The sequence below is a fragment of the Haloechinothrix alba genome (genome assembly GCF_900188115.1).
Classification (GTDB): domain Bacteria; phylum Actinomycetota; class Actinomycetes; order Mycobacteriales; family Pseudonocardiaceae; genus Haloechinothrix; species Haloechinothrix alba.
Window position 1 is genome coordinate 1 of the sequence record NZ_FZNW01000012.1, and the last position, 55,745, is coordinate 55,745.

The 55,745-nt window shown below is 67.9% G+C and carries 58 protein-coding genes, 1 tRNA gene and 4 pseudogenes (1 of these 63 running past the window's edge); 35 read left to right on the top strand and 28 right to left on the bottom strand.

All coding sequences use genetic code 11. From position 1 onward, the window contains the following. Positions 1–97: 97 nt before the first annotated feature. The 4 genes from CHB84_RS23200 to CHB84_RS22390 form a co-directional block, all read right to left on the bottom strand. Positions 98–235: a hypothetical protein gene (locus CHB84_RS23200; protein WP_217898528.1), complete on the bottom strand. Its 138-nt coding sequence runs from the start codon at positions 233–235 to the stop codon at positions 98–100. A 3-nt stretch (positions 236–238) separates the two neighbouring features. Further along, entirely contained in the window at positions 239–499 is a 261-nt protein-coding gene (locus CHB84_RS23205) for a hypothetical protein (protein ID WP_217898530.1), read from the bottom strand. After that, positions 499–768, bottom strand: a complete 270-nt coding sequence (locus tag CHB84_RS23210; RefSeq protein WP_217898531.1) for a nucleotidyltransferase family protein — start codon at positions 766–768, stop codon at positions 499–501. Before CHB84_RS23210 ends, CHB84_RS23205 begins: the two co-directional genes overlap by 1 nt. A gap of 800 nt (positions 769–1,568) precedes the next feature. Beyond that, positions 1,569–2,051, bottom strand: a complete 483-nt coding sequence (locus CHB84_RS22390; RefSeq protein ID WP_245818714.1) for a type 1 glutamine amidotransferase domain-containing protein — start codon at positions 2,049–2,051, stop codon at positions 1,569–1,571. A gap of 8 nt (positions 2,052–2,059) precedes the next feature. Between CHB84_RS22390 and CHB84_RS22395 the strand changes: the two are divergent. Next, a pseudogene (locus tag CHB84_RS22395) lies at positions 2,060–3,325 on the top strand (IS256 family transposase). A gap of 92 nt (positions 3,326–3,417) precedes the next feature. Here the strand turns inward: CHB84_RS22395 and CHB84_RS12710 are convergent. After that, positions 3,418–3,654 (bottom strand): hypothetical protein, encoded by a 237-nt coding sequence (locus tag CHB84_RS12710; protein ID WP_089301810.1) that lies wholly within the window; start codon positions 3,652–3,654, stop codon positions 3,418–3,420. A 74-nt stretch (positions 3,655–3,728) separates the two neighbouring features. On the opposite strand from CHB84_RS12710, the gene CHB84_RS12715 reads away from it, so the two are divergent. The 5 genes and pseudogenes from CHB84_RS12715 to CHB84_RS24025 form a co-directional block, all read left to right on the top strand. Continuing rightward, positions 3,729–4,712, top strand: a complete 984-nt coding sequence (locus tag CHB84_RS12715; protein ID WP_089301811.1) for a GlxA family transcriptional regulator — start codon at positions 3,729–3,731, stop codon at positions 4,710–4,712. Positions 4,713–4,774: 62 nt separating this feature from the next. Next, positions 4,775–6,032, top strand: a pseudogene (locus CHB84_RS23545) (IS256 family transposase). A gap of 144 nt (positions 6,033–6,176) precedes the next feature. Next, positions 6,177–8,309: a molybdopterin-containing oxidoreductase family protein gene (locus CHB84_RS12730; protein ID WP_089301812.1), complete on the top strand. Its 2,133-nt coding sequence runs from the start codon at positions 6,177–6,179 to the stop codon at positions 8,307–8,309. Between the two features lie 396 nt (positions 8,310–8,705). Then, positions 8,706–9,017 (top strand): annotated as a pseudogene (locus tag CHB84_RS24020) (helix-turn-helix domain-containing protein); the annotation flags it as partial. Positions 9,018–9,252: 235 nt separating this feature from the next. Continuing rightward, positions 9,253–9,597 (top strand): annotated as a pseudogene (locus CHB84_RS24025) (integrase core domain-containing protein); the annotation flags it as partial. Between the two features lie 133 nt (positions 9,598–9,730). Here the strand turns inward: CHB84_RS24025 and CHB84_RS12740 are convergent. Next, positions 9,731–9,806 (bottom strand) — tRNA-Thr (locus CHB84_RS12740). A gap of 387 nt (positions 9,807–10,193) precedes the next feature. Here CHB84_RS12740 and CHB84_RS12745 point away from each other — a divergent pair. From CHB84_RS12745 to otsB, 3 genes are all read left to right on the top strand, one after another. Then, positions 10,194–11,708 (top strand): threonine/serine exporter family protein, encoded by a 1,515-nt coding sequence (locus CHB84_RS12745; RefSeq protein ID WP_089301813.1) that lies wholly within the window; start codon positions 10,194–10,196, stop codon positions 11,706–11,708. Positions 11,709–11,794: 86 nt separating this feature from the next. Further along, the gene (locus CHB84_RS12750) at positions 11,795–13,216 is read left to right on the top strand and encodes an alpha,alpha-trehalose-phosphate synthase (UDP-forming) (RefSeq protein WP_089301814.1); all 1,422 of its coding nucleotides are present in this window, start codon (positions 11,795–11,797) and stop codon (positions 13,214–13,216) included. 21 nt (positions 13,217–13,237) lie between these two features. After that, a complete protein-coding gene (gene otsB / locus CHB84_RS12755) occupies positions 13,238–15,772 on the top strand; it encodes a trehalose-phosphatase (protein WP_089301815.1) in 2,535 nt (844 codons plus the stop codon). Between the two features lie 11 nt (positions 15,773–15,783). Here the strand turns inward: otsB and CHB84_RS12760 are convergent, their stop codons facing one another. Then, on the bottom strand, positions 15,784–16,059 hold the full coding sequence (locus CHB84_RS12760; RefSeq protein WP_089301816.1) for a MoaD/ThiS family protein: 276 nt from the start codon (positions 16,057–16,059) through the stop codon (positions 15,784–15,786). A 5-nt stretch (positions 16,060–16,064) separates the two neighbouring features. Further along, positions 16,065–17,147, bottom strand: a complete 1,083-nt coding sequence (locus CHB84_RS12765) for a WD40/YVTN/BNR-like repeat-containing protein (RefSeq protein WP_089301817.1) — start codon at positions 17,145–17,147, stop codon at positions 16,065–16,067. 169 nt (positions 17,148–17,316) lie between these two features. Here CHB84_RS12765 and CHB84_RS12770 point away from each other — a divergent pair, with 169 nt between their 5' ends. Next, entirely contained in the window at positions 17,317–18,231 is a 915-nt protein-coding gene (locus tag CHB84_RS12770) for an SDR family oxidoreductase (protein ID WP_089301818.1), read from the top strand. A gap of 52 nt (positions 18,232–18,283) precedes the next feature. On the opposite strand, the gene CHB84_RS12775 is transcribed toward CHB84_RS12770, so the two are convergent. The 3 genes from CHB84_RS12775 to CHB84_RS12785 form a co-directional block, all read right to left on the bottom strand. Further along, positions 18,284–19,207, bottom strand: coding sequence for a DMT family transporter (locus CHB84_RS12775; protein WP_089301957.1), 924 nt, complete (start codon positions 19,205–19,207; stop codon positions 18,284–18,286). A gap of 137 nt (positions 19,208–19,344) precedes the next feature. Further along, positions 19,345–20,727: a DNA repair protein RadA gene (radA, locus tag CHB84_RS12780; RefSeq protein WP_089301819.1), complete on the bottom strand. Its 1,383-nt coding sequence runs from the start codon at positions 20,725–20,727 to the stop codon at positions 19,345–19,347. A 64-nt stretch (positions 20,728–20,791) separates the two neighbouring features. After that, a complete protein-coding gene (locus CHB84_RS12785) occupies positions 20,792–21,406 on the bottom strand; it encodes a copper chaperone PCu(A)C (protein ID WP_089301820.1) in 615 nt (204 codons plus the stop codon). Positions 21,407–21,741: 335 nt separating this feature from the next. Between CHB84_RS12785 and CHB84_RS12790 the strand changes: the two genes are divergently transcribed. The 12 genes from CHB84_RS12790 to CHB84_RS12840 all read left to right on the top strand — a co-directional run bounded on the left by CHB84_RS12790 (position 21,742) and on the right by CHB84_RS12840 (position 32,734). After that, positions 21,742–22,233 carry a CarD family transcriptional regulator gene (locus tag CHB84_RS12790; protein ID WP_089301821.1) on the top strand — a complete coding sequence of 164 codons (492 nt, stop codon included), beginning with the start codon at positions 21,742–21,744 and terminating at the stop codon, positions 22,231–22,233. Between the two features lie 50 nt (positions 22,234–22,283). After that, positions 22,284–22,982 carry a 2-C-methyl-D-erythritol 4-phosphate cytidylyltransferase gene (gene ispD, locus CHB84_RS12795; protein WP_089301822.1) on the top strand — a complete coding sequence of 233 codons (699 nt, stop codon included), beginning with the start codon at positions 22,284–22,286 and terminating at the stop codon, positions 22,980–22,982. Next, positions 22,979–23,452, top strand: coding sequence for a 2-C-methyl-D-erythritol 2,4-cyclodiphosphate synthase (gene ispF / locus CHB84_RS12800; RefSeq protein WP_089301823.1), 474 nt, complete (start codon positions 22,979–22,981; stop codon positions 23,450–23,452). The genes ispD and ispF overlap by 4 nt, the downstream gene beginning before the upstream one ends. Before the next feature lie 104 nt (positions 23,453–23,556). After that, positions 23,557–24,960: a cysteine--tRNA ligase gene (cysS, locus tag CHB84_RS12805; protein ID WP_089301824.1), complete on the top strand. Its 1,404-nt coding sequence runs from the start codon at positions 23,557–23,559 to the stop codon at positions 24,958–24,960. Beyond that, positions 24,960–25,916, top strand: a complete 957-nt coding sequence (gene rlmB, locus CHB84_RS12810; RefSeq protein WP_089301825.1) for a 23S rRNA (guanosine(2251)-2'-O)-methyltransferase RlmB — start codon at positions 24,960–24,962, stop codon at positions 25,914–25,916. The genes cysS and rlmB overlap by 1 nt, the downstream gene beginning before the upstream one ends. 135 nt (positions 25,917–26,051) lie before the next feature. Beyond that, positions 26,052–27,485: an MBOAT family O-acyltransferase gene (locus CHB84_RS12815; protein WP_089301826.1), complete on the top strand. Its 1,434-nt coding sequence runs from the start codon at positions 26,052–26,054 to the stop codon at positions 27,483–27,485. Between the two features lie 121 nt (positions 27,486–27,606). Continuing rightward, positions 27,607–27,732: a hypothetical protein gene (locus CHB84_RS23800; RefSeq protein WP_281251751.1), complete on the top strand. Its 126-nt coding sequence runs from the start codon at positions 27,607–27,609 to the stop codon at positions 27,730–27,732. A 387-nt stretch (positions 27,733–28,119) separates the two neighbouring features. Beyond that, entirely contained in the window at positions 28,120–28,761 is a 642-nt protein-coding gene (locus tag CHB84_RS12820) for a dihydrofolate reductase family protein (protein ID WP_089301827.1), read from the top strand. Positions 28,762–28,924: 163 nt separating this feature from the next. Further along, positions 28,925–29,110 carry a hypothetical protein gene (locus CHB84_RS12825; protein ID WP_089301828.1) on the top strand — a complete coding sequence of 62 codons (186 nt, stop codon included), beginning with the start codon at positions 28,925–28,927 and terminating at the stop codon, positions 29,108–29,110. Between the two features lie 142 nt (positions 29,111–29,252). Beyond that, positions 29,253–29,732 (top strand): VOC family protein, encoded by a 480-nt coding sequence (locus CHB84_RS12830; protein ID WP_089301829.1) that lies wholly within the window; start codon positions 29,253–29,255, stop codon positions 29,730–29,732. Between the two features lie 440 nt (positions 29,733–30,172). Continuing rightward, complete coding sequence (locus CHB84_RS12835; RefSeq protein ID WP_089301830.1) at positions 30,173–31,405, top strand: DUF445 domain-containing protein; 1,233 nt, start codon at positions 30,173–30,175, stop codon at positions 31,403–31,405. 99 nt (positions 31,406–31,504) lie between these two features. Further along, positions 31,505–32,734: a DUF445 domain-containing protein gene (locus CHB84_RS12840; RefSeq protein WP_089301831.1), complete on the top strand. Its 1,230-nt coding sequence runs from the start codon at positions 31,505–31,507 to the stop codon at positions 32,732–32,734. On the opposite strand, the gene CHB84_RS12845 is transcribed toward CHB84_RS12840, so the two are convergent. The 4 genes from CHB84_RS12845 to CHB84_RS12860 form a co-directional block, all read right to left on the bottom strand. Continuing rightward, the gene (locus tag CHB84_RS12845) at positions 32,697–33,617 is read right to left on the bottom strand and encodes a metal ABC transporter permease (protein ID WP_089301832.1); all 921 of its coding nucleotides are present in this window, start codon (positions 33,615–33,617) and stop codon (positions 32,697–32,699) included. The two genes, CHB84_RS12840 and CHB84_RS12845, sit on opposite strands and share 38 nt — an antisense overlap. After that, positions 33,617–34,432: a metal ABC transporter ATP-binding protein gene (locus CHB84_RS12850; RefSeq protein ID WP_089301833.1), complete on the bottom strand. Its 816-nt coding sequence runs from the start codon at positions 34,430–34,432 to the stop codon at positions 33,617–33,619. Before CHB84_RS12850 ends, CHB84_RS12845 begins: the two co-directional genes overlap by 1 nt. Further along, positions 34,429–35,436: a metal ABC transporter solute-binding protein, Zn/Mn family gene (locus CHB84_RS12855; RefSeq protein ID WP_245818716.1), complete on the bottom strand. Its 1,008-nt coding sequence runs from the start codon at positions 35,434–35,436 to the stop codon at positions 34,429–34,431. Before CHB84_RS12855 ends, CHB84_RS12850 begins: the two co-directional genes overlap by 4 nt. A gap of 252 nt (positions 35,437–35,688) precedes the next feature. Next, on the bottom strand, positions 35,689–36,648 hold the full coding sequence (locus CHB84_RS12860; RefSeq protein WP_089301835.1) for a helix-turn-helix transcriptional regulator: 960 nt from the start codon (positions 36,646–36,648) through the stop codon (positions 35,689–35,691). A gap of 62 nt (positions 36,649–36,710) precedes the next feature. On the opposite strand from CHB84_RS12860, the gene CHB84_RS12865 reads away from it, so the two are divergent. From CHB84_RS12865 to CHB84_RS12895, 7 genes are all read left to right on the top strand, one after another. Continuing rightward, a complete protein-coding gene (locus CHB84_RS12865) occupies positions 36,711–37,280 on the top strand; it encodes a DinB family protein (protein WP_089301836.1) in 570 nt (189 codons plus the stop codon). Then, positions 37,277–37,702, top strand: a complete 426-nt coding sequence (locus tag CHB84_RS12870; RefSeq protein WP_089301837.1) for a VOC family protein — start codon at positions 37,277–37,279, stop codon at positions 37,700–37,702. The genes CHB84_RS12865 and CHB84_RS12870 overlap by 4 nt, the downstream gene beginning before the upstream one ends. 118 nt (positions 37,703–37,820) lie before the next feature. Then, a complete protein-coding gene (locus CHB84_RS12875; protein ID WP_089301838.1) occupies positions 37,821–38,936 on the top strand; it encodes a LacI family DNA-binding transcriptional regulator in 1,116 nt (371 codons plus the stop codon). 153 nt (positions 38,937–39,089) lie between these two features. Beyond that, positions 39,090–39,581, top strand: a complete 492-nt coding sequence (locus tag CHB84_RS12880; protein ID WP_089301839.1) for a beta-class carbonic anhydrase — start codon at positions 39,090–39,092, stop codon at positions 39,579–39,581. 67 nt (positions 39,582–39,648) lie between these two features. Next, positions 39,649–40,524, top strand: a complete 876-nt coding sequence (locus CHB84_RS12885) for an HhH-GPD family protein (protein ID WP_089301840.1) — start codon at positions 39,649–39,651, stop codon at positions 40,522–40,524. Beyond that, on the top strand, positions 40,524–41,510 hold the full coding sequence (locus tag CHB84_RS12890) for an N-acetylmuramoyl-L-alanine amidase (protein ID WP_089301841.1): 987 nt from the start codon (positions 40,524–40,526) through the stop codon (positions 41,508–41,510). Before CHB84_RS12885 ends, CHB84_RS12890 begins: the two co-directional genes overlap by 1 nt. Positions 41,511–41,783: 273 nt before the next feature. After that, a complete protein-coding gene (locus CHB84_RS12895; protein ID WP_089301842.1) occupies positions 41,784–42,227 on the top strand; it encodes a hypothetical protein in 444 nt (147 codons plus the stop codon). Positions 42,228–42,339: 112 nt separating this feature from the next. On the opposite strand, the gene CHB84_RS12900 is transcribed toward CHB84_RS12895, so the two are convergent. The 3 genes from CHB84_RS12900 to CHB84_RS12910 all read right to left on the bottom strand — a co-directional run bounded on the left by CHB84_RS12900 (position 42,340) and on the right by CHB84_RS12910 (position 45,063). Further along, on the bottom strand, positions 42,340–43,095 hold the full coding sequence (locus CHB84_RS12900; RefSeq protein WP_089301843.1) for a GAF and ANTAR domain-containing protein: 756 nt from the start codon (positions 43,093–43,095) through the stop codon (positions 42,340–42,342). Between the two features lie 40 nt (positions 43,096–43,135). Continuing rightward, a complete protein-coding gene (locus CHB84_RS12905) occupies positions 43,136–43,870 on the bottom strand; it encodes a GAF and ANTAR domain-containing protein (RefSeq protein WP_089301844.1) in 735 nt (244 codons plus the stop codon). 410 nt (positions 43,871–44,280) lie between these two features. Further along, a complete protein-coding gene (locus CHB84_RS12910) occupies positions 44,281–45,063 on the bottom strand; it encodes an alpha/beta fold hydrolase (RefSeq protein ID WP_089301845.1) in 783 nt (260 codons plus the stop codon). Positions 45,064–45,108: 45 nt separating this feature from the next. Here CHB84_RS12910 and CHB84_RS12915 point away from each other — a divergent pair, with 45 nt between their 5' ends. After that, positions 45,109–45,408, top strand: a complete 300-nt coding sequence (locus CHB84_RS12915; protein ID WP_089301846.1) for a hypothetical protein — start codon at positions 45,109–45,111, stop codon at positions 45,406–45,408. Between the two features lie 126 nt (positions 45,409–45,534). Here CHB84_RS12915 and CHB84_RS24030 read toward each other — a convergent pair whose 3' ends face one another. The 3 genes from CHB84_RS24030 to CHB84_RS12925 all read right to left on the bottom strand — a co-directional run bounded on the left by CHB84_RS24030 (position 45,535) and on the right by CHB84_RS12925 (position 46,953). Next, on the bottom strand, positions 45,535–46,116 hold the full coding sequence (locus tag CHB84_RS24030) for an integrase core domain-containing protein (protein ID WP_425432301.1): 582 nt from the start codon (positions 46,114–46,116) through the stop codon (positions 45,535–45,537). Next, on the bottom strand, positions 46,046–46,405 hold the full coding sequence (locus CHB84_RS24035) for a helix-turn-helix domain-containing protein (protein ID WP_217898533.1): 360 nt from the start codon (positions 46,403–46,405) through the stop codon (positions 46,046–46,048). Before CHB84_RS24035 ends, CHB84_RS24030 begins: the two co-directional genes overlap by 71 nt. Before the next feature lie 86 nt (positions 46,406–46,491). Next, the gene (locus CHB84_RS12925) at positions 46,492–46,953 is read right to left on the bottom strand and encodes a nuclear transport factor 2 family protein (RefSeq protein ID WP_089301847.1); all 462 of its coding nucleotides are present in this window, start codon (positions 46,951–46,953) and stop codon (positions 46,492–46,494) included. 86 nt (positions 46,954–47,039) lie between these two features. On the opposite strand from CHB84_RS12925, the gene CHB84_RS12930 reads away from it, so the two are divergent. Together CHB84_RS12930 and CHB84_RS22405 are read left to right on the top strand one after the other, a co-directional pair. Then, the gene (locus tag CHB84_RS12930) at positions 47,040–47,606 is read left to right on the top strand and encodes a TetR/AcrR family transcriptional regulator (RefSeq protein WP_089301848.1); all 567 of its coding nucleotides are present in this window, start codon (positions 47,040–47,042) and stop codon (positions 47,604–47,606) included. 522 nt (positions 47,607–48,128) lie between these two features. Further along, entirely contained in the window at positions 48,129–48,320 is a 192-nt protein-coding gene (locus tag CHB84_RS22405; protein WP_141134668.1) for a hypothetical protein, read from the top strand. Positions 48,321–48,334: 14 nt separating this feature from the next. Here CHB84_RS22405 and CHB84_RS12935 read toward each other — a convergent pair whose 3' ends face one another. From CHB84_RS12935 to CHB84_RS12945, 3 genes are all read right to left on the bottom strand, one after another. Continuing rightward, positions 48,335–48,592, bottom strand: coding sequence for a type II toxin-antitoxin system RelE family toxin (locus tag CHB84_RS12935; RefSeq protein ID WP_089301849.1), 258 nt, complete (start codon positions 48,590–48,592; stop codon positions 48,335–48,337). Further along, entirely contained in the window at positions 48,589–48,888 is a 300-nt protein-coding gene (locus tag CHB84_RS12940; RefSeq protein ID WP_089301850.1) for a type II toxin-antitoxin system Phd/YefM family antitoxin, read from the bottom strand. The genes CHB84_RS12935 and CHB84_RS12940 overlap by 4 nt, the downstream gene beginning before the upstream one ends. 201 nt (positions 48,889–49,089) lie before the next feature. Then, positions 49,090–49,386, bottom strand: a complete 297-nt coding sequence (locus CHB84_RS12945) for a YrhK family protein (RefSeq protein ID WP_089301851.1) — start codon at positions 49,384–49,386, stop codon at positions 49,090–49,092. A 254-nt stretch (positions 49,387–49,640) separates the two neighbouring features. Here CHB84_RS12945 and CHB84_RS12950 point away from each other — a divergent pair, with 254 nt between their 5' ends. Further along, positions 49,641–50,045, top strand: a complete 405-nt coding sequence (locus CHB84_RS12950; RefSeq protein WP_089301852.1) for a hypothetical protein — start codon at positions 49,641–49,643, stop codon at positions 50,043–50,045. Positions 50,046–50,211: 166 nt separating this feature from the next. On the opposite strand, the gene CHB84_RS12955 is transcribed toward CHB84_RS12950, so the two are convergent. Continuing rightward, complete coding sequence (locus CHB84_RS12955; protein WP_217898535.1) at positions 50,212–50,850, bottom strand: Abi family protein; 639 nt, start codon at positions 50,848–50,850, stop codon at positions 50,212–50,214. 552 nt (positions 50,851–51,402) lie between these two features. Between CHB84_RS12955 and CHB84_RS12960 the strand changes: the two genes are divergently transcribed. Both CHB84_RS12960 and CHB84_RS12965 read left to right on the top strand, forming a co-directional pair. Continuing rightward, complete coding sequence (locus CHB84_RS12960) at positions 51,403–51,750, top strand: antibiotic biosynthesis monooxygenase family protein (RefSeq protein ID WP_089301853.1); 348 nt, start codon at positions 51,403–51,405, stop codon at positions 51,748–51,750. 6 nt (positions 51,751–51,756) lie between these two features. Continuing rightward, positions 51,757–52,614 (top strand): SIR2 family NAD-dependent protein deacylase, encoded by an 858-nt coding sequence (locus CHB84_RS12965; RefSeq protein ID WP_089301854.1) that lies wholly within the window; start codon positions 51,757–51,759, stop codon positions 52,612–52,614. Here CHB84_RS12965 and CHB84_RS12970 read toward each other — a convergent pair. The 3 genes from CHB84_RS12970 to CHB84_RS12980 all read right to left on the bottom strand — a co-directional run. Then, the gene (locus tag CHB84_RS12970) at positions 52,589–52,768 is read right to left on the bottom strand and encodes a DUF397 domain-containing protein (RefSeq protein ID WP_089301855.1); all 180 of its coding nucleotides are present in this window, start codon (positions 52,766–52,768) and stop codon (positions 52,589–52,591) included. The genes CHB84_RS12965 and CHB84_RS12970 overlap by 26 nt on opposite strands. Next, positions 52,756–53,517 carry a helix-turn-helix domain-containing protein gene (locus tag CHB84_RS12975; protein WP_089301856.1) on the bottom strand — a complete coding sequence of 254 codons (762 nt, stop codon included), beginning with the start codon at positions 53,515–53,517 and terminating at the stop codon, positions 52,756–52,758. Before CHB84_RS12975 ends, CHB84_RS12970 begins: the two co-directional genes overlap by 13 nt. A gap of 141 nt (positions 53,518–53,658) precedes the next feature. Then, on the bottom strand, positions 53,659–55,745 hold the 3' portion of the coding sequence (locus CHB84_RS12980) for an ATP-dependent Clp protease ATP-binding subunit (protein WP_089301857.1). 475 nt of this gene lie beyond the right edge of the window; only the last 2,087 of its 2,562 coding nucleotides appear in the window; the start codon falls outside the window, past its right edge — the gene reads right to left on this strand; the stop codon is at positions 53,659–53,661.

Sequence of the window (55,745 nt, forward strand, 5' to 3'; positions counted from 1 at the left end):
CACAGCCGCCGACCCGCTACCCGACGACCTCCAACACGCGCTCGACGCCATCAACACGGCCAGCCAGCCTACGCACTAATCTGGCAAAACTCGGGTCTCATCGACCGAGGCGAACGATCTCGACAGCGATCTCGACCTGTGATCGCGCTTGCCGGACGAGAATCTCGACCTTGGCCGCGGTGGTGAGTGAGACGCCGTATTCGTCGTCGCTTTTGGCTGCGATGAGCTCGCGCAATGCCTACTCGGCAGCGGCTGCTTGATCGCGCTTGGCCATAGCGGTTCTGAGTTCCTTCGCCGCCGTGGCGTGATCCTTGCCCTTGCTGGTTGCGCCGGTGAGGGCTGTGACGATGGCGTCTTTGGCGCTGATACCAGCGTGGATTGCATCGCCAGCGGCGGGTGTATTGCGACCCGCGGCGAGGTTGTCCTCGGCCGAAGCGAGGTATTCCTCGGCTTTCTTCAGGAAGGCCTTGGCGTGGTTGCGCTGCTCGGCAGTCGCCATCAAGCGTCTCCTGCCCTCATCCGTGGCTTTGTACCTATCAGGGCCGCGCCGTCGCGGAGGATGTCACTGACGACTGGCTCGCCGTCACGTGCCAGTCTCGTGAACTCGGCTTCGGTGAAGACGAGGACATCGCAGTCGTTGCCCAGTCGTGTGCGAACCATGTCCTCCAACTCGCTTCGTCCGTCCCACTCGGGTGGGGCGATGACGGCGAGATCGAGATCGCTTGTGGCTGTGGCTTCACCGCGGGCGATCGACCCGAAGATGAGCACAGTGTGCACGGTGGAGTCGACAGCTTCGCCAATGGCAGCTTTCAGGGCCGCAATGGGGTCGAGGAGGGGCGTAAGGGCGCCACTGCTGCGGGTCTTCGTTGATCGTGTGTACGCCAGCGCGACCGATCGTCTGGGACGTCACCAGTCCCAGCTGCTGTAGAACTTTCAACGTTTCCTGGACGGACCACAGGCTGTAGTCGTCGCTGACCATGCTGTGGATCCGTCGCCCAGTGAGTGGCTCGCCGGTCCGCAACAAGACTGAGAGCACAGCGCCGCGAGGGCCGGGGATGATCCCGCCGAAGGGTTCGCCGAAGTGCACATGACGACCCCACCAGTCATATGATTGCAGTGGCAGTCATATGACAGGTGGGGTCGTGAATTACGGCAGTCATCGAACCTGCTTGCCCGCCTCGAAGCGGCGAACGACGGCAAGCCGCTCGCGGTCGCGCAGGCACGAGCGGGTATGGGGCGACCCCCGAGCGCTTCCCGCTGTGACAGCGGAGTCGGCTGGACGAACACCGATGCTCGGGGGCCGGGTGGCCGCCTGGAATTGGCGACGTGGTTCGCGTTGGCCCCAGCGTCAGCCGGCGACCACCTCACGCGTCCGATAACCAATCATCTACCGGATCACCTCCTTTCCCGTGTACGGCAACCATACGTGCGGCCCGCGTACGCCGCGAACTCATTTTCGCTGCGGCCGCCGAGGATGAGGGCGACGCTCGCGTCACTCCGGAGCTGGCGGTAGGCCACGCTGAGTGGTGGTCGCCGTTCGTCGTCGCCACGACGTCTATGAGCAGCGGTTACACGAGAGCGGCAACCTTCTTCGCCGTCTCCTCGGCGGATCCGGCGTTCTGTCCGGTCACGAGATTGCCGTCGACCACGACGTAGGAGACGAACGGCAGCGTGGCCTTCTCGTAGCGTGCGCCGCGCTTCTTCATTTCTTCCTCGCTGTTGTACGGCACGAGCTTGTCCACTCGGGCGAAGACTTCCTCGTGCCAGGCGAACCCGGTGACCTTGCGTCCCGCTACCAGGTAAGACCCGTCGGATAGCGTGGTGTTCAGCAGGCCGCAGTAGCCGTGGCAGACCGAGGCGACAATGCCGCCACGTTCGTAGATCTCCCGGGTGATGCGCTGCAGGCCCTCGCTGTCGGGGAAGTCGTACATCCCCGCGTATCCACCGGTGAAGTAGACGGCATCGAAGTCCGCCGAGTCGATCTCGGGAACTGTTTCAAGATCGGTGGGTTCGGCCCGACACGCCGGGCTGAGGTCCGGCGGGATGGGCACGGAGTGTGATGACTGTTGATGCCGTGACGACAACTGGAGCTTCGAAGAACGCGGCCGACGAGGCCGGTGTGCGCGCGCAGGAGCGGGGTCTGGCCTTGACCGGGCCGGACGGGCTGCTCGGGCAGCTGACGCAGACCGTGCTGGAGACCGCGCTGGAAGCGGAGATGACCGAGCACCTTGGGCACGCCAAACACGCCGATCAGCCCGGCCGTGAGGGCACGAACGTGCGTAACGACTCGCGCGCCAAGACCGTGGTCTCAGACGCGGCCGGTGCGGTCGAGGTGGCCGTGCCCTGAGACCGTGCGGGCAGTGTCGAACCGATGATCGTGAAGAAGCGGCAGCGGCGGCTGGGCAGCGTGGATGAGATCGTGTTGTCGTGGTCCGCGAAGGGGTTGACGACGGGCGAGATTTCCGCGCATTTCGCTGATGTCTATGGTGCGTCGGTGTCGAAGGCGACAGTACCGAGGATCACTGACACTGTGGTGGCGGAGATGGCCGAATAGCAGTGTCGGCCACTTGATGAATGTTACGCGGCGGTGTTTATTGATCCTGTGGTCGTGAAGGTGCGGGATGGTCAGGTCTCGAACCGTGCGTTTTATGTAGCGATTGGGGTGGCACTCGAGGGACGTAAAGATGTACTCGGCATCTGGGCTGGCCCGGGCAGTGAGGGAGCGAAGTTCTGGCTGCAAGTGTTGCAGGACTTGAAGAACCGTGGCATGAAGGACGTGTTCTTCGTGGTCTGCGACGGGTTGACGGGCCTGCCGGAGGTGGTGGCCGATGTGTGGCCTCAGGCTCGGGTGCAGACCTGTGTGATCCACCTGATCAGGAATTCTTTCCGCATTGCGTCCAACCGTGATTGGGACGCGTTGAAGAAAGATCTGAAGCCGATTTACGCGGCTGCTACGGTAGCCGCCGCGGAGGTGGCTTTGGACGACCTGGAGGAGAAATGGACTGGGCAGTATTCTGCTATGATCCGACTGTGGCGCAACGCGTGGGAAGAGTTCACTCCGTTCCTGGATTACGATCCGGAGATGAGGCGCGTGTTGTGTTCCACGAACGCCATTGAGTCGTTGAACGCACGGTATCGTAAGGCCGTGCGGGCGCGAGGTCACTTCCCGACGGAGCAAGCTGCGGTAAAGTGCCTGTACCTGGTCACCAGGTCACTCGACCCGGCCGGCAAGGGGCAGGCGAGGTGGACGATGCGGTGGAAACCCGCCCTGAACGCGTTCGCGACCACGTTCGGTGACCGCTGGCCGAGCGCACAGAAGTACTAACCGCAAACGCCGAAAACACCGATCTTGTTACAGACCCCCGTCAGAAGGTCCTGATCGATCCGACCAGCGACGTCGTAAGCGTCGGCTGGCCCTCAAGGTCGTGGGTGGCGGGGTTCCGACGCGCGTCGGCTGCGGGCATCGTGATCGGGAGGTACGTCGATCCCGTGCCGGACGCTGGAGAACGCGTCGATACCCCAGGCGACCTGGCGGGCGCCGCTCCACAGGGTGTGAAGCAGGCGCCGGATGGGCTGCTGAGCGCGAACGTCGTGCGAGGACGACGAGTCGTTGGTCTTCAGGGTCTGGTCTGCGATGAAGTCGTCGAAGTACATGGCTCAAGAGTCGCAAAGCGGCGCCGTCCCGCAGAAGTGGCAAGATTGACGCAAACTGCTAAGATTTTGCCATCATGACGACACGGCGTCCGACGATCACGATCCCGCTCATTGACGGCATGACCCTGTTCGAGATCGGCATGCCGCTGGAGGCACTGGGCTACGAGTGGGGCCCCGATCACGGGCCGCTCTACGACGTGACGCTGTGCGGCGACCTGCGCGGCGTTCGCACCCACACCGGAGCCCGGCTGGCCCCGGAGCGGCCGCTGAGCGCCGCGGCCGAGGGCGACACGGTGCTGGTGCCTGCGGTGCCACCGGGGCGATCGGTCGGCTCCCGGCTGGTCCGCGAGCTGCGGCGCGCCGCCAACCGGGGCGCCCGCATGGTGGCGCTGTGCACCGGCACGTTCGCGCTCGCCGAGGCTGGGCTGCTCGACGGGCGTCGGGCCACCACTCACTGGCGGCACGCCGCACTGCTGCAGCGGATGTACCCCAGCGTCGAGCTCGACGCACGCGCCATCTACGTGGAGGACAACGGCGTCTTCACCAGTGCCGGCTCGGCGGCGGGCCTCGACCTCTGCCTGCATCTGATCCGGCGCGACCACGGGGAGCGCGCCGCGAACAACACGGCCCGCTACCTCGTCATCGCTGCCCACCGTGACGGTGATCAGGCGCAGTACGTCCACGCCGAGCCGCTGGAGGTTCGCGCCGCCTGGTTGGACAACCTCCGCGCGTGGCTGCGCGAGAACCTCCGCCGGCCGCTGACGCTCACCGAGCTGGGGCGAGCGGCGAACCTCTCGCCCCGCACCCTCGCCCGACGGTTCGAGCAGGACGTCGGCACCACGCCCATGCGCTGGGTCGCCGCGGAACGGATCGCGGCGGCCAAGGAACTGCTCGAGACCACCGACCTCACGGTGGACCGGATCTCCTCCGAGGTCGGCTACGGGTCGCCGGTGACGTTCCGAACCGCCTTCACCCAAGAGGTCGGCATCTCACCGAAGCGCTACCGCTCGCGGTTCGCGGCAACGCTTGACCCCGCCGCTCCGGCAGGGGCTGTCTGAACAACGGTGGATCTGGTCGTGGTCTGACACGCCGAGCGTGAGCTTGGCGGGAAGGATCGATCATGACCGAAACACTGGACCCCGTGACCGATGACATGGATCCGCAGAAGCTGGCGGAGCAGTTGCTCGGGCAGGCCAAGGAGCAGGGCGTCGACCTGGTCGGCCCGGACGGGCTGCTCAACCGGTTGGCGAAGAACGTGCTCGAGACCGCACGGGAAGCGGAGATGAGCGAGCACCTGGGCTATGGCAAGCACGACCCGGCTGGCCGCACCGGTGACCACTCCCGCAACGGCACCCGCGCCAAGGCGGTGCTGACCGAGATCGGCGAGGTGGAGATCGAGGTCGCGCGCGACGTCGATTCCTCGTTCGAGCCGCAGATCGTGCGCAAGCGGCAACGCAGGTTGACCGGGGTGGATGAGATCGTGCTGTCGTTGTCGGCGAAGGGCCTGACGACCCAGCCCGAATCAGCTCGAAGTAGCGGCGCTTGACCCCGATCGGCATCCTGTTGTGACCACCACGCGGCATACGAACCCCTTCCCATCAGGATTCGCAACGACCGATGGAAACCGCCCGGTGTATCCGGTGATCTTCGTTGACGCTATCCACGTGAGGGTGCGCGACGGGCAGGTCACCAACCGGCCGATCTATGTGGTCCTCGGCGTCACTGTCAACGGTGAACGCGACATCCTCGGCCTGTGGGCCGGCGACGGCGGCGAGGGCGCCACGTTCTGGCTCAGCGTGCTCACCGAGATCAACAACCGGGGCGTCACCGACGTGTGCATCGCGGTCTGCGACGGGCCGACAGGCCTGCCCGAGACGATCACCACCGTGTGGGACCGGGCGGTGGTGCAGACATGTGTGATCCACCTGATCCGTAACACCTTCCGCCACGCCTCCCGCACGTACTGGGACCAGATGTCGACGGATCTACGGCCGGTCCACACCACCCCGACCGAGGCCGCCGCCAAGGAACGGTTCGTCGAGTTCAGCGGCACGTGGGGCCAGCAGTACCCGGCGATCGTGCGGCTCCGGCAGAACGCCTGGTCGCAGTTCGTGCCGTTCTTGGACTACGACGTCGAGATCCGCCGCGTCAACTGCTCGACGAACGCCGTGGAGTCGATCAACTCCCGGTACCGCCGAGCGGTCCGTGCCCGCGGGCACTTCCCGACACAGCAGGCCGCACTCAAGTGCCTCTACCTCGTCACTCGATCTCTAGACCCCACCGGCCGTGGCCGGGCACGACGGGCGATGAGATGGAAACCGGCACTCAACGCCTTCGCGATCACCCTTGACGGCCGCACAACCCCGACCGTCAACTAACCGCTGCCAAGGCCGGATCCACCGTTAATCGGACAGCCCCCTGTGGGGGAAGGTCACGGTCTAGTCATCGGGATTTGCCTGGAGCAGACTGGTCCGCAGCGAGTCCTGGAGCAGACTGGTCCGCAGCGAGTTAGGAGTCTGGCGATGACCGCGACTGAGAGCCATCCTGAATCAACTGTCACGGTGCGTGCCGCTTGTCCCCATGATTGCCCGGATACCTGCGCGATGCTGGTGACGGTGACTGACGGGCAGGCCACCACGGTGCGTGGCGATCCGGAGCACCCGTTCACCCGTGGCGGGTTGTGCGTGAAGGTGAACAATTACGTCGACAAGGTCTACAGCTCAGACCGCGTGTTGTATCCGTTGCGCCGCACTGGGCCCAAGGGCAGTGGCCACTTCGAGCAGGTCTCCTGGGACGAGGCGTTGGACGAGATTGCCGATCGGTTCCGCTCCTCGATCGCGGAGCACGGCCCGGAGTCGATCATGCCGGTCAGCTATCTGGGCACTGAGGGCATCCTGAACGGGCTCAACGTTGGCGACCCGTTCTTCAACAAGCTCGGCGCGACGATCGCCGAACGGACCTACTGCGATTCCGGGGCGTGCACTGCGTACACGATGACCCTTGGTGCGACGGCTGGGTTTGACCCGGAGAGTGTGGTGCACTCCCGATACATCGTGATCTGGGCCTGCAACATGGTCTCGACGAACTTGCACATGTGGCCGTTCGTGGCAGAGGCGCAGCGCCGCGGCGCAAAGGTCGTCGTGATCGACCCCGTCCGACACGGCACCGCGAAACATGCGGACTGGCACATCCCGCTCCGGCCGGGCACCGACGGGGCGTTGGCCCTGGCGATGATGCACGTGATCATCGGCGAGGGGCTGACCGACGAGGAGTACGTCCGCGAGCACACCGTGGGCTACGACGAGCTGGCCGAGCGAGTCTCGCAGTACAACCCGGAGTGGGCCGCCGAGCAAACCGGGATACCAGCGGACGACATTCGTACCCTGGCCAGGGAGTACGCGACCACCGACCCGGCGATGATCCGGATCGGGGTGGCGGTCGAGCGTCACGCGGGCGGCGGGCAGACGGTGCGCTCGATTGCGTGCCTGCCGGCGCTGGTCGGGGCGTGGCGGCACGTCGGTGGGGGGCTGCTGCAGCTGCCGCTGTGGGCCTTCCCGGTCAACTGGGGCGCGTTCATGCACCCCGAGCTGGCCACGCCGGGCACTCGGGTGGTAAACCAGTTCCACCTCGGCCGCGCGTTGACGGGTGAGTTGGGGTTGGACCCGCCGATCAGCGCGCTGATGGTGTACAACTCCAACCCGATGGTGGTCTGTCCGGAGCAGGACAAGGTGGCCGCGGGGCTGGCCCGCGAGGACCTGTTCACCGTGGTCAGCGATCACTTTCTCACCGACACCGCGCGCTATGCCGACCTAGTACTGCCAGCGACGACCCAACTCGAGCAGCACGACATCATGTTCAGCTGGGGGCATTTCTACGTCACGTTGAACACTCCGGCGGTCGAACCGTTGGGTGAGGCGATTCCGAACACGGAGCTGTTCCGCCGGCTGGCTGCCCGGATGGGCTTCACCGAGGAGTGCTTTACCCGCACCGATGAGGACATGATTGCCGAGGCGTTCGACTGGTCGGACCCTGCCATGGCCGGCATCACCGTCGAGTCGCTGCGCGAGACCGGATGGGCACGGTTGAACCTGCCATCGGCCGACGAGTACGCCCCGCACGCGGAGGGCAACTTCCCCACCCCGTCCGGGAAGGTGGAACTGCGCTCGTCAGCCGCGGCCGAGGGGGGCAACTTCGTGGTGCCGCTGTTTCGGCAGGGTTCGAACGAGCATCAGCCCGGCGGGGTGGTCGACCCGCTGCCGCATTATGTGCCGCCGCGCGAGACCGCCGATACCGGCTACCGACTGAACTTGATCTCGCCGAAGTCGCACGCCTTCCTGAACTCCAGCGCCGGCGATCAGTCCAAGCAGCGCCGGGTGGAGGGTGAACAGGGAATCACCCTCCACCCGGCCGACGCCGACGAGCGCGGCATCACCGATGGGCAGTACGTCCGGGTATTCAACGACCGCGGCCAGTTCGTGGCCCTGGCCCGGGTCAGCGACGAGATCGCCCCCGGTGTGGCGATGGCCCCGATGGGCCACTGGCCTAAGAACGCCAAGGACCAGTCCACGGTCAATGCCGTCAACCCGTTCGCGTTCGCCGACCTCGGCAACGCCCCCACCTTCTCCGACACCACGGTCGAAGTAGAGAGGATGTGACGATCCCTACCGGACGTGCGGAAGGGATCGTCACGTCGTGGCCGGCTGGCCACCCTTTGCCCCTGGGGCTCCCCTGGTGGCAGTGGTGCAAACACGCAGACGAGATGCGAACCGTGCACGCCGAAATAGAACTGGCCCTCGCCGACATGGGAAAACGCGTCAGAACGCACAGTCAATGTACATAGAAGGGCTCGCCTGATGTCTGAGGAACTCTCCCGCGTCAGGATTTGTGGCTCAGGGGTTTTGTAGGGTTCTGAGCAGGAGGCGTTGGCGATGTCTCGTCCGCCGGCGGTGTCGGCGGAGGACAAGCTGCGAATCATATAGAGTATAAAACTGCTGGAGATGGTTGACACCGGGGCTTGTTGATCATTGGGAGTTCTGGTGAGTCAGTTCCAGATGGACCGCCAGGTGCGTCGGCGCCTGGCGGTGTTACGTCATGTGGAGGAAGTGTCCGGGAACGTGGCGCTGACGTGCCGCTATTTCGGCATCAGCCGTCCTACGTATGACAAGTGGCATCGCCGGTACGAAGCCGACGGCGCCGACGGGTTGCGGGATCAGTCGCGGCGCCCGCGCAACAGTCCGCGGGCGACACAGGCCGAGGTCGTCGACAAGATCGTTTATCTTCGCCAGCACTACCACTTCGGGCCCGGCACGATCCAGATGTATCTCAAGCGCTACCACGACGTGGACATCAGCAAGTCCGGCGTGTGGCGCATCCTACACCGGCTGGATATGGACGTCTGCCGGCGTCACAGCGCTACAAGCGTCGTGACCTGCGGTGGAAGCGCTACGAGAAGCAACCCCCGGCCACCACGTGCAGATCGACGTGAAGTTCATCGAGCCGATCCCCAGGGCGAAGACCACCGGTGTTCCCATCACACCAGCAGATCGACGCGGCACGTTCTTCCAGTACACCGCGATCGACGATCACGCCCGCCTACGCGTGCTCACGGTATACCGACACAACAACCAGAAGACCGCGGTCGACTTCCTGGACTACGTCCTGTCGCAGCTACCCTTCCGGGTCGAGACGATCCACACGCACAACGGTGCCCAGTTCCAGTCCCAGTTTCATTGGCACGTCCTCGACAAGGGCATCGGCCATGTCTCTATCAAGCCCCGCACACCCCGGCTGAACGGGAAGGTCGAGCGCAGCCATCGCATCGACGCGGAAGAGTTCTATCGACTACTCGACGGCGTCGTCATCGATGACGTGAACATCGTCAACGCCCGACTCAAAGACTGGCAGGACTACTACAACTTCGACCGGCCACACGGCAGTCTCGACGGCCAAACACCGTATGAGAGACTTCGCCAGAAGACCCAAGCCACCGCGCCCGGGGTGAAGCCGACCTTCATCAGCTGCACAAAGCCTAACCGAGCACGATCAGACAGGTATCAACCGAGATCGCACAGTGATCTGGAGCCGGCAAGGGGATTCGAACCCCTGACCTACGGTTTACAAGACCGTTGCTCTGCCTGCTGAGCTATGCCGGCGGGAGCCCTCGACGAGCTCGCCGACCATGGTAAGCCGCGCCGCCCGCGCCGCGATGAACGCCCTCCACAACCCCTCGACGGGCGAGTGACGGAAAACACAGTGCCATCTCGCAACGGAGAGTGGCGATAGGCCGATGAACTGCGGGAACGTCGATAGTGGCGGCATCGTTCGGGTCGTTCGTGTTCATCACGTCGTGGGCGTCTCCCCTTCATCGTGAGCAAACCGTTCCGGTCCGCACTCCCCCGATCCAGGCACGTCGTCCCGCGGCGGGGGTATGCGGTCCGGCGGATGAACAACCGATCCGCGGCTGCGCCGAAGCCGACAGTGGCCAAGAATCGAGGATGGACCACACAGGTTCAGACGACACGCCCGTGAGGAGGTGACTTGTGAAGATCAACCAGCGCGGTAAGGGTCAGAAGTACCGCAAGCGGGCGTGGCACATCCTCGAACCGCCGACCGACAACCCGGCCGGTGACCAGACGAGCAAGGGGCGGCCCCAGCCGCGCCGTGCGTGGAGCATCCTGGAGGCGCCCGCCGGTGAGCAGCCGAGCTCCGCCTCCGAGTCCGCGATGGGGCCCGCGCTGCCCAGCGACCACACCGTGCACTTCGTGCTCGACCTGGCCCTGCGCATCGGGGAGATCCAGATGTCGACCGGGGCGGGTGCCTCCGACGTCACAGCCACCATCCTCGCGGTCACGAACTCGCTCGGCCTGCCGCACTGCGAGGTCGACGTCGTCTACACCTCGATCAGCGTGACCTGCCACCGGGGCACGGAAACGTCGCCGGTCACCGCGCTGCGCGTGGTGCGATTCCGCAGCCTCGACTACAGCAGGCTCACGGCGGTGGAGCAGCTGATCACGCAGATCACCCGCGGGCAGATCAGCGCCGAGGAGGCCTACACGGAGCTGCGCCGGATCGCGAGCGCACCCCACCCGTACCCCCGGTGGATCGCCACGCTCGCCCTCGGTGGCATGGCCGCCAGCGTCGCGGTGCTGATCGGCGCCGGAGTCGTCACCGCGCTGCTGGCCTTCCTCACCAGCGCCGTCATCGACCGGGTCGGCAGGCTCCTCAACCGGTTCGCCCTGCCGATCTTCTTCCAGCAGGTCACCGGTGGGTTGGTCGCTACCCTGATCGCCATGGCCGCCGTCGGGACCAATGTGACGTGGTTCGGGCAGCCCTCGCTCGTCGCGGCGGCGGCGCTGACGGTGTTGCTGTCCGGGCTGTCCACCGTATCGACCGTGCAGGACGCGATCACCGGTTACAACGTCACCGCGGCGGGCAGGGCCACGGAAGTCGCGCTGATGAGTGCGGGGCTGGTCACCGGTGTGGTCATCGGCCTGAACGTGGCGGTACTGCTCGGGTTTCCCGCCACGGGGCTGCCGGAGGTCATCATCCCGCCGCCCGAGGCGCTGCCGTTGCTGGTGTTCGCCGGGGCGAGCACGGCAGGTTTCTTCGCGCTGGCCAGCTACTCGAAGATGCGCCCGATGCTGGTCGCGGCCGCTGCCGGGGCCGTGGGGGCCGCGGTGTTCAACCTCATGCGGCTGTTCGGGAGCAACCAGATCACGGCGACCGTGCTCGCCGCGACCGTGCTCGGTTTCTGCGGCGGCCTGATGGCGCGCAGGCTGAAGGTGGCGCCACTGGTCGTCGCGGTCTCCGGCATCACCCCGCTGCTGCCCGGTCTGCTGACGTTCCGGGGCCTGTACGAGGTGGCCGTCGGGGAGGACGGCAACATCACCACCCTGGCACGCGCGATCGCTGTCGGGCTGGCGCTCGCCGCAGGTGTGGTCCTCGGCGAGTACCTCGCACAGCCGCTCCGCACCCAGCTCGGCAGGCTCGAGCGCAGGCTGGCAGGGCCGCGCCTGGCCGGTCCGCTGCGTCCAGCCAAGCGCAGGATCGAGTGATCCGACCTCCGGTCGGACGACCGACCCCGGCACCCACTACCACTACTGTGGGAACTACCTGAAACAACAGAAGAGAGGAGGTCTCCGTGAACGGCCCGGATTTCGTCGTCGTGGCCAATCGGCTGCCGGTCGATCTCGTGCGCTCGGCCGACGGCACCCAGAAATGGACACAGAGCCCGGGTGGCCTGGTGTCAGCGCTCGAACCGTACCTGCGTGCCAGGCAAGGCGCGTGGATCGGCTGGCCCGGGGTGCCCGACGTCGAGGTCGACGCGTTCGAAGAAGACGGGATGCTGCTGCAGCCCGTCCCGCTGACCTCGGCGGACGTACGCGAGTATTACGAAGGCTTCTCCAACGCCACCCTCTGGCCGCTCTATCACGACGTCGTACAACGACCCGTCTTCGACCGCGCCTGGTGGGACAGCTACGTCCGGGTCAACCAGCGGTTCGCCGACCAGACGGCCAAGGTGGCAGGCCACGGCGCGACGGTGTGGATCCAGGACTACCAGCTACAGCTCGTGCCCTCCATGCTCCGCGAGATGCGTCCCGACCTGCGGATCGGCTTCTTCCTGCACATCCCGTTCCCGCCCGTCGAGCTGTTCATGCAGATGCCGTGGCGCGCCGAGATCGTGCGCGGGCTGCTCGGGGCCGACCTCGTCGGATTCCACCGGCCGGGCGGCGCGCAGAACTTCCTCTGGCTGGCGCGGCAGCTGCTCAACCTCGACCCGACCAAGGCCGCTGTGGGCGTGCGGTCCCGGCCCGGCTGGGTGCTGGTCGACGATCGCGTGGTGCGAGTGGGCGCGTTCCCCATCTCCATCGACTCCGCCGGGCTCGACACGCTGTCCCGCCGCCCCCACGTCGGCAGGCGGGCCACCGAGGTGCGCGAGTCGCTGGGCCACCCCAAGGTCGTCATGCTCGGTGTCGACCGGCTCGACTACACCAAGGGCATCGACCTGCGGCTGCACGCGCTGCACGAGCTGCTGCAGGAAGGCCGCGTCGCCCCCGACGACGTCGCGTTTCTCCAGCTGGCCACACCGAGCAGGGAGCGAGTCGAGCACTACCAGGAGATGCGCGCCGACATCGAGCGCATCGTGAGCCGGATCAACGGTGAGTTCGGTCGGGTCGGCAGACCGATCGTGCACTACCTGCACCAGTCGGTGAACCGCCAGGAACTGGCCGCGTTCTTCCGCGCCGCCGACATCATGGTGGTCACGCCGCTACGCGATGGGATGAACCTGGTCTGCAAGGAGTACGTAGCCTGCCGCCACGACCAGCGTGGTTCACTGGTACTGTCCGAGTTCGCCGGCGCCGCAGCCGAGCTGACCAGCGCGTTCCTCGTCAATCCGCACGACCTGGACGGGGTGAAAGGCGCCCTGCACGCGGCTATTACTCTCGACGAGGCCGAGAGTCGGCGCAGGATGCGTGCCCTCCGGCGTCAGGTCCTCACCCACGACGTCGACCGTTGGGCACGCTCGTTCCTGGAAGCGCTCGGGCCCCCAGCACACAGCTGACACAAGTCCCCTGGAGGCGCGTTGACCGCCGAAGCACTGCCCGCCGAAGTGCGGCGAGCCATCGTGAACATCGCGCGGACACCGCGCCTGCTCATCGCGTGCGACTACGACGGCACCCTCGCTCCCATCGTGGACAACCCGGAGCAGGCCCGACCGTACCCGGAGTCGGTCGGCGCGCTGCGCTCGCTGGCGAGCCTGCACGAGACCACCACAGCGGTGATCTCCGGGCGTGCGCTGCGTGACCTGGCCACCCTGTCCCGGCTGCCGGTCGAGGTGCATCTCGTCGGCAGCCACGGCTCGGAGTTCGACGTCGGGTTCGTACACGAGATCGACGGGACGGCCCGCGAGCTGCACACACGCGTCGAGCGCGAGCTGCACCGCATCATCCACGACGTCCCTGGGGCGTCGCTGGAGGTCAAACCCGCGAGCGTCGCGGTGCACGTGCGGGGGACGGCCGAGGCCGATGCCGAGCGGGTGATCGCCGCCGTGCACGAGGGCCCGTGCACGTGGGACGGGGTGACGACCACCGACGGCAAGGCCGTCGTGGAGCTGTCGGTCGTGCCGACCGACAAGGGGAACGCGCTGGACGTGCTGCGCCACCAGGCGGGCGCCACGGCCGCCATCTTCCTCGGTGACGACATCACCGACGAGAAGGCCTTCGCCCGGCTGAGCGGCCCGGACCTCGGCATCAAGGTCGGCGGTGAGGAGTCGATCGCCCCGCACCGCGTGGCCGACCCGTTCGACGTGGCGACCATCCTCGCGTTCCTGCTCGAGGAGCGGCGCAACTGGCTCTACGGCGAGCAGGCTCCCCCGATCGAACGCCTCACCATGCTGGCCAACGGACGTTCCGTCGCCCTGCTCACCCCGGACGCCAAGCTGACCTGGATGTGCCACCCAGGGCCGGACGCGCCCGCCGTCTTCGCCGACCTGCTCGGCGGGCAAGGCGCCGGGTATTTCTCGGTCAAACCCGAGCGCAACGGGTTGCCGCTCGGGCAGCGCTACCTGCCCAACACGATGACGGTGGAGACCCGGTGGTCGCGCCTGCTGGTGACCGACTACCTGGAGCCGGAAAGCGCGGCGCACCGCACCGACCTGATCCGGTGCATCTCCGGGGAGGCCGCGGCCTCCGTGGTGTTCGCACCCCGCCCCGAGTTCGGCGGCGTCCCCGTACGGATCGAGCAGGTGTCCGGCGGCCTGCGGGTGCTCGGCACCTCCGAGCCGTTCGTGCTGCACTCACCCGGCGTCAGCTGGGAGATCACCTCCGACGGGCTGCACGACACGGCCACCGCGCTCGTGCAGCCCACACCCGAGCAGCCTGTCGTGCTCGAGCTGCGGTGCGGCACCACCGACCTCGGCCCGCACGAGATGCCCGAGCCCGAGCGCAGGCAGCGTGCCGGTGCGTACTGGAGCGACTGGGCGTCGACCCTCAAGCTGCCCGCGCGGGAGCCCGAGCTGGTCACCAGGTCGGCTTTGACGCTGCGCGGCCTGGCCGACACCGAGACGGGCGGGGTGCTCGCCGCTGCGACCACCTCGCTGCCGGAGGAGATCGGGGGCGTGCGCAACTGGGACTACCGGTTCTGCTGGATCCGGGACGGCTCGATGACCGTCCGTGAGCTCGTCGCGCTCGGCTCCCTCGAGGAAGCCGAAGGGTTCCTCCGCTGGCTGCACGGCGTGCTCGCCACCCTGCCAGGACCCGAGCGGCTGCACCCGCTGTACTCGCTCGCCGGGACCCAGTCCGGTGCCGAGGCCGTGATCGACTCGCTGCCCGGCTACGCCGGTTCGCGGCCCGTGCGGGTCGGCAACCTCGCCAACCACCAGGTGCAGCTCGACGTGTTCGGGCCCGTCGTTGAGCTCGTTGTCGACCTCGCCGCCGCGCGCGGTGAGCTGCACGACGCGGACTGGCAGCTCGTGCGCGCGATGGCCGAGGCCGTGACCCGCCGCTGGGACGAGCCCGACCACGGGGTGTGGGAGGAGCGGCACGTGCCGCGGCACCGGGTGTACTCGCGGGTGATGTGCTGGGTCACCATCGACCGCGCCATCACGCTCGGCAACCGTTACGACCGGGAGATCCCGCCCAACTGGCACGCGCTGCGCGACGAGATCGCCGCCGACGTGCTGGAGAACGGCTGGAACCCGGAGGTGCAGGCGTTCACCACCGCCTACGACGGCACGGACCTGGACGCGGCCTCGCTGTTCGTGGGCCTGTCCGGGCTGATCGACCCGACCGACGAACGTTTCCAGTCCACGGTCACCGCGATCGAGTCCGAGCTGCGCAGCGGCTCCACCGTGTACCGCTACCGCAGGGACGACGGCCTTCCCGGCGAGGAGGGCGGCTTCCACCTGTGCGCGGCGTGGATGGTCGAGGCGTACCTGCTCACCGGCAGGCGCACCGAGGCCGAGGAGCTGTTCGAGCAGATGGTCAACGCGACGGGGCCGACCGGCCTGCTGCCCGAGCAGTACGACCCGCTTGCCGAGCGTTCCCTCGGCAACCACCCGCAGGCGTACTCGCATCTCGGCCTGATCCGCTGCGCCGCGCAGCTGTCCAGGGACGTGTGAGCGGGGAGGGATCAGCCCCCTGCGACCGAGGGAATCACCATGACCTCGGTGGAGCGGCCGACGGGTGCACGCACGCCGCCGATCCTCCGGCACTCCTCTCCGTCCACATAGAAATTCACATACCGGCGAAGCACGCCGCTCTCGTCGCGCAGCCTGCGCTCCAGCGTGGGGTGGCGCGTAGCGATATCGTCGAGCAACTCGCCGAGGGTCTCTCCGGAGGCCGTGACCTCCGCCGCGCCGTCGGCGAGCTCGCGCAGCATCGACGGCAGATGCACGGTGACCGCCATACCAGTCACCCCACGACGGCGGCGCGGACACACAGCACGTCCGGCAGGTGGTGGGTCAGCAGCCGCCAGCTGTCGCCCTCGTCCGCACTGGCGTACACCTCGCCATGGCGAGATCCGAAGTAGACACCCGCCGGGTCGGCATCATCGGTACACAGCGCGTCACGCAACACCGCGGAGTAGTAGCCCTCATTCGGCAGCCCGTCACCCGGTCCGGTCCACGTGTCCCCGGAGTCCTCCGAGCGGTACACACCGCAACGCCCGTCTTCCGGCGACCGCGTCCGCGCGGAGATGGGGAAGCTGTAGACCACGCCCGGCCTGTGCGGGTGCGTTGCGACGGGGAAGCCGAAGTCGCCCGGCAGGCTGTCACTGATCGGCTCCCAGCTCGCACCGCCGTTCACGCTGCGGTACAGGTCGCCGTGGTTCTGCAGGAACAGCCGGTCCGGCTCACCGGGATCCATCGCTACTTTGTGCACGCACTGGCCGAACTCCGGGTACTCGTCCGGCTGGAAGTCGGCACGGATCCCTGAGTTGGTCGGCGTCCAGGACCCGCCGCCGTCGCTCGTCTGGTACACCCCGCCGGTCGACATCCCCACCAGCACCCGGTTCGCGTCCTGCGGGTGCGGGATGACGGTGTGCAGCGCCTTGCCGCCACCACCAGGGAACCACTCGGTGCGGTGCGGGTGCTCCCACAACCCGCGCACCAGCGAGAAGCTGCGGCCGCCGTCGGTGGAACGGAACAGCGCACTCGGCTCGACTCCCGCGTAGACGACCTCCGGCTCGCTGTCCGGTCCGGGGACCAGCTGCCATACCCCTTCCAGCGCCTCCCCGGTGTCGGCGGGGAACGCCACAGGAGCGTCGTCCGGCTCGCTCCACGTCCTCCCCAGGTCGTCGCTGATGACCATGGACGGACCGAAATGACTGGTGAGTGCACCCGCCAGCAACCGCGGAGTACCTCGCCGGGTATCGATAGCCACCGCCTTGACGTCGGCGAGCGGCAGCAGCGGGCCGGTCACGTCCCACTCCCTGCGATCGCGGCTGCGCGCCAGCCAGAGCCCCTTGCGCGTTCCTATCGCCAGCAAAACATCCATCGCCTACCTCCCGCAGCGTCCTGACACCCTGCCCGTACCTCCTCGAGCAGCGGTAACCGGAGCCTACGCCGGGGAGCCGACAGAGTTCGGGCCCGCGCACGAATCCGGGGATGTCGAATGCACACGCGGCACCAGTCGTTTGTCGGTGCTGTACGACAGGGTTGCGGGCATGGACGAACTGAGGGGCAAGGTGGCGCTGGTCGCGGGAGCGTCGCGGGCGGCGGGCCGGGCGATCGCGGTGGAGTTGGGCAGGCAGGGCGCGACGGTCTATGCCACGGGCCGCACGACCGGCGAACGGCGCTCGGAGATGAACCGGCCGGAGACGATCGAGGAGACCGCGGCGCTGGTCACCGCAGCGGGCGGTGCGGGGGTCGCTGTGCGGGTGGACCACCTGGTTCCGGAGGAGGTGGCCGCACTGGTGGCGCGGATCGACCGCGAGCAGGGCCGGTTGGATGTGCTGGTGAACGACATCTGGGGTGGGGACCCCTACCTGGAGTTCGGGCAGAAGCTGTGGGAACACTCTCTCGAGGGCGGGTTGCGGATGCTACGGCTCGGGATCGACACCCACGCCATCACCAGCCACGCCGCGTTGCCGCTGCTGATCCGCCGCGCGGGCGGGCTGGTGATCGAGGTGACTGACGGAACCGCCGAGTTCAACGCCAACTACCGGGCCGATGCGGGGTTCTTCTACGACCTGGTGAAGGTGTCGGTGCAGCGGATGGCGCTGGCGCAGTCCGAAGAGCTGCGCCCCTACGGCGGCACCGCGGTCGCGCTGACCCCGGGATGGCTGCGCTCCGAGGCCATGCTGGAACACTTCGGCGTGACCGAGGCGAACTGGCGCGACGCGACCGACAAGCAACCCCACTTCGTGATCTCGGAGTCCCCCGTCTACGTCGGCCGCGCGGCGGCAGCCCTCGCGGCAGACCCTGACGTGTCGCGCTGGACCGGTCAGACCCTGTCGTCCGGCCAGCTGGCCAAGGTCTACAACCTCACCGACACCGACGGCAGCCGCCCGGACGCCTGGCGCTACATGGAGGAAGTCCAGAGCAAGGACGAACCGGCCGACGCGACCGGCTACCGCTGATGGACCGCCCGTTCCACGATACGGCGCATCGCGCGCCTGGTGGCCCGATCCACTACCTGCCCGGGCCGCCGGGCACCACAGGAGCCGCAGCAGCATCGGGCGACGCCGGCGGCCGGGTCCTGCCGCGTGATCGCGACATGGCGACCCCGGCGAGACACAGCACGCCGCCTGCGAGCGTCAGCCAACCGGGCACCTCGCCGAGCACCGCCCACGACATCAGCACCACCAGCGCCGGCACCGCGTATGTCGTCGCACCCATCCTGCCCGCCGTGGTGCGGGCGAGCGCGTACGCCCACGTGGTGAACGCCAGCGCCGTCGGGAACACGCCGAGATAGAGCATGTTCAGCGTCGCCGAGGCGGGCGCCTCGGCGACGCGCGCGAACAGCTGGCCGGAGAACGGCAGGCAGGCCACCGCCCCGAACATGCAGCCGAAGGTCGTGACCTGAAGCGCGGACGCGTGCCGCAGGGCCGGTTTCTGGGAGACGACACCCGCGCCGTAGGTCAGCGCCGCGAGCAGGCACAGCAGTACCCCGAACACCGACGCACGGCCCTCGTTCGACATGGACACCCCGACCACGATCGCGCCTGCGAAGGAAACCGCCATCCCCGCGAGCAGCCGGGCCGGGAACCCCTCGTTGAGCAGCAGCCCGCCGAGCACCGCGATCACGATCGGGCCGATGTTGACGACCATCGCGGCCGTTCCCGCGTCGACGTGCTGCTCACCCCAGTTCAGCGCGACCATGTACACGCCGAACCACAGCACGCCCGCGGCCGCGATCCCCGGCCACGCCGCGCGGGGCGGCAGGCCCTCCCGGCGCACGAGCAGTATCAGGCCGAGCACGGCCGAGCCCGCGAGGAGCCTGCCGAGGGCGAGCGCCCCCGGATCGTAGTGCTCGCCCGCGCTGCGAATGGCGACGAACGCCGACGCCCACAGCGTCACCGTCACGCCTGCTGCCAGCAATGCCCGCTTGTCCATGGAGTTGGTCGACACGATCAACGATCATTGCCGGGCAGCGAACCCCGCGGCAAGCGGTTTTCGGACTTCGCGATGCCTGGCACACCGCGCCAGTACCGCACCGGTGCCCTGTGCCGGTACGGCCCAGGTCGTCGCCGTCACACGACGCTCAGGTCGGGGCGCCCCACGTACTCCAGCGCGTCGGCGAGCTCGGCGACCTCGACCGCCCGGATACCCTCCGGGGCGGGTTCGCTACCGGCGGGAACCAGCGCCCGCGTGTAGCCCATCCGCGCGGCCTCGGCGAGCCGCCTGCCGACGCCACGAACGGGCCGCACCTCGCCCGCGAGTCCCACCTCGCCGATCGCGACGAGCCCGCGCGGTACGGGCCGGTCGCTGTGGGCCGACATCATCGCCAGCGCGATCGCCAGGTCGGCTGCGGGTTCGACCACCGTCATACCACCGACGGTGGCCGCGTAGACGTCCTTGCCGCCAACGGCCTTGCGTGCGCGCCCCTCGAGCACCGCGAGCACCATCGACACCCGTGCCGAGTCCAGGCCGCTGACCGCCCGCCTCGGATGCGTCAACGCCGACTGGGTCATCAGCGCCTGCACCTCGGCGAGCAGCGGGCGCTTGCCCTCGATCGTCACCGTGATCGCCGTACCGGGTACCGGCTGCTCCCTCGGGTTGAGGAACAGCCCGGAGGGGTCGCTGATACCGACGATGCCCTCGTCCCGCAGCTCGAAGCAGCCGACCTCGTCCGCGGCACCGAAACGGTTCTTCACGCCGCGCACCATCCGCAGGGTGGAGTGGCGCTCACCCTCGAAGTGCAGCACCACGTCGACGACGTGCTCCAGCACGCGCGGCCCCGCCACGGAGCCTTCCTTGGTCACGTGCCCCACAAGCACGACGGGCAGCCCGCGCTCCTTGGCCAGCGCGACCAGGCCTGCCGTAACGTCCTTCACCTGAGCGACCCCGCCCGGCGTGCCATCCACTTTGGGCGAGCTCATGGTCTGCACCGAGTCGACGATCAGCAGGCCGGGATCGATCGCGTCCACATGGCCGAGCAGGGCGGAGAAATCGCTCTCCGCGGCCAGGTACATCGACTCGTGCAGGTTCCCGGTCCGTTCGGCCCGCAACCGGACCTGGCCCGCCGACTCCTCTCCGGTGATGTACAGCGACGGCCGGGTCGAGCCCGCCGCGCCCGCCACCCACCGGTATGCGACCTCCAGCAGCAGGGTCGACTTGCCGACACCCGGCTCGCCGGCGAGCAGCATCACGGCACCGGGTACCAAGCCGCCGCCGAGCACGCGATCCAGCTCCGCGACACCGGTCGACCGGGCTCGGGCCGCGTCCAGATCGACCTCGCCGATCGGTCTCGCCGGGGAGGACGGCGCACCCGCAGCGACCTTGGCGGTAGCCGCTACCGGCGCGGCCTGCTCGGTGATCGTTCCCCACGCCTGGCATTCCGGGCAGCGTCCCACCCACTTGGCCACCTCGTAGCCGCACTCCGTACAGCGGTGTTGCGCGCCCTTTCTCGCCACAGCCGCCCACCGTATCCGATGGAACCGACTGTTTCCGGGCCAGTCCCGGAGGTGAGCGAGCCTGCTAGTGGCCTCCGCCACCCTCCTCGTCGTCGGCAACCTCCACGACCCGGTCGTGCGGGGAGGGCGCGATCGGTGCGAGCACCTCGATGGTTCCGGCCTCGCGGAACGTCAACGTCAGGGTCACGCTCTGTGCGGGGCGCACGGGGTGCTCCAGGTCGTTCAGCACGACCGCGGCCTGTTGGCGGAGCAGGCCACTCTCACCGGCGACGAGGACGGAATCCTCCCCTTCCTCGAGCTGGCCGGGCTCGACGATGAACAGCTCGCCACTATTCAGCACCGTGGGATCGCCCTCGATGGTGACGTCGCTCGCCACATCGGTGCTGACCGAGACCAGCTCGTCGGGCTCGTCGCTGCGGTTGGCGATGTGCATGTTCACCGGAGCATCGGACCCACCAGCGTAGTGATGCTGGTCTTCGCCCTCGGGAAACGCCAGCGTGGCGTTGCTGACCACGATGGAGTCCGTGCGTGCTCCACCGCCGTCGACCGCGGGCAGCTGGGAGTCGGTCTGCGTGATCTGCCCGGCACCACAACCGGCGAGGAGTAGCGCGGAACCGCAGGCAAGCCCGGCACGCACGGCGAGACGCGAACCGAACAAGCGATTGTTGTGCTGGCCCACTGCTCCGGAGTCCTTCCTCGTATCAAGCTGTCCGTCGCCACCGACCGCGCCTGCCGCGCGTCGCGGGCTCCCACGGCGGGTGCGAACGTCAACGAGCTGACGCGTTCACCCGAAAGCCTAGCTTGACCGAAGCGGCGACCGACTCCCACCCCGGGTCGGCACGCCCCGGCGACCCCCGCGACGACGCGCTACCTGCGCGAGCACAACAAAAGCCGAGTTGTCAACCCCTTCGACGGTCACACAAGGGCGCTGACCTGCGAGGACAAAGGCCAGGGCCCTATGGGGGCCACCGCACACCGTGCTAGGATAGGCATAGCGAAAGGGGCAGAGGACACATGGTTTTCAAAGTCGGAGAGACTGTCGTCTACCCGCACCACGGTGCCGCGCTGATCGAAGCCATCGAGACTCGCGTGATCAAGGGCGAGGAGAAGCAGTACCTCGTCCTCAAGGTCGCTCAAGGCGACTTGACCGTGCGCGTTCCCGCGGATAACGCCGAGATCGTCGGTGTCCGTGACGTGGTCAACGATGATGATCTGAACCACGTCTTCGATGTTCTGCGCGCGCCGCACACCGAGGAACCAACGAACTGGTCCCGACGGTACAAGGCCAACCTGGAGAAGCTCGCCTCGGGCGATGTGAACAAGGTGGCCGAAGTGGTGCGTGACCTCTGGCGGCGTGAGAAGGATCGAGGCCTTTCCGCCGGTGAGAAGCGGATGCTGGCCAAAGCACGGCAAGTCCTGGTGAGCGAGCTGGCTCTCGCCGAGGGAACCGACGAGGGCAAGGCCGAGAAGCTGCTCGACGAGGTGCTCGACACCGCACTGGCGTAACAGGCGGTGCATCCGAGCGAGCTCCGGCCCGGCGTGGTACGCAGGCGTCGATGAGGATCGTCGCGATCGTACCCGCGGCGGGGCGGGGTACTCGGCTGGGCGCGGCCACGTCGAAGGCGCTGGTGCCGGTCAAGGGCGTGCCGCTGTTGACGCGCGCCGTCCGGGGCCTGCTTGAGGCGCGTCGCGTGCAGGCTGTTGTCGTGGCGGCGCCACCCCGGGAAGTCGAGCCGTTCACCGCGGCCGTGCGAGCCTTCGGTGAGTCCTGCCGCGTGGTGGCAGGCGGGGCGGACCGGACGTCGTCGGTGCGGCTCGCACTGGACAGCATCGAACCCGGCTCCTGTGACGGCGTGCTCGTCCACGACGCGGCACGCGCCTTCACTCCCACCACAGTGGTCGCCAACGTCGCCGCCGCGCTCGAGGACGGGGCCGAGGCCGCCGTGCCCGCCGTGCCCGTCACGGACACCGTGAAGATCGTCGACTCACACGATGTGATTACCGACACGCCGGATCGCAGCGCGCTGCGCGCGGTACAGACCCCACAGGGGTTCGCGGAGGGCGTGCTGCGGCGCGCCCACACCGCACAGGCCGCGTCCATCGCTCCCGAGGCCACGGACGACGCCGGACTCGTCGAACGCCTCGGCATCGCTGTCCGGACCGTCCCGGGAGACGTGCGCGCCATGAAGATCACCACCCCGTTCGATCTCGCCGTCGCCGAGGCGGTGCTGGCCGACCAGGACGTCACGTCATGATTCCCCGCGTCGGGCAGGGCGTCGACGTGCATCCCGTCGAACCGGGCCGTCCCTGTTGGATCGCGGGGCTGCTGTGGCAGGACGCCGACGGCTGCTCCGGCCACTCCGACGGCGACGTGGCCGCGCACGCGCTGTGCGACGCCGTGCTGTCCGCGGCAGGGCTCGGCGATCTGGGGGCCGTCTTCGGCACCGGCGAGGCCCGCTGGGCCGGATCGAGCGGCACGGACCTGCTCGCCGAGGTCGCCGCCAGGGTCGTCGACGCGGGCTGGACCGTAGGAAACGCCACCGTGCAGGTCATCGGCAACGCACCCAAGATCGGCACTCGCCGCGCCGAGGCGCAGCAGGTGCTGTCCCGGTCACTGGGCGGGCCGGTGAGCGTGTCGGGTACGACCTCCGACGGGCTGGGCCTGACGGGGCGGGGCGAGGGTCTCGCCGCCATCGCCACCGCGCTGCTGTTCTCCCCCGGCTGACCTACACGCGCGCCGCCGGGCTACCCGGCCGACCAGCGAGGCGGCCACGCTGGCCCGCCACACCGCCACGCGCACGCTCGAAGCTCTCCCGTACCCTTTACCACGTGGCTCTTCACCTCTACGACACCGCGACCAGGCAACTTCGCGAGTTCCGGCCCGTGCGCAACGGGACCGCGTCGATGTACCTGTGTGGCGCCACGGTGCAAGATACGCCACATATCGGCCACGTCAGGGGCGCGTTGAACTACGACGTGCTGCGCAGGTGGCTGATCCATAACGGACTCGACGTGTTCTTCGTCCGCAACACGACCGACATAGACGACAAGATCATCACTAAGGCCGAGGCAGCGGGGCGCCCCTGGTGGGAATGGGCGGCCAAGCACGAACGCGCGTTCGAGAGCGCGTTCGACACCCTCGGCTGCCTACCCACGTCGGCCGTGCCACGCGCCACCGGGCACATCACGCAGATGATCGAGCTGATCACCAGGCTCATCGACGGCGGGCACGCCTACGCCTCCGGCGGCGACGTCTACTTCGCCGTGGACACCTTCGGCGACTACGGCAGGCTCTCCGGGCAGCAGCCCGAGGAGGTCCAGCAAGGCGAGTCGGCCGCGGGCGGCAAGCGTGACCACCGCGACTTCACGCTGTGGAAGAGCGCGAAACCGGGCGAACCGGCCTGGCCGACCCCGTGGGGGCCGGGCAGGCCCGGCTGGCACCTGGAATGCTCCGCGATGGCGACGACCTACCTCGGCAACGAGTTCGACATCCACGGCGGCGGGATCGACCTGATCTTCCCGCACCACGAGAACGAGCGCGCCCAGTCGCACGCGGCCGGTGACCCGTTCGCGCAGTACTGGCTGCACAACGCCTGGGTGACTCTCTCCGGTGAGAAGATGTCGAAGTCGCTCGGCAACGTGCTGGCGATCCCCGCGCTGCTGGAGAAGGCACGGCCTGCCGAGCTGCGGTACTACCTCGTACAGCCGCACTACCGCTCCACCATCGAGTACTCCGATGCCGCGTTGTCCGAAGCCGCCCAGGGCTACCGCAGGGTCGAGCAGTTCCTGCGCCGCGCGCGGGACCGGGTCGGCCGGATCGAGGCCGGCGCCGTGCCCGCGGAGTTCGCGGCAGCCCTCGACGACGACCTCGCCACCCCGCAGGCGTTCGCGGTGCTGCACAACACCGTGCGCGAGGGCAACGCCGCGCTGGACTCCGGCGTCAGCGAGCAGGTCGCCACGCACGCCGCCGCGGTGCGTGCGATGACGGGGGTGCTCGGAATCGACCCGCTGTCGCAGTTCGGCGAGAACGACGCCGCCGGCGACGCCTCGTCGAGGAGCGCGCTGGCCACCCTGGTGGAACGCCTGCTCGCCGACCGTGAGGAGGCACGCAGGCGGCGTGACTTCTCCCGCGCCGACGAGCTCCGCGATGTGCTGACCGACGCGGGAGTGTCGGTGGAGGACACCGCATACGGTCCGACGTGGACACTGAAAGACTCGAGCAAGGACATCTGATGGCAGGCAACTCACGGCGTCGCGGAGCGGTCCGCAAACCAGGCACGAAGAAGGGGCAGGTGGTCGGTTCCGGCGGGCAGAAGCCCAAGCGGCTGCAGGGTAAGGGACCGACCCCGAAGGCCGATATGCGGCCGGGTCATCCGGCTCAGCGGCGCGCAGAGGCCAAGGATCGCGCCGAGAAGTCGAAGGCCAAGAAGCCGGAAGGCCCCGACATCATCGCCGGGCGCAACCCCGTTGTGGAGGCGCTGCGTGCCGGTGTGCCGGGCAACGCGCTGTACGTGGCGTCCGGAGCTGATCCCGATGACCGGCTCACCACTGCCCTGCGGATGGCCGCCGACGCCGACATCGCCGTCCTCGAGGTCTCGCGCGGTGAGCTCGACCAGAAGACCGGCGGAGCGGTCCACCAGGGCATCGGCCTGGCCGTCCCGCCCTATGACTACGCCACACCGGAGGAGCTGCTGCGCGGCGCCAACGAGTCCGGGGACGCACCGCTGCTGGTGGCACTGGACGGGGTCACGGACCCGCGCAACCTGGGCGCGGTGATCCGGTCCAGTGCGGCGTTCGGGGCGCACGGGGTGCTGCTTCCCGGCCGCCGTAGCGCCGGGGTCACGGCCGTTACCTGGCGGACCAGCGCGGGAACCGCGGCGAGCACCCCCGTGGGTGTGGCGACGAACCTGACGCGACAGCTGCGCTCCTGGGCCTCCGAGGGCCTGATGATCGTCGGGTTGGACGCGGACGGCACCGTGGACACCGACGCGCTCGAGGTCGCCACCGAGCCGGTGGTGGTCGTGGTCGGCTCCGAGGGCAAGGGGTTGTCCCGGCTGGTCCGCGAGAACTGCGACGTGACCGTCTCCATCCCGATGGCCCCGGGTGTGGAGTCGCTCAACGCCTCCGTCGCCACCGGCGTCCTCCTCGCCGAGGTGGCGCGCCGCCGCCGAGCCGCCGGCCGCACCTGACGTTGTGCTGAATGACGCTTTCACTCCGCATAATGGACTGAAAGCGTCATTCAGCACACGGGACCGGCACCGCGCGGAGGGGGAAACGGGGCTCCGCTAGGGTCTACGTGCTGAGGCGCGTACAGGGGGCCAGGCATGTCGTTCGCATCACCACTGTTCCTGTGGTACTTCGTGCCCGCCGTGCTCGTCGCCGTCCTGGTCTGCCCCCGGAGCTGGCGCAACGCGGTCATCACCGCCGGCAGCCTGGTCTTCTACGCGGCAGGCGCTGGCTCGACAACATTGCTGCTGCTGTTCGCCCTTGTGGTCAACTTCCTGATCGGGCCGCTACTGGAACCGGACAGGTGGGACAGCAACCCGGCACGTCGCCGGTGGCTGCTGATCGGGGTACTCACGTTCAACGTCGCCATCCTGGGGATCTGGAAGTACGCAGGCTTCGCCACCGAGACCCTGGCGGGTTTCGCGCGACTGTTCGGTGCGGACTTTCCCGTCCTGCACATCGCGCTGCCGATCGCGATCTCCTTTTACACGTTCCACCACATCTCGTACGCCGTGGACGTCTACAGGGGAGAACGCCGCGCCGCGCGCAACCTCATCACCTTCGCCACGTACATCACGATGTTCCCGCAGCTGATCGCCGGACCGATCGTGCGCTACAGGGAGATCGCAGAGCAGCTGCCGCAACAGCGCCAGCACCGGCTCGATGACATCGCGGCGGGTTTCCCCCGCTTCGCACTGGGGCTGTGCAAGAAGGTCATCGTGGCCGACTCGCTGGCACCGGTTGCCGACGCCGCGTTCGCCACCCCCGGTGACGAGATGACCTTCGCCCTCGCCTGGGTCGGCGCGCTCGCCTACACCCTGCAGCTCTACTTCGACTTCTCCGGCTACTCCGACATGGCCATCGGGCTGGGCAGGATGTTCGGTTTCCGGCTGCCGGAGAACTTCGCGCGCCCCTACTCCTCGGTGACCGTGACGGAGTTCTGGCGGCGCTGGCACATGTCGCTCTCCCGGTGGTTCCGCGACTACGTCTACATCCCGCTCGGCGGTAACCGCGCCGGTGCCGTGCGCACCTACCGCAACCTGTGGATCGTGTTCATCCTGACCGGCCTGTGGCACGGCGCCGCATGGACGTTCGTCGTCTGGGGCGCCTATCACGGCGCGCTGCTGGTCACCGAGCGCAGACTCGGCCGCGACACCGCGCCGGCCGGCGCGGGCGCGCGAGCGGCCCGGCGGGCACTGACCATGGTGCTGGTCATCGTCGGGTGGGTCTTCTTCCGCGCGGAGGACCTGAGCACCGCACTCGTGATGCTCGGCCACATGCTCACCCCCGACCTGGCCGGGCTCAACGAGGCGGTCAGCACCGCGCTGACCAACCAGCGCCTGGTCATCCTGCTTGCCGCGATGATGAGCATGCTCCTGCCCGGCCACCCGGTGACGGGCCCCCTGATCGAGGCGTCGCGGTCGCGCCCCGCCGCAGTGCTGCGGACCAGCGTGATGACCGTCGGCCTGGGCTACGCAGCGGTACTCATCGCTGCCGGCACGTTCACGCCGTTCCTGTACTACCAGTTCTGACAGCCAGGTCGTGAACACCTGCCGATACTCGCCTAGCTGGCGCGCTGACCTGCGAGTGTCCGTTCTCGCCGGGTGGGTCCGTTGACCGTCATTGACCGGGGCTTGTTGTTGGAGGGTTGCTGTGGTTGCTCTGGCTGACGAGCCGAAGGTCGACGGTTCGACACCGCCCCTGGCCACCCTCGTCGTACCCGCTCTGGCGCAGGTCAGGGCGGGTTTCGCGGTCGGTTGCGATCACGGCGATGGCTGAGAGTGTCCGCTGTTGACCGCCAATTGCCGACGTTGGTTGCCCGTGGGTTGCCCGGCGCTCGAAGATCGATCTGGGTGAGGATTCCCTTGCGGACGTCTTCGCGAGTCGGTAACAGAAGTACCGATGAGTTCTAGTCACAGGGGCGGTCTACCTTGAAAGACTTGAGTAGTAGGAGGTGACCGTGCTGACTGAGCAGCAGCAGAGCGTCCAGACATATACGGATGGCTTCGCAACCGGAGACGGTGCTCAGATCGTCTCGTGCGTCAACGATGACCTCGTGTGGGAGTTCAATGGACCGAAGACCTCTGTCCTCTACCAAAGTCAGGGCGCCCAGCCAAGTGGGCTTCCGCCCATCCCAACAATTTCGAGTCGTTCAGGGGGTAGATCATGACGCAGCGGGTCCGAGTGCAGTGCTTCACCGTCACCAGTAACGGGATTGGCGCTGGAGAGGATCAGGACCACGAGCGCCCGTTCGGGCATGTGGACCCCAAGGATCTGATGGCCTGGCGTTTCGCGACCGGTACCTGGATGAACCATAGCGACGCCGGCACACGTGGGATCGATGATTACATCGAGCGCGACTATGCGCGCGGCATCGGAGCCGAGATCATGGGCCGGAACAAGTTCGGCCCCATCCGTGGCGAATGGCCAGATCACGAGTGGCAGGGCTGGTGGGGCGACGAGCCACCGTTTCATACGCCGGTGTTCGTTCTCACCCACTACCCGCGGCCGTCATTCACCCTTGCCGATACGACATTCCATTTCCTGCAAGCAAGCCCGCACGACGCACTGGAACAGGCGAAAACGGCCGCAGGCGACAACGACGTGCGCATTGGCGGCGGAGTAACGACCGTCCGCGCGTTCCTCGATGCCGGCCTCGTCGACGAGATGCACGTGGCTGTCGCCCCATACGAGGTCAGCCGTGGGCTGCAATTGTGGACTCACCCGGATGAGCTGACCGACCGATTCCACCTCGAACGCGTGCCGAGTTCGAGCGGAATCGTCCACCACTTCTTCTGGCGCCGATGAGCAGGTCGTAAGGTTTATCGGTAGTTGCCACACTTTCCCGTGCCCTTCGCCCTTGCCGATCCGTAGCGCCGTGTCGCCCGGCGCACGGGTGGCGGTTCGAGCACACACGAACCAGTGCACATGCCGCGCTCGGACGAGTACGGTCGAGACTCGGAGGTGCCGCATGTTCCCGGGTAACGGGCATATTTTCCGAACGTCGAACGAGCGCAACGCGCGTACGTTCCTGGCTGAGCGGGAGATGTTCGGCCCGAAGGCATCTCAGCGCCTGCCGGGCTCGCCTGCGGGCCGGGTCGCCTTCGTCGTTCTCGTGCTGCTAGCGGCTGTTGTGCTGGTTCTCGCGTTGGCCTGACGTCGGCGTCGTTCCCGCCCCTGCACAGCGCCGTCCGTCGCGTGGAGTCGCCTCGCCTCCCGGATGCCGCCGACCACCGATGAGTTCTCGCCTCCCGATCGGTCTGTACCGGTGACGTCGTTCGCGTACAGAGGAGGTAACGATGAGCACCAGGGGCTTCACGACGTGCCTGTGGTTCGACGACCAGGCCGAGGAGGCAGCCAACTTCTACACCTCGATCTTCCCCGACTCGAAGATCGGACGGGTCGCCCGCTACACCGAGGCCGGTCCCGGACCCGCGGGCTCGGTCGTGACCGTCGAGTTCGAGCTCAACGGCCAGAAGTTCGTCGGGCTCAACGGCGGTCCGCACTTCACCTTCAACGAGGCGATCTCGTTCCAGATCCGCTGCGACGACCAGGACGAGCTGGACTACTACTGGAACGCGCTCACCGAGGGTGGCACCGAGGTCCAGTGTGGCTGGCTGAAGGACAAGTACGGGGTGTCCTGGCAGGTCATCCCTGCCGTGCTCGAGGACATGGTCAGCGACCCCGACCCCGAGAAGGCCAAGCGCGCCACCGAGGCGATGCTCGGGATGACCAAGCTCGACATCGCGGCGCTGCAGAAGGCCTACGCGGGAAACTGAGCGCCCGGCCACGTCCCGCTCACGCGGTGGCGCGGTGGCGCGGTGGCTGGGCGAGCGCCGCGCGTCCTGGCGAGGCGCGCGAGCCACCGCGTCCGCACCTGTCTCGTCGGCTACCCGGGGCCGGTCAGGCGCAGCTACCGCAACAGCCGCAGCCCGGACCCGAGCACTTGCCACAACATCCACATCCACCCATGTGATCCTCCGTCACCGTACGTATACGGGCAACTGCCATATGCATACGAAACTACCTGTTGCCGGTAGCGCGCCCACACCGCTGGACGGGGGATCGGCGAGTACATACGGAGTCGCCGCGCGCCGCGTCCGCGGGCCGGACACGGTGACGAGCTTCCCGCCCGGCCGGTGCCGCCGCCGCGGTACTACGATCGCCGCATAGTCGGGCGGGACCTCGGGCTCGTGAGGATGCGACGAAGGAGCGCCAGGTGGACACCGATGCCATCCTCGCCGACCTCGCCGAGCACTGGCCGGTCTACGCCGCCATCCCGTTCATCGCCGCGCTGATCGGCTACGTCACCAAGCGCGTGGCGATCGAGATGATGTTCCGCCCGTTGAGGTTCGTCGGCATCAGACCCTTCCTGGGCTGGCAAGGGGTGCTGCCTGCCAACGCCGAGCGGATGGCTGCCATCGCCACCGAGACCCTCACCAAGGACCTGGTCGACCCGAAGGAGATCTTCGCTCGCCTCGATCCCGAACAGGTCGCCAAAGAGGTCGAGGGGCCGCTGCTCGAGGCGGTCGACGACGTCACGAGAGAGGTGATGGAGCAGTACCAGCCGCACGTGTGGGAGGCGTTGCCACCGAATGCCCGGCGGATGCTGCTGGCCAGGGTGCGCGCGCAGGCCCCCCGGTCGATCACCACGATCATGCGCCAGGTCGCGGACAACATCGAAGACGTCTTCGACCTCAAGCACATGGTGGTGACCAACCTGGCACGGGACAAGGCACTGCTGAACTCGTTGATCAGGGACATCTCGCGGACCGAGATGCGGTTCATCGCCAGGTCCGGCATCTACTTCGGTTTCGCGCTCGGCATCGTCCAGCTGTTCGTGTGGGCATCGACGAAGGAACCGCTCGTCATGCCTGCTGCCGGGTTCGTCATCGGCTGGGTCACCGACTGGCTCGCGCTGAAGATGATCTTCCTGCCGCGCGAGCCCAGGACGTTCCTCGGCGTCTACCGGTGGCAGGGCGTGTTCCAGAAGCGCCGCCACCAGGTCGCCGCCGACTACGGGGACATGATCGCCTCGCAGATCATCACCGTGCCCAACATCCTCGAGGCCGTCCTGCGCGGCCCGAAGTCGGACCGGCTCTTCGACATGATCCAGCGTGAGGTGCAACGCGCCATCGACGGCCAGGCGGGCGCCGTCAAACCGTTCGTGGCGTTCACCGTCGGCACGCGGCGTTTCCAGGACATGAAACGGGCCGCCGCTGCGAAGGCCATGGACCGGCTGCCGGAGACAGTGCACCACGCGGAGGAGTACGCCGTCGGAGCGTTGGACGTGCGTAACACCATCGTCGAACGGATGCGCGGGCTCGGCCCGCTGCAGTTCGAGGCCTTGCTCCGCCCGGCGTTTCGCCAGGACGAGTGGAAACTGATCATGGTCGGCGCCGTGATCGGCGGGTTCGTCGGCGAGCTGCAAGTGCTGCTGATGCTGCACTGACGCCCATGCGCGGGGTGGCATGCCGGTTCCGCCTGCGGGCCGGATACTGTCCTTCCTGCCAGTAGCACGGCGACACGGGGCGACAAGGGAGGCAGCGAGGTGCATGTCGACGCCGTCGTCACCGACCTCGCCGAGCACTGGCCGGTCTACGCCGCCATCCCGTTCATCGCCGCGCTGATCGGCTACGTCACCAACCGGGTGGCCGTCGAGATGATGTTCCGTCCCCTCGAGTTCACCGGCATCCGGCCGTTCCTCGGCTGGCAAGGGGTTGTGCCGCGGCACAGGGCACGCATCGCGGCGATCGCCGCCAACCTGCTGACCCGGAAGCTGATCGACCCCGGCGAGGTCATGGCCGCCGTCGACCCGCACCGGCTCACCAGGGAGATCGAGCAACCGCTGCTGCACGCGATCGATCACATCTGCCGCGACGTACTCGCCGAGACCCAGCCACAGGTGTGGGAGTCACTGCCGCAGGTGGCACAGGACCTGGTGGTCAAACAGGTACAGGCCGCCGCGCCCGCGATGGTCGCCGACCTCCTCGCGCAGCTCCGCGACAACGCGGGCGACGTGCTCGACCTCCAGCACATCGCCGTGGAGCGCCTCAGCCGTGAGCCCGGGGTGCTGGTGCGCATCCTGCGGGACATCTGCGCTCCGGAACTGGGCTACATCGCGCGTTCCGGCCTCTACTTCGGGTTCCTTTTCGGACTCGTCCAGTCCGTCGCCGTTGCGGTGACCAAGGAGCCGCTGATCATGCCGGCCATCGGATTCGCGATCGGGTCCGCAACCAACTGGCTTGCCATGACCATGGTGTTCCGCCCGAGCACGCCGGTCCGATTCGGACCCATACGCCTGCACGGACACTTCCATCGCAGGCAGGACCGGGTCGCGGCGGACTACGCCGGGGTGATCGCCCGCGAGGTGCTCACGACCGGCACGCTCATGCACGCCCTGCTGCGCGGGCCGCAGTCCGACCGGGTCTTCGTCATGCTGCACCGGGTCGCGGCCACGGCCGTCGCCGAGCACGCCGGCCAGGCACGTCCGGTGGCCACGCTTGCGATCGGTGAGCAACGCGCGCAGCGGATCGCCTACGCGGCCGCCACCGAGGCCATGGCGCGATTCGAGGACACGGCACGGCACGCGGAACGCTACCTCAGCGAGGCCGCCGACATCGCGGGGCTGGTCGAACGGCGCACCCGCCTGCTCGGCCCGCGAGACTACGAGGCGTTGCTCCGCCCGGCGTTTCGCCAGCACGAGTGGAAACTGATCGTCGCGGGCGGGGTCATCGGCGGGCTCATCGGTCAGCTGCAGGCGCTGCTGCTCCTGCCGTAGCGACTCCCTCCGGAGCGTCCGCCTCCTTCCGCTTGCGCACCCTGGCGCGCAGGTGTTCCACCAGCCTGCAGGACAGGTAGATGGCGAACGAGATCGCCGTGACGAACGCGCTGATCGGCACCCCGGGAGCAAGCGAAAGCACGATGCCCCCGAGCACCGCGAGCTCGGCGAAAGCGATCGCGAGCACGATGGCACGCGTGGGGCTGGACGTCACCCGGCAGGCCGCTGCCGCCGGTGTCACCAGCAAGGCCAGCACAAGCAGCATCCCGACCGTCTGCACCCCCAGCGCCGTCGCGATTCCGACGAGCACCGCGAACAGCGGAGTCAGCAACGACACCGGTACCCCGCGCGCCGCTGCCACGACCGGGTCCGCGCTCGCGAACAGCAGCGGCCGGTACAGCAGCGCGAGCACCCCGAGGACGGCCACCGTGCTCACCGCGTACACGGCGAGGTTGGTGCGGTCGATCGAGATGACCTGGCCGATGAACAGGCCCAGCTGCGTATGCGCGCGACCGGGGTACAGCCACAGCAGCAGCACGCCGACCCCGAGCCCGAACGCCAGGACGACGCCGATCACCGAGTCGCGCTCCGCGGACCTGCCGCCGAGAATGCCGAGCAGCAGCGCGGCGAGGACCGCCCCGGCGATCGCGCCATACTCGACGGCTATGCCGTCGAACACCATCCCCAGCAGCAGCGCGGCCGCTGCGCCGGTGAAGGCCAGCTCCGCCGTGCCGTGCACGGCGAACGCCATCCTGCGCATGACGATCAGCGGACCGAGCGCACCTGCCACCAGACCGAGCAGCGCGGATGCGAGCAGCGCGTGCCGCACGAAGTCCAGCCCGAGCAGGCGAAGGGTCAGCTCGATATCGAACAGGTTCTCCATCACAGCACCTGTTCCTCGACATGATGCGGCTCGTCCTCGCACAGCGCGACGTGCGCTCCGGCCACGTGGATCTGACCTGCCAACCGGACGACCTCGATCTTCGTTCCGTACAGACCGGACAGTGTCGCGGAGTTCATCACCTCGTCCGGCGTGCCGAGCCGGAAGTCGCCGTCGTGCAGGTAGAGCACCCGGTCGACATACGGCAGTACCGGGTTGATCTCGTGCGTGACGAACACAACCGCCGTGCCTGCGCTGCGCCTGCGGCGCTCGATGAGCTCACCGACCACGCCCTGGTGCGTCACGTCGAGGGAGAGCAGCGGCTCGTCGCACAGCAGCACGCTCGGCTCTCCCACGAGTGCCTGGGCCACGCGCAGGCGCTGCCGCTCCCCTCCGGAGAGGCGCGTGATCGGCTGCTCGGCGAAGGAGGTCGCGCCGACGGCCCGCACGGCCTCGGCCACCCGCCGTTCCCGCTCCCGCTTGCCGCGCAGTCCCAGACCCCACCGGTGGCCGTCGAGTCCGAGTCCCACGAGGTCGACCCCCCGGACGGCGGGCGCCTCCTCGGTCGTGCCCTGTTGGGGGACGTACCCGATCGCCGGGCCCCGCCTGCGATGCTGCAGGGCGGGGAACCGGACCGACCCCGCGGACAGGCTCAACTGCCCGAGCAGGACCTTGAGCAGGCTGCTCTTCCCCGACCCGTTGGGGCCGAGCACCGCAAGGAACTCGCCCGCACCGATGTCGAGGTCGAGGCCCGACCACAGGGACCGTTTCCCGAACGCCAGGCCCGCGTCCCGCATCTCAACCGCTGCTGCCGTCATTCCTCCACCGCTGTCGCCAGCGTGTCCAGCTGGTTCGATATCCATTCAGCGTAGTCCGAAACGCCGTCGGGCAACGTCTCGGTCATGTCAACGACCGGGATGCCCGCGCTCTCCGCCTCCGTCACGAGCTGGCGGGTGACGGGCGACTCGGTCTGCGGGTTGTTGATCACGACGTCGATGTCGCCGCTCTCCAGTGCCGTGAGCACCTCGTCTTGCACAGCGGCAGGCACGTCGGACTGCGTCTCGATGGCGTCTGTGAACTCGGTCGGGGTGATGTCCTCGGCTCCGGCCAGGTCCAGAAGGTACTCGGCGACCGGTTCGGTGGCCAGTACTGTCAGGTCGGGGTGTGCCTCGCCCAGCTCCGCCGCCTGCCCGGCGAGCTCGTCGAGCTCGGCACCGAACGCGGCTGCGTTCTCGGCGAACTCCTCCCGGTTCGCGGGCCGCAGCTCTCCCAGCTCATCGGCAACGGTCTCGGCAACGGTCCGGACGGTCTCGAGGTCGTAGAACACGTGCTCGTTCACGCGCAGGTCGTGGTGGTGCCCACCCTCGTCGTCGCCGTGCTCGTCCTCGTGCTCCTGGCCGTCCTCCCCGTGCTCACCGTCGTCCTCGTGCTCACCGTCGTCCTCGTGACCGTCCTCGTGCTCCTCGCCGTCCTCCTCGTCCGGGGCATGGCCGGACACCTCGAGGGCGTCCACCGCCACCACGCCGTCCTCCTGCTCGACGAACTGCTCGGCGAAGTGGTCGTATCCCCCACCGTTGTAGAGGAGGAGCCTGGACTCGGCGATGATCAGCCCGTCCTCCGGCGTGCTCTCGTAGGAGTGCAGGTCGAGCGCGGGATCGGTGATGATCGACGTGACCTCGACATGCTCACCCCCCACGGCGTCGAGCACGCTGCCCCACACGTCGGTGGACGCCGCGACCGGCACCGCGTCCCCGCCGGACTCCGCACCGGTCTCATCCGAGCCGCACGCCGCGACGGCGAGCGCGACCACGCTCACCGTCACGCCCGTGGCCCGTAAACGGCCTACGCGTTCACTCCTGGTCACCACTGCATACTCCATCGGTCCGGGTGCGCGCCGGTACCGCCCCGCCGGCCCGGCTACGCGCATTAATGGAAACGGTTGTCAATTCAGCGTACCTCATTCGGATGATGATGCCGAGGTGGCGCGACAGCCTGTGAGAGCGATCGCAATACTTGCCAGGTCACCGGCGCGGACCGGTCGCCACGGACGGCCGCCGAGGATCGCGCGGCGCCGTCACCCCCGGGCACCGGCGCCTGCACGGGCCAGCCGCTCGGCGAGAGCCGAAACGCGGGCGCGCAGCTCGGCGGGCTCGTGGATATCGAAATCCACGCCGAGTACGGCGATGTGCATGGCGGCGACGTCGAGCGAGTCCGCTCCCGCGACCAGCTCGCAGGTCTCGGTGTCGATGGCGGTCAGCACCGCGGCCTCGGCCGGAACGTGTTCAGCCAGCGTCGGGGCCGGGCCGTACAGCCGGACGCGCACGCGGTACCGGTACGGGCGGATCGAGATCGACTCGTGGACGTAGGCCTCCGCGTCCGGAGCCTCCACCGCGCTGAACCGCCGGCCCGTGGCCCGCGGCTCGGCTACGCGGTCCACCCGGAACGTACGCCAGTCCTGTCTGTCCACATCCCAGGCGAGCAGATACCACCTACGGCCGGCGAGGACCAGGCGGTACGGCTCGACGTGCCGGGAGGTGTCGACCCCGGCGCCGTCGCGGTAATGGAAACGCAGTGCCTCGGACCGGTGGCACGCCCCCGCGATCAGCGCGATGGTGGCGGTGTCGACGGTCGCACCGTGCGAGGTCACCGCCGAGGTCGTGGTGGCCACGGCGCTGACCCGGCTCCTGAGCCTGCCGGGAAGCAGCTGTTCCAGCTTGCCGAGCGCGCGCACCGACGAGTCGCGGTCGCCCGAGCCCGCTACGCCGGGCGCCGAGGCGAGGGCTACCGCCACGGCTACGGCCTCCTCCTCGTCCAGCAGGAGTGGCGGCATCCGGGCCCCCGGACCGAGCCGGTACCCGCCGTGCTCCCCGGAACGCCCCGTCACCGGGTAGCCGAGATCCCGCAGGCGGTTCATGTCCCGCCGCACCGTGCGGGGAGTGATACCGAGCTCGGCTGCCAGGTCGGCGCCCGACCACTCCTGCCTCGTCTGCAGGAGCGACAGCAACTGGAGCAACCGGGCAGCCGTGGTCTGCACGACACCATTCTGGCACCGATCGAGGACCGTAGCTGTCCGCAATCGCGTCTACCGTCCTCACCATGGACACCGACACGACATACCAGCTGCATCGCCAGCTCGACTGGCACTGGAAGGAACACCTGCGGCCGCGGCTGGACGGGCTCACCGACGAGGAGTACTTCTGGGAGCCGGTCCCTGGCTGCTGGAACGTACGGCCACGAGGCACGAGCCAGGCTCCGATCACAGGGGGAAGCGGCGAGTACACCATCGACTTCGCGTTCCCGGAGCCCGACCCACCACCCGTGACCACGATCGCCTGGCGGCTCGGCCACGTGATCGTGGGAGTGTTCGGGGTCCGGGCCGCATCGCACTTCGGTGGCCCGGCCGTGGACTACCAGAGCTTTACCTACGCGGGCAGCGCGCGGGAGGCGCTGCGTCAGCTCGACGAGGCGTACGCCGCATGGCAGGAGGGCGTACGCGGGCTCGACGGGGCCGCGCTCGCGGCACCCGTCGGCGAGGCCGAGGGCGAGTGGGCCGCGCGGCCGATGCTGGAGCTCGTACTGCACATCAACCGGGAGGCCATCCATCACGGAGCGGAGATCCTGCTGCTCCGGGACCTCTTCCGGCACCGACGAGGAGACATCGCATGAGCATGCAGATCACGTTCGACGCCAACGACCCGAGGGCTCTCGGTGCGTTCTGGGCCGAGATTCTCGGCTACAAGGAGCAACCGCCCCCGGAGGGCTTCGACAGCTGGGACACGTTCCTCGACTCCGTCGGCCTGCCCGCCGACGAGCGGGACAGGGCCTACGCCATCACCGATCCCGAAGGCCGCGGCCCTCGCGTGTTCCTGCAGAAGGTGCCCGAGCCGAAGAGCGCCAAGAACCGGGTGCACCTTGACGTCAACGTCTCGAACCATGCGGACCCGCTCGACGACCGCAAGGCCGCGGTCGCCACGGCTGTCGAGCGGGCGAGAGCGCTCGGGGCGACCAGGCTCCGTGAGGTCGACGAGGTCATCGGCTACTGCGTGGTCATGGCCGACCCCGAAGGCAACGAGTTCTGCCTCCAGTAGGAGGGAGCCGGCAGGCGGGACACACGTCCCCCGTCTGCCGGCTTGTGCATAACCCTATGGGAACGAATCACGTGGGTCTGGCTTCTGGAACTGCTTCTGAACCGTTACGGTTCCAGACATGAGCCGACCGATACGCACCAGACGGCAAGCGACACTGGCGTCGCTCGCCGCCGAGCTCGGCGTGTCACGCACCACCGTCTCCAACGCGTACAACCGGCCTGACCAGCTCTCCCCCGAACTACGCCGCCGGGTGCTGGAAACCGCGCGCCAGCTGGGTTACCCGGGGCCGGACCCGGTCGCTCGCTCCCTCCGCACCCGCAAGGCAGGTGCCGTCGGATTGCTGCTCACCGAGAACCTCTCCTACGCCTTCCGGGACCCCGTGGCGCTCGGGGTTCTCGAAGGTATCGCGCTGGCTTGTGAGGACTCCGGTACCGGACTGCAGCTGCTCCCGGCGGGCCCCGGCAACGAGGACGTCTCCACGGTGCACAAGGCCGGTGTGGACGGGTTCATCGTGTACTCCGTCCCGGACGACGACCCCCACCTCTCCGGCGTCCTGCAACGTCCCGTACCCACCGTGATCATCGACCAGCCGCTGATCGACGGCGTCGACCGCGTGGGTCCGGACGACGCCGCGGCCATGACAGCGATGGCCAACCACGTCGTCGAGCTCGGGCACCGCTCGATCGGCATACTGTGCATGCGGCTGTCACAGGACCGCAACGACGGGCCCGCGTCGATGCTGCGGCAGCACCAGGCGCACTACCACACCCAGCGCACCCGCCTCGACGCGCTGGCCACCACGTTCGGCAATGTGGGTGTCGAGTGGTCCACGGTCCCTGTCATCGAACGCTTCGACCACACGGTCGCGGACGGCGCGACCGCGGCGGCCGAGCTCCTCGACGCCAACCCCGAAGTCACCGCCCTGATCTGCACCTCGGACATTCTCGCGCTCGGGGCGCTCGAGGAAGCCCATCGCAGGGGGCTCCGCGTCCCGGCTGACCTCACCATCACCGGGTTCGACGGGATCGCCGACGCGCAACGGGCCGGGCTGACCACGGTGCACCAGCCCGTCCAGGACAAGGGGCACGCGGCGGGCAGCCTGCTGCTCAACCCCATCCGCAAGACCAGCACGGTGCCGGGCTCGACCCAGGTCATCACGCTGGACACCGAGCTGAAGATCGGCACGACGTCGGCGCAGCCGCGCACGACCGAGCAGCACTGGTTCGGCCCCTGACCGGACAGCACGGCACCGTCGCACGGCGTGTTCACGAGTCGGGTTATGCGCCGGTGAACATGACTTAGGTCTAAAACCGTTGCCGAGACGCGCGCAACGGACTGCAATAGTAGTCGAAGCCGTACCGGACAACAGCAACGTGGAGGAACTCCGGTGACAGCGACCGACGAGCTGCTCGCCCGCAGCGAGGCACGTACCAACCCCGGACCGGCAGAGGACTCCTCTCCCGTGCCCGCACTGCATGTGGCGATCGTGACGTGCATGGACACGCGCATCAGTGTCCCTGAGCTGTTCGGGCTGAACCGGGGTGAGGCGCACATCCTGCGTAACGCGGGCGGAGTCGTCACCGACGACACGATCCGCTCGCTCGCGCTGAGCCAGCGCAAGCTGCAGACCCGCGAGGTCGTCATCGTGCAGCACACCAGCTGCGGCCTCAACACGGTCACCGAGGACAGCTTCAAGGACGAGCTCGAAACCGACACCGGGCTACGCCCCACCTGGGCCGTGGAGGCATTCGGCGACGTGCACGACAGCGTCCGCCGTTCCCTGCAACGCGTCCGCCGCAGCGACTTCCTCCCGAACACCGACCTGGTGCGCGGGTTCGTCCTCGACGTGCACTCCGGGAAGCTCACCGAGGTCGGCTGACCGCCGCCGGCGACCGGCCGGAGCGCCGGCGGGCTTCAAGGGGAGCCCGGCTACCATCGCCCCTACCATGAGCATCGACACCGACACCCTCCTCGACTGGTACGACCACAGCGCGCGAGACCTACCCTGGCGCTCACCCGACTGCTCGGCATGGGGCGTCCTGGTCAGCGAGATCATGCTGCAGCAGACGCCGGTCGCCAGGGTGTCGCCGATCTGGCAGGAGTGGATGCATCGCTGGCCCGTGCCGTCGGCGCTCGCCGCCGCGAGCCAGGGCGAGGTGCTGCGAGCATGGGGCAAGCTCGGCTACCCGCGCCGGGCACTGCGGCTGCACGAGGCCGCGGCCGCCATCGCCGAGCAGCACGGTGACGTGGTCCCGCAGGACGTGCCCACGCTGGAAGCCCTGCCCGGCATCGGCACCTACACCGCCCGAGCGGTCGCCGCGTTCGCCTACGGCAGACGGGTTCCGGTCGTGGACACCAACGTCCGCAGGGTTGTCGCGCGGGCGGTACACGGGTCGGCGGACGCGGGACCATCGGCCAGCAAGGCCGACCTCGCCGATGTGGACGCGCTGCTGCCCACTCCGGACAGCCGCGCGGCCCGGTTCTCCGCAGCCCTGATGGAACTGGGTGCCCTGGTCTGCACGGCGCGCGCACCGCGCTGCCAGGACTGCCCGCTGCTGCCGGACTGCGCATGGCAACGCGCGGGCCGGCCCGCCTACGACGGTCCCGCGAAGCCGGTGCAGCGCTTCGCCGGTACCGACAGGCAGGTGCGCGGCCTGTTGCTCGACGTCCTGCGGGACACCGATGAGCCCGTTCCGAAAACTCGCCTCGACACGGTGTGGCCGCAGGACGGGCAGCGGGATCGGTGCCTGGACTCCCTGCTAGCCGATGGGCTGGTCGAACAGGTGGAGGACGGAAGGTTCGCCCTGCCAGGGGAGCAATGATGGGAACAGGCGCACGACGAACCCGCCGGTGGGTGCTGCGCGGTGGGGTCACCGCGACGGCGGTCGGCGCGACCGCGCTGCAGGTGCCTGCCGCGAGCGCGGCGGGCACCAACGCACGCGAACCAGCCGTGTACACCACCGAGCACTGGAAGGCCCGCGAGCCTGCGGAACCGGTCACGGTGCACGACCACCAGCCCACCTACATCGTCGTGCACCACACCGTGGAGCCGAACAACTCCGCGGACACCTCCCGCGGCAGTGCCTTCGACGTCTCCCGCGCCATCCAGAACTTCCACATGGACGGGCGCGGCTGGATCGACACCGGCCAGCAGTTCACAGCCAGCAAGGGCGGGTACCTCACCGAGGGACGCCACCGCAGCCTCGAGGTCGTGCGCGGCGGCAGGCGACACGTGCACGGCACCAACGTCGCCGAGCACAACCACGAGGTCGTCGGCATCGAGTGTGAGGGCGATTACCGGGACGAGGACGTACCGGAGCCGCTGTGGGACGCGCTGAGCGATCTCGTCACCTATATCGCGGACCGCTACGACATCGCGCCGGAGCTGATCAAGGGGCATCGCGACTTCAGCAGCACGCAGTGTCCCGGGGATGTCCTCTACGCCCGCCTCGACGAGCTACGGCAGGAGGTCGGCGACCGGCTGGGCAAGCCGGTGGGTAACCGGCCGGAATGGCCGCTGCTCCGGCAGGGCGACCAGGGCGAGGACGTGCGGACCGCCCAGCACCTGCTGCGCGCCAGGGGTGCCAGGGACGTGCAGCCGCACGGGATCTTCGACTCCGCGACACGTGATGCCGTCGCGGACCTCGCTCGCGAACACGGCACGCTGGACCGGTCCTGCTGCGGTAGCGCGCACGCCGACGAACCGGGCATGCTCGGCGCCGACCTGTGGCCGAGGCTGGTCACCGGCCGGCGCTCCACCGTGGAGTGGAAGGACCACCTGACCCGGTTGGCCCCGCGCTCCCGCTGAGGGCACGGCGCACGAACGCGAGCCCGGCACGACCACTCGGCAGGAGGCACGCAAGCGCTTGTCTCCTGCCGCCGCCGAACCGCACCGGCGGCTCGGCCGGCTTCGGGCACACCGGATCACCCAGGTACACGTGTACAGCGCCGGCCGGCGAGGCTATAATGGACAAGCGTTGTCGATGACTCCGTCAAGCGTGTTCATCACTTCGAGGAGCGTCGCTCCAGACCCCGGCGGCCACCGTATGTCAGTACGCGCTGACTCCGCCGGAGGTGTCGCATGATCATTCCCGACGTGCCTGCGCCGACCACGATGGCCCCGGTCTCGATGGTGTCCTGTGAGCAATGCACGAAACGACTCACGGCGGACGAGTACGTCGAGGTGACGGTACCCGACTCCGGCTACTTGCACCCTGACGACCCGGACCAGGACGGCCGCCGCGTCACCTACGCCTGCTCGACCGAACATGCCGAAGCGCTGGAGGAGAGAGGCACCACCGCGTGGGTCGATGAGCAACTCTGGGCGCGAAGAGTGCAACGCGTATCGACGTACTGGCGCACTCATCGCATGACCCTCGATCAGTTCGCCGCGCGCGCCGGCCTGACGTCCTCGCAGCTCAACCGGGCCCTGCGCTGGCGCATGGGCGTCCGGACCGACTCCCCTCAGCAGCCAACGCCGCGCCTCGCCCCGGCCAGGACGGTATCCGCACCGGCAGACACCTGAGCCGTGGGTCAACGGGGGTCCGGCGGCGTGCCCCTGCCGTAGCTTGCCAGCGGCTTCGGCACGGACACGCCACCGTAGGCGCTGAACACGCGAACGGGCGGGACCCGTCGATTCAACGGTGCCGCACACGGAACCGGGCCACCTCATCGGCCTGCACCCGGTCGTGGAGCACGGATCCGGCAAGACGCTGCAGACCCATATTGTGTGCACGGGCGTAGTCGCGCAGCAGACCGAAGGCGGTATCGACCTCGACATCGGCGCGCTCGGACACCACACCCTTGGCCTGCTCGATGGTGATCCGGCTGTTGAGCGCCCCCTGCAGTTGCTCGACGATAGTCTCGCTGCGGGCCAGCGCTCGTTGCTGCACGATCCCGATCGAGGCGACATCAGCCAGCGCCTGGGCGAGACGCGCGTCGTCGGCGGAAAGCTCGCCCGGGGTGGAGGAGAACATGTTCAGCGCGCCGACCCGGTGCTCGCGCAACCGCATCGGAACAGCGTATACCGCGTGAAATCCCTGCTTACCTGCTTCGGTGACGAACTCCGGCCACTTGTGCTCGTAGGTGGAGACATCGGTGACGGTGACCGGTGCGCCGGTGCGGAACGATTCCAGGCAGGGTCCAGACTGGTCCGCTTCGAGCTGGACCAGCTCCACGAGCCGAGCTTGCTCGTTGGACGAAGCCAGCAACCGCAGCGTGCCGCGCTCGTCGGTGAGTAGCAAGCCGGCCGCGTCGACCGGCAGCAGCTCCACGCAGTACCCGGCGAGGCGGTGCGCCAGGTCGATGACGTCGTAGTCGGCGACCATCGCGTGCGCCAGATCGGCGAACGTCAGCAGCAGCGCCTGATCCCGTTCGAGCGGCTGACCTAGCATGATGTCTCTCCTTGACGCTGTTTCATAGCGTATACGGTGTTCATTCGGGCATCAGCTCATCTCCGGTGAAGCGCAGCCGGCGTGCGACCACGTCGGCTCCGATCTCCTCCAACGACCGGCCGTGCCGGAAGGCATGGCCACGCAGCCGCACGAACGCCTCTTCGACGGAGGCCTCCAGCTGCGCGGAAACCATGCCGACAGCCTGGTGCACGTGCGGGTGATAGTCGACGACCGCCTCGGTCAGCCAGGACCGGTGACCGTTGCCGTCAATCTCCTTGGCCTGAGCTTGCAACAGCGCCAGCGTCACCGCTTCGGCAACGACAAGGGCGTTGACGACCTCATCCAGTGGACCTGCCCGGGACCGGTAGCACCCCAGCGCACCGAAGCTGATCGCGCCCAGCTGCAACGGGAAGGTGAACAGTGCCCGCACGTCGGTGGTTTCCACCGACTGGACGAACATCGGCCATCGCGAGCGTGCGTCCTCCGCGAGTACGTCCGGGACGAGCACCGGCTGGCCGTCTTCAACGGCCGATATGGATGGACCTTCACCCAGCTCGAACTGGAGGTCTTCCATCCGGTGCCCGATCGCGCCACTCGCCCCAAGCAAGACCCCGCCCCCTGCCTGATGTCCGCTCATCAGCGACACCCCCACTCCGTCGATCGGCAGCGCCCGGAGGCACGCGGCGCACAGCTGACCGGGAAGCGCGGACGGGTCGGGCACTTCGGCAACGATCTCCAGGAGAGTATCGGCGAGCCGCGCCCTATCCACCGTCATGGTATCCGTTCCGGTCGCGTGCGGTACCCGCCGACGACAAATCCGGAGCGAGATATCCGGGTTGGGGCGACATACTCGAACCTGCCTGGCTGGCTTCCATTGTATGCTTCACGCGACACCTCGACGAACCAGCACACGATTGGGTCGGTCTTGCCGAGGCGCGGGCGCCTGACGCGTGTCACCACGCCATCCAGCGGGGGCGGGCCGCCCGGCACCGGTGGTCCGGCTCGCACGGTTACGGCCGCGGTGCGCGCCATCGAACCACGACTCCCTGCACATGCCTATCAGAACAGGCGCCGGGGTCTGGGGCGTCACCTGAGTACCTGCGGTGGGCAGGCCTTGGGGCCGAAGTCTACGCAACTACTGTGCGGTAGTCACTCCGAGTGCTCCGGGCACCGGCAGTCCCCCCGTCACGCCGGCCCCGCGCTCCCGCTGAGGGCACGGCGCACGAACGGTTCGACTGCCGCGCGGTAGGCCTCCGGCGCGTCCTCGTGCACCAGGTGCCCCGTGCCCGGCACCCGGATATGCGTGCCGCCGCCGGGCACGCGCCGCGCGAGCTCCGCCTGCTGCCCCTCCGGCATCGCCGTGCGCTCCGCCTCGACCACCAGCACCGGGCAGTGAACTTCGTCGACATATCCCCAGTACTCGCGTTCGCCCCACTCGGCAGCGATCGCGTAGAGGTCGGACAGCTCGGCGATCAGGTGGTAGCCGTCCGCGCGTTCCTCCACGCACTCGGTGAAGTAGTCCCCGTAGGGTGTGAAGAACTGCCGCACGTGCGCGAGGGACTCGAACGGAACCGGCCAGGACTCGAACACCGGCCGCCACGTGTCCACCGTCCTGCCCCGCTGGTCGACCGCCATGTCCTCGACGACGACCGCGCGCACCAACTCGGGCGACCGCGCCGCCGCTACCAGCGCGTGCAGCCCACCCATCGAGTGACCGAGCACGACCGCCGGCCCGGCATCCACCTCGCGCAGCAGCTCATCCACATCGTCGGCGAAGTCCTCTGTCGAACACGGACCGGCTCGCTCGCTCCTGCCGTGTGCCCGCGCGTCCAGGCCCAGCACGCGGCCGTAGGGCAGCAGCCACTGCGCGACCTGCCACCAGGTGCGCGCGCGGCCCATCAGGCCGTGCAGCAGCAGGATGGGCGGTCCGGCGCCGCCGAACTCGACCAGATCGGTTCGCTCAGCCACGCGGGAAGACTAACCGCACCTCCCGCACGCCCAGTAAGGACCACCATGATTGGTCTGGACCCGTTTCGCCGCGCGCGCACCTTGCGGTGGCAGCGGCTGACCAAGTTCGCGCCCAGACATGACGATGACGTCAACCTCGTCACAGACTCCGGCCACTCCATCCCGCTGGATACGGTCCTGCCGTACGAGCGAGTCACCCGCAGCGGGCCGCCCCGCGAGCACGGCATCTCCCCCGAGGGCGTGGCTGTTTCCGTCGTCGACCCGGCCACGCTCGACGAGACCCACGCCGCCACCCGCGCCTGGTGCCGCCACCACCTCGGACGCGATGACTTCCAGTTCCCCTAATACCCGGCGCAGCGGGTAGGAGGTCACCAGGGACAACCAACGAACAGCCGGTCGAGCACCTGGCGCGCCAACTGTTCAACGAGCACGAAACGACCGCGATCATCACCTGGGAGTTGGCTCCGGAGTTCACGCGCAGCGAGTTCCGCGCCAAGGCCCAGCGACACGACGCTCACTCTGCCAGCCAGTCCCAGACCAGCCATCCGAAGACTCACAGTAGTTGTAGTGGATGTTCCAGAACGCGATCGCTGCTGAGCGGGCGTCCTCGCAGGAGAAGTCGCGGGCGTAGAGCAGCTCCTCAGCCAGAATGCGCTGATAGCGCTCCACCTTCCCGTTGTGCCGCGGCGTGTACGGCTTGGTTTTCGTATGCCTCGCCTGGTTGCCGACGATTCGAGCGAAGTCGCCAGAGCGGTAGCACGCACCGTTATCTGTGACGATCCGGTGGATGTGATGAATGCCGTGGGCTGCGAACCAGATCTTCGCTCGGGCCAGGAACGCCGCAGCGGTGGTTCCCTTCTCGTCACTGAGAGGCGCGGTGTAAGAGAGCCGGGAGAAGCCGTCGATTGCCGAATGCAGGTAGGTGTATCCGCGCTTCGCGCCAGCTGACTTCGCTGGCCCGGCGGCCTTGGCTTGATCGCTGTCACGGCCATGGATACGCCAACCTCCGCCGTGGGGGATCCGTCCGACCTTCTTCACGTCCAGGTGGACCATGTGCCCGGGCCAGCGGGCAGTGATCTTGCCTGGCTTGCGGTTGCTGTCTCCGCCGGGATCGATGAACCGGCGCCTGCCCAGGCCGAGTCTGGTCAGGTGCCGGGTCACGGTGCGGCGATTGATCGAGCAGTCCGGCATCACCGTGACGTCGCCACCGGTTGACCCACTTCGACGCGCAGGCTCGTGAGATTCCCGTCTCTGCTGCGACATGGGCGATCGGCCGGGTTTGACAGCGTCCGACGAGGCGACGTCGTCCCTCGATGGATAGAGGCGCGTTGGCGTGGAGCACAGCGTTTCCTATCGGCTACACGAGCTCGGTGGGCTCAGACGGTCGTGTTGCCTGAGCCCACCGACTTAGGGGCATGGTGTCGGGCACTACCGGAGCGGGATGTCGGCCCCGTACTCATCGCTGGGCCGGGGGCCGTGGATGCGCCGATCAGCTTCGGTGATGGCAACGTCGTTGATGCTCGCTTCGCGGCGCCGCATGAGGCCGTGCTCGTCGAACTCCCACAGTTCGTTGCCGTAACTGCGCCACCACTGGCCTTCTGCGTCGTGACACTCGTACTGGAAGCGGACGGCGATCCGATTCTCGCGGAAACCCCAGAGGCTCTTACGCAGTGCGTAGTCCAGTTCGCGCTCCCACTTCCGTGTCAAGAAAGCGACGATCTCCTCGCGGCCGCGGACGAACGTGTCCCGGTTCCGCCACGTCGAGTCAGGCGTGTAAGCCAGTGCCACCCGGTGCGGGTCGCGGGTGTTCCATGCATCCTCAGCCGCCTGGACCTTCTGCAGGGCCGTCTCCTGTGTGAACGGCGGGTACGGCGGACGATCTTCGGACATTGCATCCTCCTAACGTTGAGAACGTACGTTCTCTACCGATGTAGTCTACGATAGGGAACGTACGTTCTCAACGCCAAGGAGCCCGGATGCCAGCCCCGATCACCGAGGAACAGAGCCGACTGGACCGCGACGCCCTGCTCGATGCAGCAGAGAGGCTCTTCTACCAGCACGGCATCCAGGCTGTCGGCATGGATGAGGTCCGGGCAGCATCCGGTCTACCGCTGAAGCGGATCTACCGACTCTTCGCGGCGAAGGAGGACCTCGTGGTGGCGATGCTCAAACGTCGCGATCAGCGATGGAGAGCAAGCCTGACGGCCCATGTGGAGGCGGTCGTAGATCCCCGTGAGCGCGCACTCGCGATCTTCGACTGGCTTGCCGAGTGGTTCGCAGAACCCGGCTTCCGCGGTTGCGCATGGATCAATGCCCACGGCGAACTCGGACCCTCATCCGAGGCGGTACTAGCCGAAGTCCGGTCACACAAACAGGCATTCCACGACCAGATCGCGGAGTGGGTCCACGCCACCGGGCTGGCGGTAGTTGAACCGGTTTTCCTGCTCGCTGAAGGAGCCATCGTGACCGCCGGCATCAGTGGCGACCCCGCCCCAGCCCGCCATGCGCGCGCAGCCGCCGCGACGCTGCTCGGAACACATTGATTACCGCCACACCGTCAACAACCTCTCTGCCCGCAACACCTAGCCACCGATCATCGAACTCATTGAGTCGAACAACGCCTGCGCTGTCACGCCCCCGGCTACGTTCGTCGCGACCGAGTCCGAACGCTCACCGAGTGCCGCACCGATGCCGGGCACGCGGCGGGATAGCCGGTTGGGACCGGCCTCCGCTACAACGGGTTCCCGCCGGTGTAAGGGAGTTGCCCGCCTCAAGCGTCCACAGTGATGTGTCTATCAGCGCCATACTATCGTCATATTATGCTCTGACCTGCGACGATAACCCCTCACCATCCACAGTGGGGAAAGAAGATACAATGAGTCTCGTAACGAGAATACGCCAGCGGGCCACCCCGGCACGGTTGGCATCCATTCGGGGTGGCCCGCCTGACCAGAAACCGCGGAGGGTTCCGTGGCATCACATCGTGTGCCCGAGCGGGTCGCCGCTGCAGGCGCCTGCTCGCCCGTCCATGCTACCGCCCGGCTCGCCGCCGGGGTGTCCCCACGGTGACGGAGACACCCATGGTGGTCGTGTATGTGCTTGCTGCTCTCGCCGGGCTCGTCTCGGTGCTCGTGCGGGTCGAGACCGCGATCGCGATTGTCGCCGTGTGGGCCACGTTTGCCTCCGCGCCGAGGCGCCACGACCAGGCGGTGACGGTGCTCGACCGGTTGCTGCGCGTCGGGCGCCGTCACCGGTGAGCGCCTCGGGCGGGTCAGCGGTAGATCTCGCGGCGGTGCCCGAGGTCGACGACGACGATCAGCAGCACCTGGTCGTGGACCTCGTAGATGATGCGGTAGGCACCGACGCGGATGCGCCACACGTTGTCGGTGCCGGACAGTTTCACGCAGCCGTGCGGGCGCGGGTTGTCGGCCAGCGCGTCGATAGCGGCCATGGCGCGGCGGCGCACGGGCTTGTCCAGCACGTCGAGCGCCTTGGCCGCCCGGCGTGACAGCTCGATGCGGTAGGTCACCGCGTGCCCTCGGATTCGGCCAGGTACTGGTCCCAGGAGATGACCTCGTCCTCCCCGGCGGCGATGCGGTCCTTGGCCTCGGCCGCGCGGCGGGCCCAGTACTCGTCTTCCATGTGCTCGTAGTTGGCGGCGATGTCGGCGGGCATCAGCGCGGCCACCCGCTCGCCGCGCCGGGTGAGGTAGACGAACCGGTCGTCGTGGGCCACGGCGTCGACGAGATCGGCGAGCTTGTTGCGCGCCTCGGTCACGGGCACCTCGACGACGCCGGACGCGGGATCGGTCGGTGTGTCACTCATACCCATAACGTACAGAGTTACTGGTATGTACACCACAGACAGCACGGCGTGACTGTCCGCCGGGTGCGCTTGGGCTCCGGCCCCGGTCGAACTCGGCAGTACGGGTCTGCGGTACTCCGATGTCGTGGGCCAGGCGGTATCGCTAGCAACCGTTGACCCCTCGGCTCAGCACGCAAGGCTCAGTAGAGGATCCCCGAGCGCTCAGAAGTCGCGCGCGCTCTCGGTGCCCGCTGACGAGTCGAACCGGCGCAGGTGAATGCGCCGGCGAAGCCGAATCGCGGGCCGGATCCCGAGTTGCACGCTGCCCACGACGAACAGCCACGTGCCGACAATGACAAGACTCTCGAATAGGAAGAACACACTGCCGATTGCGAACCATACCGCGATCAGGAAGTCGTTCAGGATACTGGCGAACTCGTAGCGCCTGCGGACGATGAGTTCCTCGTGCCCGATGTGCAGGACGAGGGTACTCGAATCGGATTGGTCAGAAGTACTCATCCACCAATTCTGGTACAAGCTCGACTCTGAAGCTCCCGCCGAACGGGGAACCCCCACTGAGGCAACGCCCGCAGCCGTGCCCGGACACGGCTCAACCCCGCGCCGACTCATCCTCCGTGCTTGTCATTCCGCCATCATATCCAGCGTCGGTCACCAACTCACGCTGATCCGTCGGATATTCCGGCGCGCCGGTGGGTGATGGTTCGCTGTATCACCCACCCGATCCTGTCGGGGTGGCCGCTACCGTGACGCGCATGACGACGAGGGCGCGCACCCGCCGTCACTGGTTCGGTTCCTGGCTGGACTGGCGCCGTGACGGGGACGGCGGCTGGATCGGGTGGCACGCTGGACGCGGCTACCAGCTCATCCAGATCGGCCGGGAGCAGGCCCAGGCGTACGGCGGCGGGATGCGGCTGGGCTGGTGCTTCGCGGTACATCCCGACTTGCCCACCGAGGTGGATCCACACGAGGTCGACCGGCCCGGGCCCGGGCTGGGCAGCACGCTCGCCGCCGCACGGGCGATCGGGCAGGCCGTCGCACGACACACACGCGGTGACCGGAAACGCCCAGAGCCGGACCGGAAGGGGATGGACGAGGGTCGTGCCAATCTGGACCTGACCGCGCTTCGGAGATGTCCGCTACGGTTTCGTCCACCATGAGCGTCGACGATGCGCAGCCGGACGAGCGGTCACCTCACCGGGACCGCGCCCCAGCTCGGGGCAAGGACCGTCTCACGCGATGTGCCGACTCCAGAAATCGTCGTCCGCCCAGCCCTCGGGAACGCCCATCCCGGCCAGGTTCATCTGTGGACGGGTGCTGAGTAGCTCATGGAGCCGTCGTGCCCAGCCGCTGCGTGGCGACACCGAGTCGAGCACGGACTGCAGCGACACCAGGACCGGGTAGAGACGCTTCCTCGACCGCTCCGGCAGGGCGTCCGTTCCCTTCAGCCATGAGATCGCAGGCGTGGTCGGGATTGCCGGGTAGACGCCGAGGCCGACGTTCCACAGCCGCCCGTGATCCGCGCAGCTGCTCGTCGCAGGTGTCCCGGACGATTCTCAGGAGCCTGACGTGCTTGCCGTGGTCCCGGAAGTGCGACGCGTCGATGTACCAGTGCGGGTCGCCGTAGGTCGTAGACATGTGGTCGGTGAGAGCCGCGCGCGCGGCGATCTCGACGCGTTCCAGGGCGTCCATGACCAGCAGCCTCAACGTGCGGTCGAAGACGTAGAGGTCGAGCACGTCGTCGAACGCCGCGCCCGCACGAAAGAAGTGATCGGGCCGTCCCTGCTGAAAGGGGATCGTGTACGGCGCGAGCCGGTAGTAGCCTATGTGCCGCAGATACCGCCTGGCCCTGTCCGGATCGGGCACCTCCAGGCCACGCTCAGCGAGGCGATCCACAAGCCCGTCCAGGCTCAGCGCTGGCTTGTCATAAGAGAGCGAACCGCGCGGCCGCAGCGATCGAGACATTCGGAGCTCTCCTGGCCCGTGGCAGAGAAAAATCCCCCAAGTGCGCATCGTGGAGAGGCGTGGGGGATGTAGTGGAACCGGGATATCACGATCTGTGCGTGGTGTCCGCCAGGGCGCTTGTTCCCCCAGTTCACCCCGTCCAAGATGGCGCGCCCCGGTACGGACACCGCACGCCCACGGACCGCGTATCACCTGGTGATAACTGTCGGTGCAGCTCCTTACCGTCCCGGCATGGCTGATCAGGTAGGTGGCCCCGACGACGGTCATAGCCCGAGTGTGTTCCGCCGCCACGCGGGTTACGTGGTGACCGGATGGCACACTATCCGATTGCGGCGTCGGAATTCTGCTCGTCCATGGCGGCGCCCTGGAATTCATGTACCGATCCGATACCAGACCCGACGACCCTCCCCGTGAAACCGAGTTGCACCAGTGATCGGCCACGCAGCCTATCGAGGCATGTACACCACCTCGCCTAACCCCGGCGCGCTGCCGCGCACTCCGGACAGGCCATCCCCGTTCCGCGACCACCAGGCAGGACGGCACACTGGTCACATGGCTGTCGTAAAGATCAACGCAATCGAGGTCCCCGAAGGCTCCGGTGCCGAGCTGGAACGCCGGTTCGCCGAGCGCGCCCGGACCGTCGACTCCGCTCCCGGCTTCCTCGGCTTCGAGCTGCTGCGCCCCACCGGCAACGAGCAACGGTACTTCGTCTACACCAAGTGGGAGACCGAGGAGGACTTCCAGAACTGGGCGAACGGCCCCGCGAAGGAAGCCCACGCAGGTGAGGCCCGCGAGCCGGTCGCCACCGGTGCGAGCCTCCTGGAGTTCGACGTGGTGCTGCGCAGCGAGCCCACCAGTGCGGGAGGGGCCGGCTCGGCAGGCGACGCGGACGCTTCCTGAACGCCGATGGCGAACGAGTACTCTCGCGCCGCCGAGGTGATCGCCGGCGCCGACGGGCTGCTCGTCTGTGCGGGCGCAGGCATGGGTGTGGACTCGGGGCTGCCCGACTTCCGGGGCAACGAGGGGTTCTGGCGGGCCTACCCGCCCTATGCCCGGCTCGGCCTCGAGTTCACCGACCTCGCCGATCCGGAGCATTTCCACACCGATCCCGAGTTCGCGTGGGGCTTCTACGGGCACCGGTTGGACCTGTACCGCCGTACGGAACCGCACCGTGGGTTCACCCTGCTGCGCGAGTGGGGTGAGCGCACGGGTGGTGGCGTGCGGGTGTTCACCTCGAACGTCGACGGGCAGTTCCAGCGCGCGGGTTTCAGCGACGTCTGCGAGGCGCACGGGTCGATCCACCACCTGCAGTGTCTCGCAGGCTGTGCCGGGAGGACGTGGCCGAGCGACGGCGACGCGGTCACGGTGGACCCGGACACGATGCGCGCGCGGCCGCCGCTGCCGGAATGCCCGCGGTGTGGCTCGACGGCCCGCCCCAACATCCTGATGTTCGGCGACGCCGACTGGATCGGTGATCGTAGCCAGGAGCAGCTGAACGAGCTGCGCGCCTGGCAGCGCGAGCGCCGGGCACTGGTCGTGGTGGAGCTCGGCGCGGGCTCCGCGGTACCGACCGTGCGCCGTTACGCCGAGGCGACCACCGCCACATCCGGCGCGCTGATCCGCATCAACCCCCGGGAGCCCCAGATCCCCGGGGAGCGGGGTGTATCAATAGCCACCGGCGCCCTCGAGGCACTGGACGCGATCGACAGCCACCTGCGCGGGCAGGCCGGTGGCGAGGCTACTCCCCGCGCAGCCGACCGGTGAAGGCGCGCCACGCGGACAACGGCACGGTCACGATGCCACCATCGCGTTCCTTGGTGTCGCGGACCAGCACCCGCTCGTGCTGCGCCGCCACCTCGACGCACGCGCCCCCGTTCGAGTTCGACCGTGACGACTTGCGCCACCTCAACTCGTCCATTGCTCCGCCACTTCCCGTATCAGTTCAGCCGACTGCCTTCTCGGCAGGGCCTCGGCGCGTATCAGGTCCCATCGACGTTTCATGGCCGAGATTACATCCGGGCTGTCCAGCACGAAACCACGGGCCGGGGTGTCGACGTAGACATACTCCCGACCGTCGAGCACGGCCATGCCGAACGACCCGTCCAGATGCAGGTGGGTTCCGCAGTCGATCGGCACCACCTGCACCACGAAGGACTCGGCTACAGCCTCAATACGTTCCAGCTGCGCGCGCATCCCCTGGGGATCGGTCATCGGATAGCGCAACGCGCGCTCGTCCAGCAGTACGACCAGCTCCGGCGGGGACGGCGTCGCGCGGGTCAGGATCTGCTGGCGCTCCATACGCGCAGCGAGCTTGCTCTCGTCGCCGTTGAGCAATTCATGCGCATAGCCCTCTGCTTGCAACAAGCCCGGGACGAGAAGTAACTCGTACCACCAGATGGCTGTCGCCTCTTGCTCGATGTCGTACCAGGAGCGGAACCACTCAGGCAGGCCCGCCTGGGTGAGCAGGTGATCCCTGATCCTGCCGAGGAGCCCGTCGGTGGCCAGTGCGCGGTCGACACCCTCCGCGAAGGCCTGGCTCGGTGCCTTGTTCCCGCACTCGACCTTCTCGATCAGCGATGTCGAGAAGTTGATCTCCTCGGCGAGCTTCTCCCTGCTCCAGCCGAAGCCTTCCCTGGCACGCCGGAGTTCGCTTGCGAACAGGCTCATCGATGCCCCACCTCATCTCACGCCAGGACGCGTGCGTCCACGGATGACTCCGGAGCGTAGCCGATCCGATACCCGGCGCACAGCAACGGGGCCGGTCCTTGTGGATAAGGACCGGCCCCGTGAACTACTGGTCGTGACGGTTTACGACTCCGACTCGCCGCTGCTCTCGCTGCCACCTTCGCCACCGGTGGCCGCGACGTCCACCGGCGGGGCGTCCGGCACGTCAGCCGGCCTCGACTCCCCGCGGAAGACGAAGTAGGCGTCCTCGTGCCGCTCGGTTTCCTCGTCGAAGTTCTCCACATCCACCACGATGATCTGGCCGGACTCGATCTCCCCGAACAGGATCTTCTCGGAGAGCTGGTCCTCGATCTCGTGCTGGATCGTGCGCCGCAACGGCCGCGCACCGAGTACCGGATCGAACCCGCGCTTGGCGACGACCTTCTTGGCTCGATCGGTCAGCTCCAGCGCCATGTCCTTCTTCTTCAACTGCGTCTCGACCCGCTCGGTCATCAGGTCGACCATCTCGATGATCTGTTCCCGCGTGAGCTGGTGGAACACGATTACGTCGTCGATACGGTTGAGGAACTCCGGCCGGAAATGCTTCTTCATTTCCTCGTTGACCTTCTGCTTCATCTTGTCGTACCGGGTTTCCTCGTCCCCGCCGGAGGAGAAGCCCAGGCTCACCGACTTGGAGATGTCCTGGGTACCCAGGTTCGACGTGAAGATGAGCACGGTGTTCTTGAAGTCGACGGTGCGGCCCTGACCATCGGTGAGCCTGCCGTCCTCGAGCACCTGCAACAGCGTGTTGTAGATCTCCTGGTGCGCCTTCTCGATCTCGTCGAAGAGCACCACGGAGAACGGCTTGCGGCGCACCTTCTCGGTGAGCTGACCGCCCTCCTCGTAACCGACGTAGCCCGGGGGAGCACCGAACAGCCGCGACGCGGTGTAGCGGTCGTGGAACTCGCCCATGTCGATCTGGATGAGCGCGTCGTCCTCGCCGAACAGGAAGTTGGCCAGCGCCTTGGACAGCTCCGTCTTCCCGACACCCGAAGGTCCGGCGAAGATGAACGACCCGGAGGGGCGCTTCGGGTCCTTCAGCCCGGCGCGGGTACGCCGGATCGCCTGGGACACCGCCGCGACCGCGTCGTCCTGGCCGATGATCCGCTTGTGCAGCTCATCCTCCATGCGGAGCAGGCGCGTGGTCTCCTCCTCGGTGAGCTTGAAGACCGGGATCCCGGTCCAGTGCGCGAGCACCTCGGCGATCTGCTCGTCATCGACCTCGGTGACGACGTCCAGGTCACCGTCCTTCCACTGCTTCTCCCGCTCGGACTTCTGGCCGAGCAGCGTCTTCTCCTCGTCCCGCAGGGACGCGGCGCGCTCGAAGTCCTGCGCGTCGATCGCCGACTCCTTGTCCCTGCGCACATCGGCGATCTTCTCGTCGAACTCGCGCAGGTCCGGCGGAGCGGTCATCCTGCGGATCCGCATCCGCGCACCCGCCTCGTCGATCAGGTCGATCGCCTTGTCCGGCAGGTACCGGTCGTTGATGTAGCGATCCGCCAGCGTCGAGGCCGCGACCAGCGCGGAGTCGGTGATCGACACCCTGTGGTGGGCCTCGTACCGGTCCCGCAGGCCCTTCAGGATCTCGATGGTGTGCTCCAGCGAGGGCTCGCCCACCTGGATGGGCTGGAAGCGACGCTCCAGCGCGGCGTCCTTCTCGACGTGCTTCTTGTACTCCTCGAGCGTGGTCGCGCCGATCGTCTGCAGCTCACCGCGTGCCAGCATCGGCTTGAGGATGCTCGCCGCGTCGATCGCGCCCTCGGCCGCACCGGCGCCGACGAGGGTGTGCAGCTCGTCGATGAACAGGATGATGTCCCCGCGAGTCTTGATCTCCTTGAGTACCTTCTTCAAGCGCTCCTCGAAGTCACCGCGGTAACGCGAGCCCGCGACCAGCGAACCCAGGTCGAGGGTGTAGAGCTGCTTCTCCTTGAGCGTCTCCGGCACCTCGCCCTTGACGATCGACTGGGCCAGACCCTCGACGACGGCCGTCTTGCCGACACCGGCCTCGCCGACCAGCACCGGGTTGTTCTTGGTCCGGCGGGACAGCACCTGCATGACCCGCTCGATCTCGCTGTTGCGGCCGATGACCGGGTCCAGCTTGCCTTCCCTGGCGGACTGGGTCAGGTTGCGCCCGAACTGGTCCAGCACCAGCGAGGAGGACGGTGTCCCCT

Bases quoted from the DNA above. Each gene is read 5' to 3' on its own strand.
- CHB84_RS23205 (WP_217898530.1), bottom strand. From the start codon at position 499: ATGGCGACTGCCGAGCAGCGCAACCACGCCAAGGCCTTCCTGAAGAAA.
- CHB84_RS12710 (WP_089301810.1), bottom strand. From the start codon at position 3,654: ATGTACTTCGACGACTTCATCGCAGACCAGACCCTGAAGACCAACGAC.
- CHB84_RS12715 (WP_089301811.1), top strand. From the start codon at position 3,729: ATGACGACACGGCGTCCGACGATCACGATCCCGCTCATTGACGGCATG.
- CHB84_RS12730 (WP_089301812.1), top strand. From the start codon at position 6,177: ATGACCGCGACTGAGAGCCATCCTGAATCAACTGTCACGGTGCGTGCC.
- CHB84_RS12760 (WP_089301816.1), bottom strand. From the start codon at position 16,059: ATGGCGGTCACCGTGCATCTGCCGTCGATGCTGCGCGAGCTCGCCGAC.
- CHB84_RS12765 (WP_089301817.1), bottom strand. From the start codon at position 17,147: ATGGATGTTTTGCTGGCGATAGGAACGCGCAAGGGGCTCTGGCTGGCG.
- CHB84_RS12770 (WP_089301818.1), top strand. From the start codon at position 17,317: ATGGACGAACTGAGGGGCAAGGTGGCGCTGGTCGCGGGAGCGTCGCGG.
- CHB84_RS12775 (WP_089301957.1), bottom strand. From the start codon at position 19,207: ATGGACAAGCGGGCATTGCTGGCAGCAGGCGTGACGGTGACGCTGTGG.
- CHB84_RS12790 (WP_089301821.1), top strand. From the start codon at position 21,742: ATGGTTTTCAAAGTCGGAGAGACTGTCGTCTACCCGCACCACGGTGCC.
- ispD (WP_089301822.1), top strand. From the start codon at position 22,284: ATGAGGATCGTCGCGATCGTACCCGCGGCGGGGCGGGGTACTCGGCTG.
- ispF (WP_089301823.1), top strand. From the start codon at position 22,979: ATGATTCCCCGCGTCGGGCAGGGCGTCGACGTGCATCCCGTCGAACCG.
- rlmB (WP_089301825.1), top strand. From the start codon at position 24,960: ATGGCAGGCAACTCACGGCGTCGCGGAGCGGTCCGCAAACCAGGCACG.
- CHB84_RS12815 (WP_089301826.1), top strand. From the start codon at position 26,052: ATGTCGTTCGCATCACCACTGTTCCTGTGGTACTTCGTGCCCGCCGTG.
- CHB84_RS12820 (WP_089301827.1), top strand. From the start codon at position 28,120: ATGACGCAGCGGGTCCGAGTGCAGTGCTTCACCGTCACCAGTAACGGG.
- CHB84_RS12825 (WP_089301828.1), top strand. From the start codon at position 28,925: ATGTTCCCGGGTAACGGGCATATTTTCCGAACGTCGAACGAGCGCAAC.
- CHB84_RS12830 (WP_089301829.1), top strand. From the start codon at position 29,253: ATGAGCACCAGGGGCTTCACGACGTGCCTGTGGTTCGACGACCAGGCC.
- CHB84_RS12845 (WP_089301832.1), bottom strand. From the start codon at position 33,617: ATGGAGAACCTGTTCGATATCGAGCTGACCCTTCGCCTGCTCGGGCTG.
- CHB84_RS12850 (WP_089301833.1), bottom strand. From the start codon at position 34,432: ATGACGGCAGCAGCGGTTGAGATGCGGGACGCGGGCCTGGCGTTCGGG.
- CHB84_RS12865 (WP_089301836.1), top strand. From the start codon at position 36,711: ATGGACACCGACACGACATACCAGCTGCATCGCCAGCTCGACTGGCAC.
- CHB84_RS12870 (WP_089301837.1), top strand. From the start codon at position 37,277: ATGAGCATGCAGATCACGTTCGACGCCAACGACCCGAGGGCTCTCGGT.
- CHB84_RS12875 (WP_089301838.1), top strand. From the start codon at position 37,821: ATGAGCCGACCGATACGCACCAGACGGCAAGCGACACTGGCGTCGCTC.
- CHB84_RS12885 (WP_089301840.1), top strand. From the start codon at position 39,649: ATGAGCATCGACACCGACACCCTCCTCGACTGGTACGACCACAGCGCG.
- CHB84_RS12890 (WP_089301841.1), top strand. From the start codon at position 40,524: ATGGGAACAGGCGCACGACGAACCCGCCGGTGGGTGCTGCGCGGTGGG.
- CHB84_RS12895 (WP_089301842.1), top strand. From the start codon at position 41,784: ATGATCATTCCCGACGTGCCTGCGCCGACCACGATGGCCCCGGTCTCG.
- CHB84_RS12900 (WP_089301843.1), bottom strand. From the start codon at position 43,095: ATGCTAGGTCAGCCGCTCGAACGGGATCAGGCGCTGCTGCTGACGTTC.
- CHB84_RS12905 (WP_089301844.1), bottom strand. From the start codon at position 43,870: ATGACGGTGGATAGGGCGCGGCTCGCCGATACTCTCCTGGAGATCGTT.
- CHB84_RS12915 (WP_089301846.1), top strand. From the start codon at position 45,109: ATGATTGGTCTGGACCCGTTTCGCCGCGCGCGCACCTTGCGGTGGCAG.
- CHB84_RS24030 (WP_425432301.1), bottom strand. From the start codon at position 46,116: ATGGTCCACCTGGACGTGAAGAAGGTCGGACGGATCCCCCACGGCGGA.
- CHB84_RS12925 (WP_089301847.1), bottom strand. From the start codon at position 46,953: ATGTCCGAAGATCGTCCGCCGTACCCGCCGTTCACACAGGAGACGGCC.
- CHB84_RS12930 (WP_089301848.1), top strand. From the start codon at position 47,040: ATGCCAGCCCCGATCACCGAGGAACAGAGCCGACTGGACCGCGACGCC.
- CHB84_RS12940 (WP_089301850.1), bottom strand. From the start codon at position 48,888: ATGAGTGACACACCGACCGATCCCGCGTCCGGCGTCGTCGAGGTGCCC.
- CHB84_RS12945 (WP_089301851.1), bottom strand. From the start codon at position 49,386: ATGAGTACTTCTGACCAATCCGATTCGAGTACCCTCGTCCTGCACATC.
- CHB84_RS12950 (WP_089301852.1), top strand. From the start codon at position 49,641: ATGACGACGAGGGCGCGCACCCGCCGTCACTGGTTCGGTTCCTGGCTG.
- CHB84_RS12955 (WP_217898535.1), bottom strand. From the start codon at position 50,850: ATGTCTCGATCGCTGCGGCCGCGCGGTTCGCTCTCTTATGACAAGCCA.
- CHB84_RS12960 (WP_089301853.1), top strand. From the start codon at position 51,403: ATGGCTGTCGTAAAGATCAACGCAATCGAGGTCCCCGAAGGCTCCGGT.
- CHB84_RS12965 (WP_089301854.1), top strand. From the start codon at position 51,757: ATGGCGAACGAGTACTCTCGCGCCGCCGAGGTGATCGCCGGCGCCGAC.
- CHB84_RS12970 (WP_089301855.1), bottom strand. From the start codon at position 52,768: ATGGACGAGTTGAGGTGGCGCAAGTCGTCACGGTCGAACTCGAACGGG.
- CHB84_RS12975 (WP_089301856.1), bottom strand. From the start codon at position 53,517: ATGAGCCTGTTCGCAAGCGAACTCCGGCGTGCCAGGGAAGGCTTCGGC.